We start from the raw sequence: 57671 nt of genomic DNA, 5'->3' as shown, positions 1-57671 counted from the left end.
ACCATTTTCAACTAGCAGTGTAGCTCCACCATAAACCCAACTAATATCATCCCATTGCCCTTGGGTCATATCCTCAGGCTTTTCAAGATATACATTCAATTTATAAGGTTTAGTAATTTTATAATAATCATCATTAATACCAGTCAATCCAAGTGCATCAACTAACCTTTTTATATAATCACCCGCAACTGACAGAACAACTCCTATACTAGGTATAGATACTTCTCCATATCTTACACAAACTATTTTATTATTTATTATAACAATATTTAACCTCTTTTTACCATATAAATAGGAAAAATTTCTATAATCTTCGTTATTCTGGCTAAAATTCTGGTTATCAATATATGGTGTAATTATATTGACATTTCCATTGTCACTATTTACATTATCTCTATCCCATGTAATTTCTTCATTGTTGATTATTATCTTACCACCTTGTAAATTTCTTCTACCGAAAATTACTTGGCCGGACTTGGTACAACCTATAAATGCTTTATTATATAATGGAAAAAATTCTTCTCTGTTAGTATCTTCATTTACATACTTGTATCCAAGGAAAATCTTACCTACATTAATCTTTTCATTTGGAAGTTCTTTTCTTGTAAAATTATAAGCTTCAACAATGTTATCAGTGGCAAAATATAAAAAATTACAACAATATCTTATATCTACTTCTATATCATTCTTAAAATACTCCCTAGGTGAAATCAAACTTTTATTTAATTTTTCTGCTTCTACAGGTTTTAATGAAACGTTATCATCAAATAACAATCCTGTTACAAGTACATTTTTATTGTGTTCATGATTGTAAACATCATCTGTTGTCTTTTCTATACTATCTGCATTATAATAACATGAGATATATTTGCCGTTAAAATGATTATTGATAAATTCATATAAGATTTCTCTTTCTGCAACTTTATAATCTACTTCACTTTGCTGTTTATCTATTAGAAACTCAGGAAAATCATCCCTCTTCATACTTGTTGAATAAAAATTCATATATTTAATGGGCAGCAAGTTATTAATATCCTCACCCCACTTAAATAACTCTCTACATCTATTTATGCCATATTCATTAAGTAAATAATTAAAATGAAATAAGCTCATAGTTATTCTTTCATTACCGGTAAAGTCATAATCACAATCAAACTCTTTTATGACATAACCTATTATATATGGAATATTACTGCTACCGTTTCTATAAATGTTAGTATATCTTGAAACTACTACATTTTGAACAGTAGACAATATAAAGTAATCAAAAGAAACATTTTTCAATGAAAATATATGTTTCTCACCTAGACCTATAACAAGTGTTTTATTGCTGGAGGCTTTACCAAATAATATGGCATCTTCTTTCTCCAGTTTACTGAAATCCATTCCTACAGAAGTATTGTCATATATTTTTATTTGTGTATTCTTTTTAATTGAGTCATTAGATCCTATCATAGATTGATTACCCATAATATGATTATAATCATCAATGGTTGCTTCATCATGAATACTACTTTTTTTAACATAGATAACTATTTTTTTATCTCTAAACTCTAATAACTCATTGTTGACGATTAACTGCAAAAGACTTAATAATTGTCTATTGTTACCTGCTAAAAATATAAGTTCTTCTGCAATAATCATCTTAGTTTTCAACAGTTCCAACTGATTGATTACACTAGTATTGTATCTTATTTTGTTGGGTATACCGCTATAAATTAAATTCATAATGGCATCATCAAAATTCAAATTTACTAATTTATTAGTTGAAATATACTCTTCATTAAGACTATAGCTACCATAAATATCTTTCATATCTTTATCAAATATTTCTTGTCTAATATTATGTATATCACCATATATCTCTTCATCTGTATAATCTTCCAAAAGAGTAAAATCCATAAAATAATCTTTCAGCTTATTATAATAATGTTGGTAACGGTATTCATCCACTTTGTTTTTACTATATGCCATATCCAAAGCATAATCAATTATTACTTCATTACCTTTTGCCTTATCTATTTTGACAGAACCATAATTGTACCTTAAATATTGAAAATAGCCTTTTGTTAATTTCCTCTTATAGGCTCCTGCAACATAATTTTGTTTATAAATCATCATTCTTTTACTCCTCCATCAAGTATACCTGATATTATTTTTCTTTGGAGTAATAGAACAACAATTATCAGTGGAACTGTTATTACAATAGAAGCTGCACACATGGTTCCCCAAGGAACAGTATAATCCGTTTGATAAAGAGTGATTCCTACTGTAACCGTACGTCTAATCTTTAATGGATTCAATACTTGTGCAAACAGATATTGATTCCATGCAGTTATGAATACAAGTATGCTTACAGTAAATAATCCCGGTGCAACAAGAGGCATGATAATTTTATAAAAACATTTAAAAATAGATGCTCCATCAATCATTGCACTTTCTTCTAAAGTATTAGGTACTGATTTAAAAAATGTTGATAAGAACCATACTGCCATTGGCAATTGTGTGGTTGTGATAGCTAATGCCAATCCCCAATATGTGTTAAGCAATCTAAGATTCTTCATCATTTTATATATAGGATTAATAATTGTTATTGGTGGTAGTAAAGTTATGCTCAGCAGCACTAACATGAATACCTTTTTCCCTTTTATATCAGTTCTTGAAACAGCATAGCTTGCTAAGCATCCTATTGACACTGACAGTGCTGTACTTACCAATGAAATAACTGTACTGTTTTTCAAATATAGCAAAAAAGGTTGTCTTTCAAAGACATCTATGTAATTCTGCAATGTCCATTCTGATGGCCAAAATGTGGGAGGAATGCTGAATAGATCTTTCTGATTCTTAAACGAATTTAAAAATTGCCATATAAATGGGAATATGATTCCACCAACAAAAAATATGAAAAATAAGGCAAACAAAACTCCTTTAATATATTTTTTTAGTTTTATTGATTTAGTATTTTTTTTCATCATTACACCTTCTCCATCTTGGTCTTCAACGCATCCATAAACAAAAAGCTTATCAATAGGGAAATTATAAAGGTTACTACGGCTAATGTTGCACCATATCCAAGATTACCAAAATTGAAATAAGTCTTGATTGTATATAGAGATAAACTTTGAGTTCCGTCAGCTGGTCCACCACTTGTTAGTGCCACTACCAAATCATATATACGGAATGTAGCAAGCACTCTAAATAATATAGCTACAACAACAACTGGTTTAATTATTGGCAGTGTAATTCTAAAAAATCTCTGTACCTTGTTAGCTCCATCAAGTGAAGCTGCTTCATATAGACTTTCAGGAACTGTTTGAAGACCTGATAGAATAAGCAGTGACATGTAAGGTGTAGTTTTCCATACATCCGCAATAATAACTGCTATTATGGCTGTATTTTTCTCAATAAGCCAAGGTATATAATCTTGAATAAGATGAAGTTTACTTAGTATAAGATTGATGATTCCATATTGATCACTATACATGAACTGCCACATCAAACCTGAAACTATAGTAGGTATAGCCCAAGGCACTAGTACAGCAGTTCTAATTATACCTTGTCCTGGAATTGCTTTATTCATGATTAAGGCAAAAATCATACCTATCAAAGTTTCCAAGGTTACAGCAATAACTGTAAAAATCAATGTAAATTTCAAACTCTCTATAAAAGTCTTATCACTGAATAATTTGATATAGTTATCAAACCCAACAAACTTCTTGCCCTCTGCTAAAGTCTGAATACGAAGATCATAAAGACTCATGTTAATTGTATTAATAACAGGATATACTATAAAAACCAATACTAATACAATTGAAGGTATTATGAATATATAACCCATTTTAGCCTTCTGTTTTTGCATATTCGGTCACTCCTAATTTTTATTCATTCTAGTAATATTAATATTTCTGTACTTCCATCACATATTGTATGTGTTTATTACAAGTGGGTTTTTTATTTCATAAAGATTAGAACGTCGATAGAAAATATTCTATCCAACGTTCTCTCTAACCTATACTTTCATGTCACTAAATTCTACTCAATTTACTATTGTCCGATAATCTTCTTAATTTCATTATCAGCATCTTTAACTGCATCCTCAGCTGTTTTCTCGCCTACAAAAGCCAATTGTGTCTGTAATTGAAGTACATTGGATATTTCTGAATAATATGGTGATTTTGGTCTTGGATTAGCATTCATGAATACTGGTAACATATTCTCAACAAAAGGCATTTTTTCAAGAATCTCTTTATCCTCATATAATGACTTGATAGATGGTAAATGACTTAGTCCAAGAGCTTCCATTTTCTCAGCTTCTTCACCAGCCATGAATTTAGCAAATTTTATTGCCTCTTCTTGGTTCTTTGAAAATTTTGATACCATGATCTGCCATCCACCAAGAGTAGAATAACTGTTACCATCTTTATCTGCTTTTGGTAATTGTGCTATCCCAACTTTTCCAACTACTTGTGATTTATCTGCATCTTGTGATTTGTTCCATCCACTTGGCCAGTCTCTTAGAAAAATTAATTTTCCAGCAAAAAATGGAGCTCTAGCATCACCGCTACCAAAGTTGATAATTCCTTCTGGAGTGATTTTTGAAGTATTAATCATATCAACCATCATCTTTGTAGCTTTAACAGTTTCAGGGGAATTGTAGATCACTTTTCCGTTTTCGTCGAAAACATCCCCACCATAACTCCAAACATATTCCATTAAATTACATGTCAAACCTTCATATTGTTTCCATGACCCTGCTAAACCTTTCATTTCTGGTTCTTTTTCCATTATATATGTAGCTGTTTCAACTAACTCTTCCCAAGTTTCTGGAACAGGCTTATTATATTTTTCCAATAAGTCTTTTCTGTAATAAAGCATACCTGCATCAATTCTGTAAGGTAGTCCCCATAATTTATCCTTATATATATTTGCATTTATTGCACCAGGTAGATATTTATCTTTTTCATCTTGTGTCAATTCGTCAGTTAAATCTGTTACCCAGCCAGCTGAAGCAAAAATTGGAGGCCATGTCACATCTGCATCAAACATATCCAATGAATCATCTTCTGCCTGTAATGCTGTACTAATCATCTGTAACTTTTTATTAGTATCCGCTGGTAATTCAACAACATTAACCTTGATATTAGGATTTTCTTCGTGAAATCTATTTATAATATTGGTAAGTGTTCCATTTTCATCAACATGAGAATAATAGTTTAAAGTTACCTCTTTTTTTTCATCATTTTTCTCAGCCTTGCATCCTGCTGATATAACAACTAAACACATTATTAAAAGCACACTTATTATTTTTCTTTTCATTTTTAATTTCTCCTTAATATAATTTGTAGTACATCTTCTAGATAAGTCAATCACTTACATGCAGCTATTGTTATACGCACCTCCTGTCTATAATTATACACTAATATGTCACTTTTGCCAACGATGGCAGTTTCATGACAAAAAACAATTTTATTTCTGCCATCGTTGGCATTAGATATAAAATAAAAAAACCTTGCCTTTCTGCCATCATTGGCAGAACTTATTATGGAATAATATTACTCCTTTTTTTTAGTTGTGTCAATACCCTTTTTTTAACTAGCTGTAAATAAAAATATTGCAGAATAAAGATCTAGTTGTACTTTCTTTATTCTGCAATAGGTATGCACTAATTATTTATATTGACTTTCATGTTTTTCAAAAAAGTCTATTCTAGGTTCTAGATATTTAATCTTATGGTTATCATAATCTTCAATAAAGGAATATATGTTATCAAATATATAATCCCAATTCCAGATGTTTTCATTAACATTAAGATATTCCCTTACCATTTTACAACTGTCTGGAGCAATTGGGTGTATCAATGTAATAGCGGTACGCACACCATGAAAAGCTGTTATTAAAACTTTTTCTCTAAGTTCATTATCTTCATCAGCTTCAGCTTTCTTCATATTATTAACCCAGTACTTGTTCATTTTTCTTATATAGCTGTCAAGTACGTAGACAATCCTATGAAAATCATGATTATACATATGTCTTTCATAATTCAGTATTGCCTCTTTAGATTCCTCCAATATTTTTTCATCTACTTCTCCCATAGGGATTTTGGAATCAAAATACTTTTGAGATGTATAGAAACAAGATCTAATAAGTCTATTGAATACATTAGTAAGTAAGTTACCATCTTTTAAAACAGTATCCGGTCCTTGTCTGTCTTCTTCTTTCATAAATACCTGAGGTGTGAAACTTACACTCTTCTTAGCTAAACCAAGGCTTAAGAAATGCATTCTTAATTGCTCTGCCGTATAATAGTCTAATAATTCCTCTGCCATAGGTGGTTTGATATCACTACTACTACTTGCTTTTTTATCCATGAATAACACATGATTATTAGGTATTAGATGAGGTAGATTAATGTTTTCCCAATCTAATGAACTATCTTTATTAATGCCAAGTAATGCTAAGAACATACCCATTTCAGCAATACCGTAAAAATAAATATTATCTTCACCGATGAATTGATATACTTTTGAATCTTTTGATTGCCACCAATCCTTCCAATTCTCTGGATTTTCACCAATTGAATCTAAATAAGTCTTAGTAAAAGAAATTGGTGCCCATAATGATTCTGGCCATACCCAGAATGTCAAATTTTCTAAATCTTCTTTTTCAGGCACTTTAATTCCCCAATCAATATTACCTGATAATCTAAAAGGAACTAATGTTTTTCCAGTTCTGAATCTTATTCCAAGCTTGTCAAATACATCTCTAGCTGTATCTCTATCTTCCAAATTCTCAAATATAAAAGTTATTGAAGGCTTTTTAGGTTCATCAATTATTGTATGCTTAGGTAATTTGTTTTGTATATCAGCTAAATCATCTTCTAGCTGTTTCCTCTTAACATATATAATTGGTGGCTTCAAGAATTCTTCAATAGTATTCAATAGATATTTACGAGAATTAGAATTCTCTTTTAGATTCTTGATTCTGTCTTTCAAGACATCATTATATTCATCTAATTTGAAATACCAGTTAGTCACATCTCTAAGTTCTGGTGTTTTACCTGATAGAATGCTTTTAGGATCTATTAATTCATTAGGCATGTACATATGACCCATTGAACATTCATCTGCATATGCTTTGTCAGAATTACATCCTTCTATAGGGCATTTACCTACTACCTGTCTACCATTCAATAATACTTTATGTTCAGGATCATAGAATTGTGGTGTGGATAACTTGGTTAAATAACCATTTTCGTATAATTTATTAAATATCTCTTCTGAAACTTCTTTGTGGAATTCTCCAGGTTTGTCCAAACCAGAAGCTCCATATAAATTAAGACTCATCTCATACTTTTCTAAAACTTCATTTTGTTTGTTATGATTTTGTCTTACATAATCTTCTATAGTTCCTTCAAATTTATTTTCATCTACAAGTTGTCTATAACTAGCTAATATTGGAGAACCGTAACAATCTGTTCCTGATACAAATATAACATTTTCTTTACCTATTCTATCTCTTAAAAATCTTGCATAAGTATCAGCGTGAACAAATACTCCTCCTACATGTCCAAAATGCAATTCTTTATTACCATAAGGCATTCCTGCTGTAACAACAGCTTTTTTAGGAAATTCTGGTCTTGGTCTTTGTCTTCTATTGTCTTTCATAAGCAAACTCCTTCTAATAATTTTTATTGTATTCATACTTATTATTTAGGATTATTCCAAGTTAATTTCATGGAAAAAAGCTCATAAAAAAACACCTCCTACAAATATTCGTAGGGGCGATTTATTCGCGGTACCACCCTAATTCATTAATATGTCACCATACTAATCTCATCAAGTACTTATTATACTTTAGTTCTGTAACGTGAACAAACGTCATAGCATCACTTATTACTATCCTAACAACTAATAAGATCCGTATGCAGCTCAGAGTCTTGGTTCATTAAATATCCACTATTCCATCTCAGCACAAGGGAACTCTCTGTAAGCTTCTAATTTAATTACTCTTCTCTTCATTGCCTTTATTTTCTAAAAGTATATTAAAAGATAAGAGTTTTGTCAAGGACTATTTTTATTATTATATTTTGGATTCTATTAGAATTAATTTACTCTCATATAAGTAAGAAAAAGTGTTTTGACCAGCAAAACACTTTTCTAATAATTAGCATGACTAATAATTATTTCATTAGATTATATTAATTACCTATTATTTATGTTTTTATAATCTCTAGGTTCCGTAATATTCTTATATGCAGGTCTTATTATCCTGTTAGCTCCATAGAATTCTTCTATTCTATGTGCACACCATCCTCCAATTCTTGCAATAGCAAATATAGGAGTAAATAATTCAGGTGGAATTTGAAGCATATTATAAACAAATCCTGAATAGAAGTCTACATTTGCACATATCTCTTTTGAAGATCCTTTTACTTTCGCAAAAACTTCTGGTGCTAGATTTTCAATAGATTGGTATAGGTTATATTCTTTCATCATATCTTTCTCAACAGCTAATTGATGAGCTTTTTTCTTAAGCATGACAGCTCTTGGGTCGGATAATGTATAGATTGCATGACCCATACCATAGATGAGTCCAGATCCATCGTTTGCTTCTTTTTTTAATATTTTAGTAAGATAATTTTCTATTTCTTTTTTATCTTCCCAGTCTTTTATATGAGCCTTGATATCATCCATCATCTGTCTAACTTTATTGTTAGCACCACCATGTTTAGGTCCTTTTAATGATCCTATTGCAGCTGCTATAGCAGAATAAGTATCTGTACCTGAAGATGAAACTACTCTTGCTGTAAAGGCTGAGTTATTACCACCACCATGCTCAGCGTGTAGTACAAGACATAGATCAAGTAATTCAGCTTCTGATTTGGTAAATTTATTATCTACACGTAACATATGTAAAAAATTTTCTGCGGTACTTAAATTTCTTGTAGTGTTATGAATATAAAGACTATTGTTATCATAATAATGAGATTTTGCTTGGAATGCATAAGCAACAAATATTGGAAATCTAGCTATTAATTCTATACATTGTTTTAACATATTCTCTATACTTGTATCATCTGGATTATCATCATAAGAATAAGTTGCTAAAACACTTCTAGCTAATTTGTTCATAATATTAGGGCTTGGAGCTTTTAATATCATATCTTCAGTAAAACCTTCTGGAATTTCTCTGCTCTCTCCTAATATTTCATTGAACTCCTTAAGTTCACTACTAGTAGGAAGTGAACCAAATAGTAAAAGATAACATACTTCTTCAAACCCGAATCTTTCTTCTGACTGAAATCCATCAACTATATTTTTAACATCAATACCTCTATAAAGCAAATGACCTTCTGTAGGAATTTTTTCACCATCTTCTAATCTATAACCAATTACATCTCCAATTTCTGTTAGACCAGCTAAAACACCTGTTCCATTCTTATTTCTTAAACCTCTTTTTACTCCGAATTTGTCATACAGTTCAAAATCAATTTTGTTATTGTTTTCAGCTAAATTAGCGAACTTCAATATTCTCCTATATATCTCTTTATTACTCAAGCTATCAACTCCTTGTATTATTATAATTCCGTATTTATAAATATTAATAAAGCAAATCAGATTTACAGAAGTAATTGGTTTTTCTTCCAGTAGAAATGACCAAATATATCTTGTTTATTTTAGACTTTTATAGATTGTATACAATCATACAAATTATTATCAGAGCCATCAATCCCCGTAAATTACAACCGCAATAAAATTTATACTTGTATACTATTGTAATATAAAACGATGTACTTTGCAAGCTATAATAATAAAAACGAATGAAATAATTTAAGTAATTTATTAGTCGCAATATTCTGTTATATGTATAAATAGTAATGAGCATATTTATACTTGCCCAATGAATCATTCAAAAATAGCTATTTATACCATATATTTAAGCTATTACTTCCTTTTTAATTTACTTAGTGTTATACTTGTGATTATAATTACTTAGCAAGAATACTTAGAAAGGAATGATTGATATATGGCACTAGATGGAATTGTAATTTCCAATATTGTTTATGAACTTAATCAATTAATAACCGGTGGTAGAATTGATAAGATTTATCAACCTGAAAATGACGAATTAATTATATCAATAAGAAATAATAAAAATTCATATAAATTATTATTATCAGCTTTAGCTAATATGCCACGTATTCACCTGACAGAAGTACCGAAAAAGAATCCATTAAATCCCCCTAATTTTTGTATGTTATTAAGAAAACATATTATTGGTGGTAAGATTCTTAATGTTATTCAACCTAATTTTGAAAGAATAGTAGAAATTCATTTAGAACACCTTAACGAATTAGGTGACCTGTGCATCAAAAAGCTAATTATTGAAATAATGGGTAGGCATAGTAATATAATCTTCTGTGAAGAAAATAATAGAATAGTAGATAGTATAAAACATGTATCCCTTAATGTTAGTTCTGTGAGAGAAGTATTGCCTAATAGAATATATACTTATCCTCCAGCTAAGAATAAAATAAACCCTTTGAATAATATTACTTTGGATGATTTTATTGCTATACTAAATGATAAGAACACTATTATTCACAAAGCACTCTATTTTACTTTTAATGGCATAAGTCCTGTGATTTCAGAGGAAATATGCTACAGGGCTGGAATTAATAGTTCTACACCAACCAGTGAATTGACTGATACTGATTTTACTAATATATATACCAATTTTGAATCATTGATGAAATTAATAGAAGAGGGTGATTATACACCTAATATAATTACTGATGAAGAAGGAACATATAAAGAATTTTCGTCAATTGAGTTAAGTAGTTATGTAGGAGGTTATGAATCTATAAAATATGAGTCAATTTCTCATGTACTGGATAGTTATTATGCCAAAAGTTCTAATACCTCCAGGATAAGCCAAAAATCCAGTGATATTAAGAAAATAATAGCAACAAATCTTGAGAGATGTTATAAAAAATTAGATTTACAGTTAAAACAGATAAAAGATACAGAATCAAGAGATAAATATAAGATTAAAGGAGAATTAATTACAGCTAACATATATGCAATAAAAGAAGGAGATAAAGAGCTAAAAACATTCAATTATTACACTAACGAAGAGACCACTATTAGTCTAAAACCTAATTTGTCACCTTCTGAGAATGCTGCAAAATATTATAATCGATATAATAAGCTTAAAAGAACTTTTCATGCGTTGACTGAACAGATAATAGATACCAAAAGTGAAATTAGCCATCTTGAATCTATACAAAATTCTTTGAATTTTGTTGAGGCAGAAGAAGATCTGCAATTGATACGTACAGAATTAATGGAATACGGTTATCTTAGATTCAGAAAAAACAAGAATAAAAAAGCATTGCAAAAATCCAAGCCTTTCCATTATAAGTCTTCTGATGGTTTTGACATCTATGTTGGTAAAAACAACTTACAAAATGATGAATTGACCATGAAAACCGCCACTGCTAATGATTGGTGGTTTCATACAAAAGAAGTTCCTGGTTCACATGTTATTGTGAAAACCAATGGCAGAGAATTAAGTGATACAGCATATGAAGAAGCAGCTGCCCTAGCCGCTTATTATAGCAAGGCTAATAATTCAACTAAAGTGGCTGTTGATTATACATTGAGAAAGCATATTAAAAAACCAGCTGGCTCAGTACCTGGTTATGTTATTTATCATACTAACTATTCTATGTACGTAAACCCTAGCGATGAAAAAGTTACATTAATATAAAGAAATATAGTTGGTTTTACTTACCTTACTCTTAAGAGTTTCAGGCTTAGAAAACCAACTATATTTTTATTTTAGTTTAACTGATTTTATAGTCTTGGATATATTTCTTCTAGAAATACATCTTTAGTTCTATTGTAAGTATCATTATCTACTTTATTACCGTTGCATCCTATACATATAAACATAGTACTAAGTATTAATAGTAACATAATAAATTTTTTCATCGATATCTACCTCTCTGCAAAAAATTCTAGTTAATTTATTCCATACTATTAACATTATTATATGTATATTAATTATTTTTATTAAGTTTTATAATTATATTCTTATCACTTATCAGCTAATTTTTCAATTTCTGAGATTTTATATATTATGATTTTTGAATTAGTTTTATCGAGTGTTTCATCTTCCCATGTAGCATGTTCAACTTCAAAAGTATCATCCTTCTTATTGATAGATCTATATTCGGATAACTCATCAGGTACTAATAAAGGGGTAACCTCTTTGGTCTCAATGTTATAAATACATATTTCCCCACCTAACCTTACTGTTCCATGTCCAAACCCTCTAATTACCAATAATCTTTTATTGTCTAACCATTCTACATCTTTTGGCGTATTACTACCTTCATCATTTCCTAGCAGCATTGTCTTTTCATGATTTTTCAAGTCATATAAATATAATTCACCTGGATAGTCCGGTTCACCTGTAACAAAGACTATTGCTGATTCATTAGGTGCGATTTTAGGATATGAACAGAGTGTCTTACTTACTTCTATATATTCATTATCCTCTTTTATGTAGATAGTTTTACTTTCACCATATACAAGAGAGATATCTTCATTTATATCAGTCATTTTATACGTATCATCAGGAAGAATTTGTTGTGATTTCTTGTAAACATCTTCTTCAATCTTAATTACTTCTTTTGAACAACCTGTGGTCACAATAAGTGTCATAAGAAATATCGACATCTTAATATATTTCATTCTACATAACTCCTTAATTATTATCTATTTTTTTCCATCCATTCTTTAGCAAAATCTACTGCTTGTTTTTGACTAAACAATCGAGACTCAGCTTGACCTATCTTATGTTTGATGACTTCTTTAATTTCTTCATATTCTGTTCCTATCTTATCAAAATCATCTACATTAAGTTCTATATCTTTATACTCAACCCATTTTCTTTTGCCCTCTAAAAGTATAGGTGCTCCCAGATTTTCTTCTTTTTTCTTACTAATCATATATTCAGCTAGGTGAAAGGAAGTATTATTTTCATAACCTACACCCAATAATAAAACCATTCCATCTAGATCGTATATTTTTTTTAGAGGTGAATTACATCCTAGGCTATAGTCCAATGAGTGATTCCTAGTAATGTCTTCTGCATTCTTTCCCCAAGCAATAAAAGAAACATGTGGGTGATTACTACGTAATACTCCTGGATAAGTCCTAAAAGTTTCTGCTATACGCCCCATTTTATTAGTTGGCGTAATATTTTTGTCAAAAGCAGGCATATTCTCTTTTATTATAGAAATCCAATCTTTTGGTACTGGTGGATTTTCCCAATCTGCTGGATCTGAATAATCAGTAGTATGTGCTGGCATAATAATAGTCCCTTCATCAGTAATAACATCCATTAAAGCTTGAACCACAGCTACTGATCCGCCACTTATCCACCCAATATTACTCATTGAAGAATGTATAATTACACTCATACCTTTATGTAATCCCATTTCTTCAAATTGTTTTCTAAGTGAATGCCTTGTGTTAGGTGTGCTAGTTCCATCTATTATATCTTTTTCAGTAAGTTTTTTATCAATATTTTGTTTATCTTTAATATCTTTGCTTCTTCTAAACTCTTCCATCTCTTTTAAATAATTTTTTTGTGTTTCTGTTTTATTGTAATATTGCATCTCTTGTAGATTAATATTACCTTTATTAGATTTTATGATATTAAATAATTTATCAAAAGTTTGCTTATCAACTATATGTCCCCCTTTACAATTAGTACATATAATCATTCTTTTTACATTAACAGGAATAATAGGTATAAAAAATAATGTAAACCAAGTAGTTACTTTAACCAATTGCCAGTTTGTTACTAATTTACAAATATTACATTTGCTTTTACCAATAATCCCGTATTTCTTAATTGTTTTATATCCCCATCCAAATATTAACATATTTATCACCTTTTATAATTTTTACAAAAATTTAACTGTAAATTTTGGTTTATTTTCAGTAATTATGGATAAAATACCATAACAGGAGGTGCATTTATCATATGGATATTAATTGCACACACGACTGCATTTATCAAAAAGAAGGAAAATGCAATTTATCTGTCTCTGTAACTCTTAACAACATAAGTAATAATAAAAACGTCAATATTGACTGTCCTTATTACATCTCGAAAAAAGAAGATATTAATGAAGAATCTTCTATAAGTACTTAACCTTAAAACATTAGAAAAGGTACTGTTTGTAATTATGAAACAGCACCTTTTAAGTTTTGATTAATTATTTAACTTACCAATTGCCTCTCTTAATAATTCATTAACCATTTTAGGATTAGCTTTCCCCTTAGTGGCTTTCATCATTTGACCAACTAACGCTCCTATTGCAGCTTGTTTTCCACTCAAATAATCATTAACAGCTTTTGGATTAGCCTCTATAACTTCTTTTACTAAGCTTTGTAACTGACTGTCGTCACTAATTTGCTTAAGTCCTTTTGCTTCAACAATTTCACCAGGACGTTTTCCAGTTTCCCAACACTCAGCAAAAACTTTTTTACCTATACTATTACTAATTGTACCATCTTCAATTAGATTAACAAGTTCTGTTAGAACAGCAGGTTCAAAAGGTATTTTTGCCTGTTCCTTTTGTTCTTCATCTAATCTACTATAGATTTCAGTTATAATCCAATTTGCTACTGCTTTTTTATTTTTAACATCTATTACTGCTTTTTCAAAATAATCAGCCATATTTCTGGAAGCAGCAATTAATCTGGCATCGTAGTCTGTTATTTTATATTCCTCTACATACCTTCTAACTCTGCTATCAGGCATTTCAGGTAATGAATTTCTAATTTCTTCGATTCTTTCTTTTGATGTTATTATAGGCATAAGGTCAGGTTCTGGGAAATAACGATAATCATGAGCTTCTTCCTTACTTCTCATAGATACTGTTATACCTTTTGATTCATCCCATCTTCTTGTTTCTTGAATGACTTTATCGCCGCTTTCTATAACTTTTATTTGTCGTTTTGCTTCATACTGAATAGCCTTAACTGCATAATTGAAGGAGTTCATGTTTTTCATTTCAGTACGTGTACCTAATTCGGTATCACCTTTTTTTCTAATAGATAAGTTTATATCACATCTTAGGGAACCTTCATTCATTTTACAATCAGATACATCTGCATATAGAAGGATTGTCCTTAACTTCTCCAAGAAAACTCTAACATCTTCTGAAGACCTGAAATCAGGTTCAGTAACAATTTCAATTAGAGGAACTCCACATCTATTGTAATCAACTATAGAGCCTTCACCGGATTCATGAATCAATTTACCAGCATCTTCTTCTATATGTATCCTATTAATTCGGATTTTCTTCATTTCTCCATTTACTTCTATTTCTATCTCACCTTCATAACATAACGGAAGGTCATATTGTGATACTTGGTAAGCCTTAGGAAGGTCTGGATAAAAATAATTTTTTCTATCTTGTTTACTGAATTCATTAATATTACAATCCATTGCTAATCCTGCTCTTATAGCATACTCAACAACTTTTTCGTTTAGTTTTGGTAATGTACCTGGCATACCTGTACAAATAGGGCAACAATGAGTATTTGGTTCCCCTCCGAATTCTGTTGTACAGCTGCAAAATATTTTTGTTTTCGTTTTTAGCTCAGAATGTACTTCTAATCCAATAACCACTTCGTAATCTGAATAGCTCAATCTCTTCACCTCTGTTTAGAATCTATTATTTATAGCTTATCCTATAATTTAAATCTGCGGTTTTATATTAGGTAAATCTCTATTTTGTTCATAAGCATATGCCATCTGCAATATAGTACTTTCATTAAATGCTTTTGAAATAAATTGTACACCTATTGGCATATTGTTACTATCAAATCCACAATTTATTGATAATGCTGGTACTCCAGCAATATTAATAGGTACTGTACATATATCATTCATATACATTTCTATAGGATTATTTATTTTTTCACCTATTTTAAATGCTGTAGATGGTCCTGTAGGTGTTAATATTATATCGTATTTTTCAAATACCTTATCAAATTCATTTTTAATCAATGTTCTTACTTGTTGAGCTTTTTTATAATAAGCATCATAATACCCTGAACTTAATGCATATGTTCCAAGCATAATTCGCCTTTTAACTTCTTTTCCAAAACCTTCATCTCTAGTCTGCTTGTACAAATCCACTAGATTATCATAGTTCTTAGCTCTATATCCATATTTTACCCCATCATATCTAGCTAAGTTGGAGGATGCTTCAGCTGAAGATATTAAATAGTATGCTGGCAAAGCCAAATCAGTCATGTTCATACTTACTTCTTCAACAATTGCACCTAATTCTTCTAATTTCTTAGCAACTTTAATAACCTTTTCTTTTATTTCAGGTTGGATTCCATCAGAAAAATACTCTTTTGGAAGTGCAACCTTTTTACCTTTTATATCTTTTTTAAGATTTTCTCCAAAATCTTCGTATTTTTTATTATAAGAACTTGAATCTAATTTATCATATCCTGTAATTGCGTTTAGTACAAGAGCCATATCTTCAACATCTTTTGTCAAAGGTCCTATTTGATCAAGTGATGAAGCGAATGCGACTAAACCATAACGTGATACTGTTCCATAAGTAGGTTTCATTCCTACTACTCCACAGTAATGAGCTGGTTGTCTAATGGAACCCCCTGTATCAGAACCTAGAGTAAATACGGCTTCATTAGCTGCAACAGCAGCTGCAGAACCACCTGAACTACCTCCAGGAACCCTAGATAAGTCCCAAGGATTCATAGTCTTATGAAAATATGAATTTTCATTAGATGAACCCATAGCAAATTCGTCCATGTTAAGTTTTCCTAATAATACTGCACCTTCATTATTTAACTTCTCTATAACAGTTGCATTATAAGGAGGTACAAAATCCTCAAGCATCTTAGATGCACAAGTTGTCTTTATACCCTTGGTACACATATTATCTTTAATTCCTATAGGAATTCCTGCCAGTGAACCTAAAGTCTCACCTTTAGCTCTTTTGTCATCAATCTCTTCTGCCTTAGCTAAAGCCTGTGTTGTAGTTAATGTAATATAAGCATTTACACTACTTTCAACTTTATCAATTCTATCTATATAGGATTTAGTGATATCTACACTACTTATTTCCTTTGATTCTAATTTATCTTTAAGTTCATGGGCTGTCATTTTAATTAAATCCATTGTCTTGCCTCCCTGCTATTTGGTTTACTCAACGATTCTTGGAACACTGAAACATCCATTTTCCTTATTTGGTGCATTACTTAATAATTCATCTCTAGAAAAAGAAGGATTAACTGTATCTTCTCTAAATACATTATTAATAGGTATAATATGAGCTGTAGGATTTATATTATCTATATTTATCTCATTAATCCTGTTTGCAAATTCAATAATAACTTCCATATCTGTAGTCATCTGTTCTTTTTCTTCTTCCGTAAGATTTAAACGGGCAAGATTAGCAACATGTTCAACTTGTTCTTTTGTAATCTTCACATTAATTCCTCCCTTTTTGGATTTATCTATATAAGTAAAAATTCTTATAAACCATATGTACAGGTTTGATTAAACCTACATATGGCATACAAGAATTTATAACTATGAATTGTCACAAATTTCTTAAATAACATTCTACCATAAGGCATGCTTTAACACAATACTTTATTACTCTTTGAGTTTTATAATAGAGATTGAAAAGTTTCTTCATCTATAATTGGTACACCCAACTCTTTTGCTTTTTTATTCTTTGAAGATGACGATTCCACGTTATTATTGATTAGATAATCTGTGTTACCAGTTACGCTTCCTGTGACTTTACCACCTAAGCTCTCAATCAATTCTTTTAATTCTTTTCTATTTGCATATATAGTTAAACTTCCAGTAATAACAAAAGTCTTTCCTTCCAAAATGTTATTATTGGTACTTTCTATTTTCTGAATGATAACATAATCAAGCAAGTCATTAATTACTTCCATATTTTTTTCATCACTGAAATACCTGACAAAAGACTTGGCAATAATACTTCCGTACCCTTCAATAAGTGTTAACTCTTCTTCTGATGCTGATAATATTTTATCAAGATCATAATCATAATGTTTACAGATTAATTTTGCATTACTTAATCCTACATTAATTATTCCTAGTGCATAAATGAAATTAGGAAGTAATACCTCTTTACTTTTTTCTATGGATTTGATGAGATTAATATAAGACTTCTCGCCAAATCCTTCCAAAGCTATTATTTCATCTTTATATTTTTCAATCCTGTAGATATCTGCAAAAGTTTTTATAAAACCTTTATCAATGAACTTTTGTATTGTAGATTCAGATAACCCTTCTATATTCATAGCATCTCTACCAACAAAATGTGTAAATGATTTTATTTTCTTGGCTTGACACTCCTCATTTATACAATATAGAACTTTGACATCATTAACTTGTTTTACTTCAACTTCACCACCGCAGACTGGACATTTGCTAGGGATCAAAATTTTTCTTGATATTTGATTATCAGTATTTTCTTTGGATAGATTATTAGCAACTTGAGGTATAATCATATTGGCTTTGTACACTTCAATAGTATCACCTTTAATCAATTCCAGCTGCTCTAATATACTTAGATTATGAAGACTCGCCCTTTTCACAGTGGTTCCCTCAAGTTCTATAGGTTCAAAGACTGCAATAGGATTAATAGCTCCAGTTCTAGAAGCACTCCATTCTATATATAATAGCTTAGTATCTTTTACTTCATCACTCCACTTGAATGCTATTGAATGTCTAGGGAATTTTGCTGTTTGTCCTAAACTCCTAGAATAAGAAATTGAGTCAAAAGTTAGTACCAAACCATCTGAACCAAAATCATTGTGCTGTATTTTATCTTCAAAATTTTTGATTTCATCCTCAATATTATCCTTATATACTATACTGTACTCTACAGTATCAAAACCAAGCGATTGTAACCATTCTAACTGATTGATTTTTGAATCACTAAAATCAACATTATCCGCTTGAACTAAAGTAAAAGCAAAAAAATGCACATTTCTCTTAGCTGTAATTTCATTATTAAGCTGTCTTACAGTACCACTACATAGATTTCTAGGATTCTTATATTTATCTTTATCAACAATACGTTCATTAATGATTTTGAAATCAGAATACTTGATTACTGCTTCTCCTCTAATGATTAATTCATCTTTATATGAAATATTGAGAGGAATGTTTTTAAAAACTTTAGCATTATTAGTAATTACTTCTCCAACCTCTCCATTTCCTCTTGTAACTGCTTTAACCAGCTTACCTTCGTTATATGTCAAGACTATTGTTAAACCATCTAATTTCCATGACAGCATCCCCTTTTTATCGCCTATCCATTCTTTCAATGTTGATATTTCCTTTGTCTTGTCTAGGGATAACATTCTCGTTTTATGCTTTTCTTTTGGCAAGGAGCTTAAAAGAGTATATCCAACCTTATTAGTAGGACTATCACTCATTGTTATTCCTGTCTCTTTTTCTAGTTCAATCAATTCATCATATAGATTGTCATACTCATAATTACTCATGATCTCATTATTCTTTTGATAATATTCTTCGCCTGCTTTATTTAACAGCTGAACCAATTCTTTCATTCTATTTAATTCATTCATAAAATTAATCTCCTTGTTATATTAATTACTTAGCATATTTTAACGATAAACATTATATCATGCAATAATAATATTTTTAAACATTTTCTTGTATTTATATTACCATTATTTTATACAAAAAAATAGTCGTATATTACGACTATGCTTTTAAGGAAATATTATTATTCTTCATCTTATTAATAAATTCAATTTTCTTTTCGGTCATTTCTAAAAATTGATTTTCTGTTATGGTTCCTTTTTTATATAGCACGTCCAAGAAGTCAATAAAATGTTCTGTAAGTTCAACCAAAGTTTTAACTTCGAAGTCATTTACATACATCACGACCACACCCATCCCAATTATTTCTTTCTCTGTACTTATCATTTATATATTATTATATATTAATTATACACAATTATTAGAAAAATATGTCAAGCAATTAACCAAATAGTACTAATTACCTATAAAAATAGAAGGATTTAATCTATATTTTTACATATATAGTAAATTATGTTAGCTAGTTATAACTTTTTAGTAATAATAATTATTGCATAATAGCTTTACCTAGTACTGAATATTTTCTTTTCTTCTCTAGTCAAATAAATATAATCTGCATTATCGGATACATCATTATGTTTCAATGAACGATATAAGATATTATTTATTCTTTGTAGTATAACAGGGTCATTTGTCTCGCTTATTATTTTTGAAGCCTTAATAAATGCCTCTACTGTGTTAATCTTAGCCATTATTAGCCTCCCTTATATTTATAATATCACATGCATTAATAAACTCTAGTAGGAAGAATTGTATGATTTGGTCAATTTTACAATACTTTAAGAAGCATGTGAACTCTTTATATTTGGAATTATTCCTAATCATTATCTCCATTTTAATTATATGCACTTTATTGAATTCTATAACCATAATATCTTCGAAATTACCAGAATTGGCACTAATATTTTCATCACCTTTGGCAAATACTGCTTTATCTCCTGTTACTTTATATATATTATCAGTTTTACTAACATCAGTAGATACTTTGTTATTGAATTCTTTCGTAAAATATTTGATGCAGACATTTACATCTTTATTGGTATCAAATAATACTTTACATGTAATTACAGCTACTGCATATATAAAACCTTGTACAAATTGGTCTTTATTGTTTTTATGATTATAATAATTTTTTATGAACATATTTGTTTTTTCATATAATTCAATAGTATAATTAGCAACATTCTCTACATATTCAGGAAGTCTGTCGATAAAGTATTGTGTTATAGGAATTTGTTTATCTATATTTATATAAATCCCTTGATTAATTTGGTTTCTTATCTTTCTATCTAAAGTACTTAATTCCTGTTTAGCTAATTGAATCTCCGCTTCTTTCTCTAATAGCTCTTTTATCTTAAGCTTATTTCTGCTCTCTATCTCTGATTCCATATCTTTGTACTGTGCTTCTAATATATTGTAGTTGTTCATAAGAATATCGATAGGTTTTACTTTATACTTTCTATCTTCCTGTATATTCAAACAATATATGTATATTCCAAAACACAGTATAAACCCAATAATAAAAAATAATACGAACCAAATGAATACATCTGATTTATTTATAGCAAGTTCATCTGTAAAAACTTCGTATATAGCCAAAAATGCACTTACTATACAACCAATTCCAAAAGATGCAATACTTCTCTTTTTATTACTTATCTGGCAGAAGAGAATCGCTACAAATACACCATAAATCAACCCACATAATACAAAAACCATACAAATTTTCATATACTACCCCTCCCCAATTTAATTATAACATATTATTATAAAATTTTAAATATTAAATTAATTTTTTATTAAGACATTTTTTATAGGCTGATGTCTAATTATTGCACAAAATAGAAAAAGCCCTCATATCTTCAAAAGATATAAAGGCTAATGCTTCTTATTTTATTATTTTTTTAATTTTCGTCAAAATTATGCCATACATTTTGAACGTCATCATCTTCTTCAAGTTGATCTATAAGACCATCCATTTTTTTAATATCATCTTCACTTGTAAGTTTGGTAGTTGTTTGAGGCAGCATTGTGATTTCAGCTGATACTGATTTGATTCCAGCTTCATCAACAGCAGTGTTTACAGCACTAAAATCTTCTGGAGTAGTAATTATTTCATAAAAATCTATTCCTGCAACAAAATCTTCAGCTCCACTGTCAAGAGCAATCATCATAAGTTCATCTTCATCTATATTTTGTGTACGCTCTATAATTATTTGACCTTTCTTGTCAAACATAAATGAAACGCAACCAGTTGTACCTAGATTCCCACTATTTTTAGAAAAAGCATGTCTTATATTAGCAGCTGTTCTATTTTTATTTTCAGTTAAGCAATCTACAATTACAGCTACTCCACTTGGTCCATAACCTTCGTATGTAATATGCTCATAATTAATATTACCAAGTTCACCAGAAGCTTTTTTGATACTTCTTGCAATAGTATCATTAGGCATATTATTGGCTTTTGCTTTTGCAACTACATCTCGAAGCTTAGAATTAAGAGATGGATCAGAACCGCCCTCTTTTACTGCAACTGCAATTTCTCTACCAATTTTAGTAAAAACCTTTCCCTTTTTGGCATCTTGTCTTTCTTTTCTATGTTTTATGTTCGCAAACTTTGAATGTCCTGACATAAAAATATTCACTCCTTAAAATAATATCACAAATATTTTATCACGTTTTCTATTATATTACAAATACAGGTTGACTGTTAAACAAGATTATTTAACCACTTTTTAGAATACATACGTTTCAATGCAAATGTCATCTTAAAAAATTCCTCTGATAATACACATGCATAAACAAATTGAATATCCAATTTCAAAGCCAATCCGCTTATGAAAGCTAACGGTACACCTATTAACCATACGCCACCCATGTCTAAAAGCATAGTAAATCTAGTATCTCCGCCACTTCTTAGAACTCCAACAACCAGTATTAGATTCAAGGATTTAAATGGCACAAATAATCCAAATACAATTAAACATAATCTGGAATTATACCTAACCACATCTGTAAGATCATCAAAAAGACTAACAATAAAACCTGAAGTTCCTATAATAAGCAAACTCATACAAACAGCTGTTATGATAGTTATCTTAATGAACTTTTTACTATAATTAAAAGCTCTTTCTATCTTATTATTACCTATTTCGTTACCTAATATCACAGCACAAGCACTAGACATTCCAAAGAACAAGACCATGAATAGTTGCTCAATAGTTTGATTTAGAGTCATAGTTGCCATGACATCTTCACCCATTCTTCCATACACAAAAGAATAAGTAGCAACTCCAAGAGACCACATGATTTCATTACACATAACTGGTGCAACTGTATATAAATATTTTGAAACAAAACTTTTGCTAATATCAAATAACTCTTTAACCTTACCTGCAATAGGTAATTTCAGTACATAAACACTAGTAATTAATAGCGAACATTCTACAGTCCTTGCAATTAATGTTGCAATAGCTGCACCTTTTACTCCTAGAGGTTCAACTCCTAGATTACCATATATTAATACCCAATTTAAAAATGTATTGATTCCAATACTAATAATAGTAATAATCATAGGAATTTTTACTTGATTCATTCCTCTTAGCACAAATATATATGCAAATGATATAGCTGTAAAACAATAACTGAAACCAATAATCCTTAAGTATTTAACACCTTCAATAATAACTTCTTTCTCTGTAGAAAATATGTGCATAACGAAATTAGGAAAGAATATTGCTGCTATAGAAAATAATACTCCACCTGAAACACTTATTATTAAACATATTCCTAGTATTCTCTTAATGTTCTTAACATCCCTTTTTCCCCAATATTGGGCAGAAAAAATACCAGTACCACTACTGGTTCCAAATAGGAATAGATTTAATAAAAAATATAGCTTGTTGGCTCCGCCAACTGCTGCAACAGCAGTAACTCCTAAAGAACTTATCATAAATACATCAATCATATTGAGTGCCGACGTTATCAAGTTTTGAAAAGCAATAGGAATACCTATTGCAAATAATTTAGTATAAAACTTCTTATCATTTTTTATAATACTGTTAACCATTTCACTAATCACCTCTATAATTATCAATTTAAGATTAATTGCTTAATAAAAACACTAATACCGGAATAGTTATTATTGATAGCATAGTACTTATAAATACACCTTCAGATGCAAGTATATCATTACCATCATATTCCTTACTCAAGATTACAGCATTCGCAGCAACAGGCATTCCTGTAATTATGACCGGTACACCAGTCATAATCTCATTAAAACCTAATTGTCTTACAATAATCAAGATTATAATTGGAAAAACCAATAGTTTAAGGAAACTATAGATATATAGTTTAGTGTTTGAAAATATATTTTTTATCTTAATACCAGCTAATGATGCTCCTATAACAATCATGGATAACGGTGTTGTAAGACTAGAAATCATATCAATAGTTTTTGTCGCAACATAAGGCAAGGTCAATTTAAACGAAAAAATAATCAACCCAATTATTACAGCACATACTCCTGGGTTAAAAATATCCTTTATCTTAAACTTTATATTCTTTTTATTATCCATAGAAATCAAATATATACCCAGAGTATATACAAGTGCGTAAAATGGTAAATTATATATTGCACCATAGAACACAGCTTCTTTACCAAAAATGGATTCAATAACTGGGAATCCCATAAACCCCACATTTGAAAACATAATCATAAATCTATATACACCAATATTATTTTTTTCTATCTTCAACAATTTAGGTATTATAAAAGTCATGATAAACATACATATGTACACCGCAATGGATAAACCAAGCATCTCCAATATCTCTCTATTGCCAAGTTCCGTCTTCATCGTCATGGAATTGATGATAAGACATGGTGCTGTTACCTTAACAACAAGACTAGCAATTTTCTTACTTGCATGTTCATCAATTATATTAATCTTTCTTATAAAAAAACCTAAAAAAAGCACAATAAACAGTACTAATATTTGATTGATAATTGCATTAAAATCCATGATGTGCCCTTTCATCAAATTATATTTGCTATATTCATTACCTATCATTATATACAAATCCTCAAAAAAGGCAAGAGATATTTCCATAGAATTGCAAATAATTAAGACTTCCTTTCGGAAGTCTCTTAACTATGTATCAACGCCAAAACTAACTACTAAAGCTTTATCTACTTTTTCCATCACCTTATCTTCTAAATGACATACTTTTTCTTTCAATCTTTTTTTGTCAATAGTTCTAATTTGTTCTAATAAAACAACTGAGTCTTTTACTAAATCATACTTCTTTGCCTCTATTTCAACATGAGTTGGAAGCTTAGCTTTATTTATTTGCGATGTTATTGCTGAACATATTACTGTTGGACTATATTTATTTCCTATATCATTTTGAACGATAAGTACTGGACGTATACCGCCTTGTTCAGAACCAATTACTGGTCTTAAGTCTGCATAAAATACATCCCCACGTTTTACTACCACATTACTCACTCTCCGCTAAATCTTGCTGAACTTCTTAACCTCACCTTCAAATAAACAACACATCATTATAATAATTTATCTTTATGTGTATTTTTGCAGTTCAGGATACGTTCTTAATATATATTTACAATTATATAGATCGTACTTTATGTAAAAGTTCAACTCCTATTTTCTTATATTACCATTATCACCAATAATTTTATTAATATACATTTAATAAGAAAATTTTAATATTATTTAACGGAATATAATTAAAAGCGAAGTATTTAATCAAAATAATCAATAGAAGACATATATTTATTATTTTTATAATATACTCTTGGTATTCTTTTACCTAACTGACATACAACTTCATAATTTATTGTACCTTTAATCTTAGCGATATCATCCGCAGTAATTTCATTATGCCCCTGCTTACCGATTAAAACCACTTCATCAAAATCTTTCACATCAGGTATATCTGTAATATCGACCATAAATTGATCCATACATATTCTACCCAATATATTGGCAAATTGTCCTCCTATCAATACTCTACCTTTAGAAGATAACAGCCTATCATATCCATCTCCATAGCCAACTGGAATAGTTGCTATTTTTGACTTCCTCTTTGTGATATATGTTCCCCCGTAACCGATAGGAGTACCTTCCTCTACTTCTTTTATATGTATAATATGGCTGATTAGTGATAAAACCGGCTGTAATTTCACATTATCCTTAATTACCTCATCTGATGGATATAATCCATATAATGATATACCAAGTCTCACCAAATCCAAATGTGTACTATCCAAGTCAATTATTCCTGCACTATTTGCTACATGTTTAATGGGTATATAGATACTATTACTCTCTAATTTTCCAATAAACTCATTATAAATCTTTAATTGATTAGTAGTAAAAGTCTTATCTAATTCATCTGCTTTAGATAAATGAGTATAAATACCTTCAATTTCAATATTAGGCAAATTATATATATCTTTGATTATACTAACAGATTCGTCATTAGGTACAAAACCAATTCTACCCATTCCAGTATCCACTTTAATATGTATTTTACCTCTTTTACCAGATTCACAAGCTATATCTGATATATTTTTAGCTGCTATATAATTATATACAGTCTGAATTAAATCGTATTCTACCAGTTTTTCAGCTAAATTAACCGGTGTATATCCTAGAATCAGTATTTGTTTATCAATACCATTTTTTCTTAGGCTAATACCTTCTTCTATAGTCGCAACAGCAAATCTTTCAATTCCACAATTAATTAGTTCTTTTGAGATAGGAATCGCACCATGGCCATAACCATCTGCCTTCACAACAGGCATTAATGTACTGTTTGATGATATTCTATTTTTGAAATTAGTTATATTATGTATTATTGCATCCAAGTCTATACGGGCATATACTCTTTCGTACATTTTCACACTTTCCTCCAAATATTAAACATTCTAGTTTACAGTCTCTATTTTATTGTATTAAAACACTAATATTATACTACTTATTGTAATTTAAAGCCAGTAATGTTGTCCTTAGCTTTATTAATTAAACTTAGATAGTATTATAGACCATAAACTTATAATAGTATACCTTTATTTATTTACAAATAGAATATTCATTTACAGTTTTTAATTATAAAAATATAGTTAGGATAGTATAATTACTTTCCTAACTTATTATAAAACTTATATATTATATTATTATTCATTAAGACTTGATTTAATTACATAAGGTATATTACATATTATATCATTAGCAATAAGCCCATGTTCTCCTTTATCATCTTTAGCCTTATCACCAGCTTTACTATGGATATATACGCCTAATATTGCGGCATCTGAGGCATTTAATCCTTGTCCTAACAATGATACAATAATACCTGTTAAAACGTCTCCAGAACCAGCTGTGGCCATTCCTGAATTACCATATATATTAATATTAACCATTCCATTAGGAGAAGAAATTATTGTTCTAGCACTTTTCAAAACACATGTAATTTTATAGTTCTTACTAAGTTCTACTGCTACTTTTATTGTATTATTTGTAATCTCCCCAATATCATAATCAATAAGCCTTGACATTTCACCTAGATGTGGAGTAATTATTACCTCACATTTTCGATTATTCAATATTTCTTTGTCTTTTGATAAGGCGTTAATTCCATCAGCATCAACAACTATGGTCTTATTAAAATTACTGATTACAATTTCAAGTATCTCTCTTGTAATATTGTCATTCCCAAGTCCTGGTCCTATAGCAATAGTATCAGCCCACCCAAGCATTTCTAATAGTTTTTCTTTGTCTTCATTGGATATATTAATATCAGCCCTGCTATAAGTCTCTACAACTGCTTCTGGCACTTTTGTCGTAACTACACTAGACACAGACTCTTCAATAAATGTCTTGACTAATCCTGCTCCTGTACGATAAGCCGATAAAGAAGTCAAAACGGCTGCTCCTGACATTTTGCTGGTACCTGCAATAACTAAGACTTTTCCATAAGAACCTTTATGAGACATCTTTACTCTATTAGGTATAAAATATCTTGCTAGATTATCATCCATTATTGTGGTGTGAGAATTAATTCTTTCTACAGATATATTAGGTATACCTATATCTGTAACAACTAGATCACCTACATAGTTAGCTCCAGGATATAAAAGCAAGCCCACCTTTGGCAAACAGAATGTAACTGTCTTATCAGCACACACTGAATCCCCTAGAATCTGACCATCATCAGAATTAACTCCAGAAGGTATGTCAATAGCTATTCTATAAGCATTCGCTCTATTTATAATCTTAATAGCTTCTAAGTATTTTCCTGTTATCTCTCTACATAGACCAGTTCCAAAAATAGCATCATAGATGACATCGCAGTCATTAACTATATTTTTGAACTCATCAATCTGTTTATCATCATAGAATTCATGTATATCAATATTTAATTGTCTAGCTATATCATAGTTTATTTTGGCATCACCTTTAATTTTGCTAGAATCCCCTATTATGATTATAGAAACTTTTACATTATTACAGCTAAGTATTCTACCTATTGCAAATCCATCTCCGCCATTATTTCCTATGCCACAGCAAATAACAACATTATTGCTCTCTTTCAGTAACTGTATAGTTTCACTAACTACAGACATTGCTGCATTCTCCATTAAAACAATACCAGGTATACCTATCTCTTCAATAGTATACCTATCAATTTCCTTCATTTCATAACTTTTGACAACCTTCAACCCAAATCTCTCCTTTTAACTAAGTTACTCCCCTAATGCAATAGCTGTTACATTATCCCTTGAATGTGATATTGACACATGTATCGTAGAAATATCAAGTTGTCTCGCTAAATCCTTAGCACCATTATATAAAACTACATAGGGCTTGCCTTTATCATCACGTAAAACCTCAATATCAATAGGAGTAAAATGTACAAATCCTGTCCCAAGGACCTTAGAAACTGCTTCTTTGACAGCAAAATTACCAGCTATTGTTTCACCTCTATAATTTTTAGTTTCAAATAATTTATTTTCGTTGGATGTAAAATATTTTTCCAGGAATCTTTTATTGAGAATCGCCTTTTCTATTCTACTGACTTCAATAATATCATTACCTATTCCTTTTATCATTTACTTCCTCCCAGATATTTTTTATCATATAATTCAATGATTTCATATCCTACTAGATCATGCATATAAGAATACATCTTATCATATTCTTCCTTCGCTTCTGTTTGTCTGACAGCTTTTTCTTTTAATTCTGCCCTAACTTTTTCAATCCATTCATTTAATTCATCTAATTCATTCTTAGTATTAAACATTCGCATATAACAATCTTGCATTGTATATTCTAACAATTCTTTATTAGTCGTTTGAATTTCTCTTGGCATATTCTCCATTCTTGATTCCATCTTATCTATCTTAACTTTTATGTCATTGATATATTTCTTGCTTTTTTCCATTTCGCCTATTGCTTTATCATCTTCATCTTCTATGGCTTCTTTCATATTATCAACTATATCAACCATCATTTTCTTTTTAAGTAAAGTATATTCCTTCAAATCGTTAGTAAGTTGTCCTTGTTCACCAAGGAGTTTATTAAGCTTTTTTTCAAGTTCAACTATTTTTTTTGGTTTTCTATTATTTTTAAATAGTTCATGCCATCTATTGTCCAATGTTAATATATGTACTTTTTTTTCTATATTAATTGGCTTCTCTATCTTTTGCTTTGAAAAAAACATGCTTTCACGTCCTTATTATTTATATATACTTAATTTAAACCTACTTAGTAATATAATAAAAATTTTCTATATTAATTATATCGTAACAAACTCTTATATTCTATAGCACAATATAATTAAAAGGTACCCATATATATGAGTACCTAATACCTCTAAGAATAGTTATTCATTCTTAAAAACATAAATTACAGACGCTTATTTATATTCTCTCTTTGATATTATATGACAGAGTCATAAGACTATCCAACAAATGTACATTTTCAACTATAACATTTTTATTGGATAATTTCAGGTCAATAGGAGCAAAATTCCATATTCCTTTTATACCATAACTAACTAAGTCATTAGCAACTTTTGGTGCTTTTTGCTTAGGTAATGTTAAAATTGCCAAATCAATACTATTTTCTTTTATGAAATTTCCCATTTCATCTAAATCCTTAATCTCAATGCCTCTTACAGTTATACCGATAAGCCTCGGGTTAACATCAAATAATCCTTTAACTTCAAAACCTCTTTTATCAAAATTAGTATAATTAGCAAGTGCTTGACCCAAGTTTCCTGCTCCAACAATAATTGTATTATATTTATTCTCAAGACCAAGTATCTTACCTATAGCGTTATATAAATATTCAACATTATAGCCGTAACCTTGCTGACCAAAACCGCCAAAATTATTTAAATCTTGTCTTATTTGAGAAGCTGTTACACCCATTCTGTTACTCAATTCTTTGGAGGAAATCCTTACAACATCGTTTTCTAATAAGTCTCCTAAGTATCTGTAGTATTTTGGTAATCTTTTAATTACCGCTGTTGATATTTTCTTTTGTATCATATAATCAATCCCCAATCCTTGATACTATTTTGGAACTTTTATACAAATAATTATATATGGTTGTTAAATCTATGTCAAATAATCAAATGCTGATAAACCCTTATTGTTTATGTATTATCATAGTATAAATTATTAACACAAATCCTATATTTAGTAAATATAGTTAAAAACAATCAATTGTTTATTGTATACAATCTATATTTTATAAATTATACCATAAAACTCTGGTATTTTACCAGCTTTTTCTAGAAAATTATACTTATAAAAAATTTTAATATCCTAAATTTCATACATATTTGTATTCCATAAACGCTGTATGTTACTTGCAACATATAAAATGGATATAAAAAATTAATTCTATACCCTTTTTTAATTGTTAAGTTTAATTATATATTTTTTAATATAAATACCTTGATATTACTATTAACTTAATATATTATCTATAAAAATTCTTTTCCTAAATATTTATTAATAGCATCTTTAGTTTTTTTTGTATAGTTTGCATCAGTGTATAATATTCTTTGTATTGTTCTTTGAGATAAATTGGATTCTTTTGCTAGATCCTTGATAGTTATTTTATTCTCAACCATATAATTCCCTAGCTCTTTTCTCTTTATCTCGTCTTTTTTGTATTGTCTATTGTAAAAATAAGTAGTATTGACCTTAGAACTTATTTGTCCTAATTTTCTTTTACGTTGGTAATCAAGACATTTTTCACATTGCTTAACACCTCTAATAAGTGATTCTTGTGATAGAGGTTTACCACACCTTATACATTGTTTTCTCTCCACACGAGCTTTTCTCAATTTTTTCATATAACCTGCATTACGACTCAAGTCATCATCCCCTTTAGAAAAGTTCTTTTATCATATATATGTTGTCCCAAAGAAATTTATTCTTATGTATGAACAAATAGGTTACTTCTCGTTTGGCAAAGAACTATCACAATAGATATTTATATATTTACCAAAAACCTCTAATTTTAAACCCTTAAACTTTTCAAAACCAGTGATTAATGGTATCATAGTATGGTAATTTTAATATTATAGGAGGCAACTATGATTTTATCATGTAAAAATATATGCAAAGCATTTGTAACAAATACAGTACTAGACAATGTAAACTTCTGGCTGGAAAAAGGAGATAAAGCAGCTATAGTAGGTATTAATGGAGCCGGTAAATCAACGCTGTTCAAGATTATTACCAATGAATTAGAAGCAGATTCAGGACAAGTTATAATTAATAGTTTAACAAAACTTGGCTACCTATCACAAAATAGTACTCTATCATCGGAAAAAACTATTTATGATGAAATGCTATTAACATGCAAAGAAATAATCCAAATGGAAAACACCTTAAGAGAATATGAAGTAAAAATGTCTAAGCTAGATAATGATAGTGAAACTCTAGATTCACTTATGAAATCATACTCAAATCTACAGCATACTTTTGAACTTAATAATGGATATAGCTATAAAAGTAATATAAAAGGTGTGTTAAAAGGTCTAGGATTTGGTGAAGAAGATTTTACTGCTAATATATCCACCTTATCAGGAGGACAAAAAACGAGGGTAGCTCTAGCAAAAATACTTCTTGAAAAACCAGATATATTACTATTAGACGAGCCAACTAACCATCTAGATATTAAAGCATGTGAATGGTTGGAAGGTTTCTTATGTAATTATCAAGGTACTGTTATAATTATCTCACATGACCGTTATTTCCTTGATAAAATAGTGAATAAGGTTATAGAAATAGAAAACACTCAATCACATATTTATAACGGTAATTACAGCTTTTATATCAAGCACAAAGCCATCAATCAAGATATTGAAGTCAAACATTATATAGAACAGCAAAAAGAAGTAAAAAGGCAGGAAGAAGTAATTCGTGAACTTAGGTCCCACGGTAGAGATAAACTTATCAAACGAGCTCAAAGTCGTGAAAAACAACTACAAAAAATCAATATGATAGATAAACCTACACTGATTAATGATAAAATGAATCTTAAGCTATCACCAAGGGTCATAAGTGGTAATGATGTACTTACTGCTACAGATGTATCCAAATCCTTTGATAATAAACACCTATTTTCTAATCTTAATTTCCAGATTAAAAGAGGTGAAAAAGTAGCACTCATTGGAGATAACGGAACAGGTAAAACAACATTATTTCGTATAATAAGTAATGGGCTAACTGGAGATACAGGCACTATTTCTCTAGGCGCCAAAGTGAACACTGGTTATTATGACCAAGAACATGTTACCCTAAATGGAGATAATGATTTGATTGAAGAGATATCAGATGCTTATCCTAATATGAATACAGGTCATATACGCAATACATTGGCTGCTTTTTTATTCACTGGTGATGACGTATTCAAAAAGATATCTAGTCTGAGTGGTGGTGAAAAAGGCAGATTGATACTTGCAAAATTAATGTTGTCAAATGCTAATTTCTTGCTGTTGGATGAGCCTACTAATCATCTGGATATCATATCAAAAGAAATTCTTGAATCAGCTATTAAAAATTATACTGGTACTGTTCTATTTATTTCTCATGACCGTTATTTTATAAATAAAATAGCAACTAGGGTATTAGAACTTACTCCTAATAAATTAAACAACTACTTAGGAAACTACAGTTATGTAATAGAAAAAAAACAAGAAGAAGAAAAACAACGGTTGTTGGAGCTAGAAAATAGTATGAACAATAAAAAACAAGAGGATACACCAATTGCTACTTCTAACAAACAAGACTGGCTAAAAAGCAAAGATGAACAAGCGAATAAGCGTAAACTTAATAATCAAATCAAAAAAATAGAAACTGATATTCATGAAATTGAAAATAACATTAAGGCGATTGATGAAAAGTTATGTCTAGAAGAAATATATACTAATGCTGAAAAAGCCGAAAAGCTTCTTAATGAAAAAACTCATTATGAAAATGAATTAGAGAATTTATATGAAAAATGGGAGGAATTACTCGGTTAGAGTAATTCCTCCTTTTATATTATTTTCCTATTATATCCATTAATTTGTGGTCCACAACGTTCTTTAGGGTGTTTTTAACGTGTAGATTAGTTAATTCCTCTACTTTATTTTCATCACCCAATTTTATGGCTTCTACAATCGCTTTATGTTCTTCAACTGATTTTTTAGCTCTTGCCTCAGATGAAATTGAAGCTCTCCTTATTCTTTGAACATAATGGTGGAAATCTGATAAAACATGTTTTAATATTTTACTATGTGAAGCTTGGTATAACACTTCATGAAATTTGGTATCTAATTCATAAAGCTGATCCAAATGTCCTTTTTTATAATGAAATTCAGATAAATAAACAATTTCTTCTAGTAATTCAAGTTGTTCTTCATTTATGTTAGTAGTTGCCCATCTAGCAGATAGTCCTTCTATCAATGACCTTATTTCATATATATCTTGTATATCCTTAGCATCAATTCCAGAAACTACTGCACCTTTGTTTGGTATAATTGTTACAAGACCTTCTAATTCAAGCTGCCTTATCGCTTCTCTTACGGGAGTTCTACTAACTCCTAATTCTCTAGATATCTGTGTTTCTTTTAAAGGTTCACTATTCTTATATCTACCCTTTAATATATCTTCTCGTATTTTGTTAAAAACTCTGCCTCTTAAAGAGTATTTATCAGTTACTTCTTCGTGAAGATTATACTCGCTCACTGGTGTGCCTCCTCTTATTTATAGGATACACTTATTAATATAAAATCTTCCAAATATTAATTGTGCATGCTATATATATTACACTAATTCTCTTTTAAATAATATTACAATATTAACCTTATGTAAAGTATAAATAAAAATTCCTATGCAACATATATATTATACACATAATCTATAATTTTTCAATTGTTTTCATTAAATAATTTGTAAATTCTTCATTTGTCGCTCCAGTATCTCTTCCTGTTATAACATATTTTTTCTCTGTATTACAAATTTCAAGAGCTTTATATAGTTTATCTGCCTTCCTCGTATAACCGATATGATTTAATAACATACCCGCAGCTCTAATAATACTTGAAGGATCAGCATAGATATCTCTACCTTCATCTACCATTCTAGGTGCAGATCCATGAATAGCTTCAAACATAGCATATTTCTTACCGATATTTGAACTTCCAGCTGTACCAACTCCGCCTTGGAATTCAGCTGCTTCATCAGTTAAAATATCTCCATATAGATTAGGAAGAATCATTACTTGGAATTGTGTTCTTCTTTTTTCATCTACTAATTTAGCAGTCATGATATCAATATACCAGTCATCAACTTCGATACCTTCATATTCTTTACCTATTTCTTTACAGATTTCCAAGAACTTACCATCTGTAGTTTTTACAACATTGGCTTTTGTTACTACTGTAACTTTGTTTTTACCATTTTTCTTAGCAAATTCAAACGCTGCTCTTGCAATACGTTCTGCTCCGCCAGTAGTGATAACTTTGAAATCTATAGCAATGTCTTCATCAATATTAATACCCTTGCTACCAAGAACATATGCACCCTCTGTGTTTTCTCTGAAGAAAGTCCAATCGATTCCTTTATCAGGAACTTTAACAGGACGAACATTAGCGAATAGATCAAGTTCTTTTCTCATTGCAACATTAGCACTTTCAATATTTGGCCATTTGTCGCCTTTTCTTGGTGTAGTTGTTGGTCCTTTTAGTATTACATGACATTGTTTTAATTCTTCTAGAACATCATCTGGTATAGCTTTATTAGCTTTTGCTCTATTCTCGATTGTTAATCCATTAATAATCTTAAAAGTAACTTTCTTACTCTTGATTTCATCTGCTAATAAATACTCTAATAATCTATGTGCCTGATCAGTTATAGCTGGACCTATTCCATCTCCTCCAACTACACCAATTACTATAGTATCTAATTCATCATAATTGACAAAATCGCCTTGTTCCTTCATCATTTTGACCCTAGCTTTTTGTTCTTTGATAAGTTCTTCAAATTTATTCATATAATCCATGCCTATTCCATCCCTTTCTTAATAAAATGTCGTTTATTTTATAAAATTGATTTTACCGCCAGCAATAATCATTTTTAATTCTTTATCTGATAGTTCTATATTCATTTCATAATCAAGTTTTTTAGTCTTATTATGAACAATTACTTTTCCTGCCTTTACGCTCTCTATTACATTATCCATTGATAAATCATCATCAAGACTGATAGTATCATAATCTGCCATATTAATAAATGTAAGTGGCAAAATACCTGAATTGATTAGGTTAGCTTTGTGAATTCTTGCAAAACTCTTAGCTAGAACTGCTTTTATACCTAGATACAATGGAACTAGTGCAGCATGTTCTCTACTGGATCCTTGTCCATAGTTGTCTCCACCAATAATCATTCCTCCACCATTAGCTTTTGCTCTCTTAGGAAACTCTTCGTCACATGGTGTCAAACAATAGTTAGCCAAGTGAGGTATATTAGATCTAAATGGCAATAACTTAGCATTAGAAGGCATAATATGGTCTGTTGTTATATTGTCTTCTACAATAATTAAAACTTTTCCTTCAACCTCATCCTTAAGTTCTTCATTAAGTGGGAATGGTTTAATATTTGGTCCTTTTACAACTTCTACTTTACTGCCATCTTCTGCAGGTGGTACTACCATATTGTCATTAATATAGAATTTATCTGGCATAGCAACATTTATATCAGTAGTACAAGTAGTTGGATCTGTCAATTTTCCAGATAATGCACTAACCGCTGCAGCCTCTGGACTAAGTAAATAAGCTCCTGCTGAAACTGTTCCACAACGTCCTTTAAAGTTTCTATTGAAAGTTCTAAGTGTAACTGCGTCTGTTGCTGGAGCCTGACCCATACCTATACAAGGTCCACATCCTGATTCTAATATTCTTGCACCTGCAGCTATCATATCAGCTAATGCACCATTAGCAGCTAACATATTAAGCACTTGTTTTGAACCTGGTGCTATAACTAAGCTCACATCTGGATGAACTGTTTTACCTTTTAATATCTTAGATACTTTCATCATATCAAGATATGAACTGTTGGTACAGCTTCCGATACATACTTGATTTACTTTTAAATCTTTGATATTGGATATTTTTTCTACGTTATCTGGACTATGAGGCATTGCTACTAGAGGTTCAAGTTCATCTAAATTGATATTTATAGTCTCATCATAAGCAGCATCTTCATCAGCTTTTAATTCTTTCCATAGTTCTTCTCTATCTTGAGCCTTTAAGAATGATAGAGTTACATCATCACTCTGGAATACTGATGTTGTAGCCCCAAGTTCCGCACCCATATTAGTTATAGTTGCTCTTTCTGGAACGCTAAGAGTACTAACTCCTTCTCCAGTATATTCGATTACTTTACCAACTCCACCTTTAACAGTCATGACTCTTAATACTTCAAGGATAATATCCTTTGCTGTAACAAATGGTTTAAGCTTTCCTGTTAATTTAACATTAACTACTTTTGGCATTGTAATATAGTATGTTCCGCCTCCCATAGCAACTGCTACATCAAGACCACCTGCACCAATAGCAAGCATACCAATTCCACCACCAGTTGGGGTATGGCTATCTGAACCTAATAAAGTTTCACCTGGCACACCAAATCTTTCTAAATGTACTTGATGACATATACCGTTTCCTGGTCTTGAAAAATATACTCCATGTTTATAAGCTACTGTTTGTATGTACTTATGATCATCAGCATTCTCAAATCCTTGTTGCAACATATTATGATCAATATAAGCAACTGATCTCTTAGTCTTTACTTTATCAATTTCCATTGCTTCAAGTTGCAAATAAGCCATTGTACCTGTAGAATCTTGAGTTAAGGTCTGATCTATTTTAATACCGATTTCACTACCTGGAATCATTTCACCTTCAAGTAAATGATCTTTTATTATCTTTTGTGTTAAATTTAAACCCATTGTAATTCCTCCTTATCTATTTTTTAAGTAGATTAATCTACAAAAGTAAGAATGATCTCTTAAGCAAACTTTTTACTATATATGCAAAAAATTTTATATATATTCAATTATGGTATTATTGTATACGATTGTACTTAGAATGTCAATAGTTTCATAGGCTGTAAGCAACTTCTATTAATACTTTAGTCATAATCATACTTATTGATATATTTTTTTGGTAGATATTTCTAACAAAATAATATATCAATGAATATACTGTTAATTTATTTCATAACTATTGTAATAGATAATAAAAGATTAACTGTTATAGATACTATCATTAGAAAGGAAAATTTATATGATAGAAAGTATTAATACTTACTATTCTTTAAATGATATTCCAAATGAATTCATAAAATCTAATAATAAAAATAAGAATAAAGATGATATAAATGATATATTCTTGCTTTTTTTAGTATTGCTTATTATGGATAATGATAATCCAATGTTTGATAACAACATTTTAACTAATCTAATGGAAATATTTCTAAATTAGTAGCCCTGCAATAAAATGTATACAAACACACATTTAAATACTCCTTCATAAAATATATTATACTTACGACAAACTGAGGAAATTGTAAGAAAAGTTTAATTCTGAAAGGAGGGCTACTATGCAAAATAATAATATGCTTTTAATGTTATTACTTCTATCAATGCTTAATGATGGTGGAAAAGGCTCATACATGGATAATAATATGATGCTTTACATGTTAATGCTTATGCTTATGGGTGGCGGAATGGGTGGTAATTACTAACCCAATTTGTCCTCTTCATAGAAAGAAATCTTGTCCTAAATGAATAAAATTCATTTAGGGCTTTTTTTATAGAAATGCGACATAGTCGCTTTCCTTAAGCCCTATTCCAATAATTTTTTCACATCAATTAGTCCCCATCCCTGATGAGCCTGAGAAAATCCTAGATCTATAGTAGATTCTTTTAGTTTTAGTTTTATATCTTTTCCTGTAAGTTCTGGATGCTTAGACAATAGTAAAGAAATACATCCACTTACCATAGGTGTTGCCATTGAAGTACCACTTTTTTTAGTGTATCCTATATCCTTGGTTGGATAATATTTATCTTTTGGTGAATAAGCCTTATCTGTACTACATGCTATTATATTAGAGCCTGGAGCTACTACATCAGGTTTTTTTATACACTCTTTTGTAGGACCTCTGCCAGAATAGTCGGAGATTAGGTCTTCCATGATTTTTACAGTTTCTGCATCATCTGAAGAACCTACAGTGATTACTTTTCGACTTATTCCAGGTGTAGTAATCGTCGATTCTTCTGGTCCATTATTGCCAGCAGCCGTAACAACAATCAATCCACTGTCCCAAGCAGCATTCACACCTCTTACCAACGCTGATTTTTCTCCTTCTATATCTTTCATGCCTACTGATAAATTGACTATTCTTATATTAAATCTTTTTTTATTATCTAGAATCCACTGGATACCAGCTAACACATCAGATATATTACCAGAACCTTTTTTATTTAATACTTTTACACCAATGATATTGCTGTCTACAGCCACACCCTTATATTTGCCATTACTCTCATAACCATCTCCACAAATGATTCCAGCCACATGTGTTCCATGTCCATTATCATCGTATGGAAATTCTTTTTTTCCTACAAAATCTTTGAACCCCACTATTTTATTCTTTTTTTTAACTAAGTCATTGTGAGGATATACACCAGTATCAACAACTGCTATACCTATACCTTTACCTGATACACCTCTATCATCTGCCCATATGTTATTTATTGTTTGCCTTGCTATATCCATCTGTGCTGTAATTTGTGCATCATTTTCAACTGTTTCAACACCTTGTATTCCATTTAATTCACCTACATACTTCTCAGGTAGCTCTAATACATATGAATCTATCATTGGAAGTTTATATTTTACTGTCCCTAACTTTCTTAATTCATTTTCATTTTTTTCATTTAGACTACAATTAACAATAACTTGAACCTTTTTATCTTGTAAAGTATCATTATCACCTTTTATATCGTTATTATTGGATTTCTTTATTTTAATGTTTTTATCAGCATTATCTTCTTTTCTTTTTAATCCTTGTCTGAATATAAAAGGCAAAAGAAATATTCCTATCTTTTTCATATTATACCTACCTAATTTGGATTAATATATTTTATTCTAAACTGGTTAACTATATGATTTATTTATTAACTTTCCTTAAATCATTCATAGAAAACAAGCCTTTTAACATAAAATATTAAGAAAGTATATATGGAGGCAACTTTATGAGTGATGTAGCTCCTAACGGTTATTTAGGTGGAAGCAACAATAATATGATGTTACTTATGTTATTCCTTATGATGTTTGGCAATAATGGTTGTGGATGTGGCTCTGGCGGTATGGGAGGCCTAGGAGACAATAGTATGTTATTAATAATCCTTATGCTTATGTTATGCAACGATGGCGGATTATAGTACTTATCAGCAAAAGAGAACAAGATAAAGAAACAAGTGGTATGAGTTACTCTCTTACCACTTGTTTTTTTATCTGGAAATATTATTTACTTAGCATATACAAAAATAAAGCGACAACACTACTTTTATTATCTTTTGCTGTACTCCTGGATTTTATTGTAGGCTTGCAATCTTTATCTATCTCATATACTGTATTATCTTCAAAAATCAGATCCCCTTGTTGATCTAATATTTTTTTTTTCTTATTTTCTGGTATAATATCTTCTTTATATTTTTGACTATTACTTATAAAATTGTTTAATAACATTCTTAGAGCATCAATATCATTAAATACCGTCGATAATCTATCTATGTTTTCAATTGCTTTATCATCCATGAATGGTTTTATGGCTTCAAGCAATTGTAAGCTGTTTTTATTATTTTCCTTAGATTTTTCTTTGCATTCATTTATTGTAAGAGAAAGGTTATTGACTAATTGCTCTCTAGTGATTTCTTTTATCGCTTGTTTTATGCTATTAATATAATCTGCTATATAGGTTTGATTGTAAATACTTATTGAATTATTATTCTCATAATTATCCATTTAACTAAAGTTCTCCTATACTTCCTTAATTTAATATATGTAATATCATATTTATTGGTAACATATTATATATAAGTTAATCTATATAAGTCTAATTAAATAATTGCTATATACTAGTTTTTAAAAACATTAATTTAAAGTTATTGTAAATTAATAACTATTACTCACATACAATATTATAGATAATAGATTTAGGAGGCAAAGAGATTTGGATTCCAACACAGAGATTGATACTATTGTAAATAGTAATGAGATGAATGTTGTGAAAGCTGCCATACCCTACATGAGCTTAGAAAATCAAAGAAATTTGGCAGTACTTATTAAATTCATAGAATTATTAAAAACTGTAAAATTATATAATAACCCTGCAATCAATGAAATTCAAGAATTGAATAGGCCAAATATAACCAAAAGAGATATGCTATATGCTCTACGTTCAAGGTGCTCAGATAAAAACAAGCAAATTATAGACATTATGTTGAATATCAAAAACATACAATCAATGATTACTACTATGAACAATAAACCCTCCCAACAACCTGAAATTAATAATTTTGACAATGTTAATGACAAAGTTCCTAATGAAAATCTTAATCAAGAGGAATTAATAAAAAAATTAAAGCAATTAATGCAGGAATAGGTCAATATACATAAGTTAATTAACATATTATCTTTTAATATATTATAAATAATTCTATTGATAGAAAGGGTGTATTATATGAGCGATAGTTCTCACATCTTAAATGACGAAGCTTTCAAAGATATTAGTCCACAAAAACTAAAAATAATGGTTGACATGCTTAATGATATGACTGGAAAACCTATGGAACAAAAGGTTAGGGTCTTATTTAGTTATGGTGTAAAAATGAAACAAAAAGGTTTACAATTTACAAAACAAGAATCCTCTCTGATTATTGACTCCATGAAAAGTAATTTATCTCCTACTGATAGAAATAAACTTGATATGGTCGTAACAATGATGGAAATGATGTAAAAATAACAATAAATCCATATATCCTTCCATAATTAATGGTTAAATAGGATATATGGATTTTATATTATTTCACTACTATATTAATAATCTTTTTAGGTACATAGATTTCTTTAATGATATTTTTACCATCAAGCTTGCTTTCTATAGCATTTCTAGCTTTTTCAAGTACACTGTCTTTTGCTTCATCAACATTAATAGTAATTGTAGCTCTTACCTTTCCATTAACTTGGACTGGCATTTCAACTTGATCGTCTTTCATTTTGTCTTCATCGTATGCTGGCCAACCTTTAGTGAATACACTTTCCTCATGTCCAAGCATTTGCCACAATTCTTCTGATATATGAGGTACAAAAGGAGCAAGTAAGATTATTAGATTTTCTAATGTTTCTTTATCTACTCCACCATCTTTTTTAGATATACTAACTAATTTATTAGTATATTCCATAAAAGCACTAACTACAGTATTAAGGTGGAAACTATCAAGACGATTAGTTACTTCATAAATTAATTGATTTCTAACTTTTTCTAACTCACTAGTAACTTTTACATCCCTATACTTGTTTTCATTAACCAAGTTCCATACTTTGTTAATATAACGATAAACTCCATCAATTCCTCTATCATCCCACTCTGAATCAAGTTCTGGTGGTCCAACAAATAATTCATATAATCTTAATGAGTCACAACCATATTTCTCTACTAGATCATCAGGTGAAACTACATTACCTTTAGATTTACTCATCTTGGCACCATTTTTACATATCATACCTTGATTGAAAAGACGCTTGAATGGTTCTTCAAAATCAACTACACCTATATCATATAAGAATTTAGTATAGAATCTTGCATATAACAAGTGAAGTACCGCATGCTCTATTCCACCAACATACATATCCACTGGTAACCACTCTTTTGCTTTTTCTTTAGAAACTAATTCATTATCGTTATTAACATCAATGTATCTTAAGAAATACCATGATGAACCTGCCCATTGTGGCATTGTATTAGTTTCTCTCTTAGCTTTTTTGCCACATACTGGACAAGTAGTATTAACCCATTCATCTATGGCAGCAAGTGGTGATTCTCCGGTTCCTGTTGGTTCATATGATTCAACATTAGGAAGTGTAACTGGTAATTGATCCTCTGGAACTGGAACAGCTCCACATTTTTCACAATGTACAATCGGAATTGGTTCTCCCCAATATCTTTGTCTTGAGAATACCCAGTCTCTTAATTTATAATTAACTGTTTTCTTACCTATTTCATGTTCTTCTAGATAATTAGCGATAGCTTCTTTTGACTGGGATGATTTCATTCCGTTGAACACATCAGAATTAATCATTTCACCTTCGCCAGTATAAGCTTCTTGTAAATCTTCTATTTCTTTTCCATCTTCTGCAATAACTTGAATAATAGGTAAATCAAATTTCTTAGCAAAAGCAAAGTCTCTATCATCATGTGCAGGAACACACATTATAGCTCCTGTACCATAATCAGCTAATACATAATCTGAAATCCAAATAGGAGTCTTGGCACCATTTAATGGATTTACTGCATAACTTCCAGTGAACACACCAGTTTTTTCTTTATCCTGCAGTCTATCTACTGATGATTTCATAGAAGTATTGAATACATATTTTTCTACTTCTTCTTTTTGTTCCTCAGTAGCTAATTTACTAACCATTTCATGTTCAGGAGCAAGAACCATAAATGTAGAACCATATAATGTATCAGGTCTAGTAGTAAATACTTTGATTCTTTCATCTATACCATTAACTTTAAAATCAATTTCTGCTCCATAGGATTTACCAATCCAATCACTTTGCATTTTGATAACTTTAGCAGGCCAGTCAAGTTTTTGCAAGTCATCAAGTAATCTTTCAGCGTATGCAGTGATCTTAAGCATCCATTGACGTAGATTTTTCTTAGTAACTTCAGCGCCACATCTTTCACAAGTACCGTTTACTACTTCTTCATTGGCAAGTCCTGTTTTACAGTCTGGGCACCAGTTTATTGGCATTTGCTTTTCATAAGCTAAACCTTCTTTGAACATTTTTACAAATATCCATTGAGTCCATTTATAATATTTTGGATCTGTTGTATTAACTTCTTTTGTCCAATCATAGATTGCACTGATTTCTTTTAATTGTCTCTTGAAATTCTCTACATTAGTAGCTGTAGCCTTTGATGGATGGATTCCCATCTTTATAGCATAGTTTTCAGCTGGAAGTCCGAATGCATCCCAACCCATTGGATGAAGCACATAATAATTTTGAAGTACTTTGTATCTACTCCAAACATCACTAAGCACATAACCTCTCCAGTGTCCTACATGTAATCCACTACCTGATGGATATGGGAACATGTCTAGACAATAATATTTTTCTTTGCCTTCTTCATCTTTATTAATTGGATTATCTTTCCAGATATTACGCCATTTTGTTTCTATTTGTTTATGATTATAAACAGCGCTCATTTCTTTTTCCTCCTTTATTACCTCTCATAACAAGAATACCTCATTTTTAGATTAAAAAATCTCTATGCAATTTATGCATAGAGACGATATATTCTCGCGGTACCACTCTACTTTATCTCATAAGTATTAACATTCTTATGAGATACCCTTTTCTTTGTAACGATAAGTAACCGTCCTACCTTACTTATTTTCAGATAGGATACTCCAAGGCGAGTTCAATATATATCGATACTGTTTTACACCATCCAACAGCTCTCTACAATCAATAAAATATCTACTAATCCTCTTCATTGTATATTATAATTATATAATTAATCGTATCATAACATATTGAATGGTGAAAATCAAGACATAATATATAAAGAAAATCAATTTTACCATAAGTCATTTATTACAATATCATTCTTAATTATCTATATTGAATATTCCCTTCCAAACTGGGCAAATATCATTTTTCAATATTTATTTGTCCTCTGCCCTCGTTTCTTTCGTATCCTAGACCTTCATATAATTTTAGAGCATTATAATTTTCCACATCAGTTGCTATAAAACTCCTTACAGCACCATTCTCTATACCCCATTTAATACAATAATTCAACAGTGATTTACCTACACCTTGATGTTGATACTTAGGTTCTACCGCCAATAATCTAATCCATATTACAGTTCCTTTTTCACTATCAAATCCATACAGATTCACTAATGCAACCCCAATGATTTCATTATCTTTTTCTGCAACAAATATTTTGGAGTTTTCTGATTGGTACCACTCTTTTATTATTTCTTCATCTTCTCCATAAAAACCTCTAGATAATCCTTTGCATGATTTAGTGAGCAAACTAGCTTTTTGTGTTTCAGATTCTTCTAATTCTCTTATCTTTACACTATTGCTACTATTACATATGTACTTAGTTAAATCCTTATACCAAAGATCAATAAATTCACTTTCTATATTAAATCCTATTGTATTCATCTCATCTACAAAATCTTCTGGTATAAACTCCACATATATTTTATTTTCTTTCATTTCAGTTATGAGATTGTTAAGTTCCTCAATAAAATTCTCCTTAGAATTACATGCCCAGTACAATTGTATTTTATCTATTAAAACTTTATATGCTATTAAACATTCATTATTTTCTTTATATATTAATGAATTCTCCAAATCTTCTTCATCAACATATTCAAAGCAATTGTATTTGTATGTTTTTCCCTTATTGATTAATAATTTCATGTTTTATTTCTCCTTACTAAAAGTGTTAATTATACTAATCCATCAACTTATTATTGTTTTGCTCACTTTTATACCTTCTATTTTTCACAATCAAATAAATACCGATTGCTAATTTAAACACTGGTCCAAATATTTGAAAGAACCTTATCAATCTAATATTAAAAGTGTATCCTTGAAAATTACCAGAAAAATAATATGGTATTTGAGTCAAGAAAGATGGTAATGTTTTTATTACAATTATAATTCCTAAAACTAATAATACAATACTCAATAACTCCCTATACTCTACATTGATATTTAAACTGTCATTACTATCGTTTCCTATAATAGCTGAAACAATCTTGTCTGTATAAATCCATAACAAAACAGCTATCCCTAAAATTACAATGAAATTAATTATAAAATATAATGAACTGTTTACTCCTAAAGTCTGCAAAGCACTATTAGTTCCTTTTATCCCAGGTACACATAAGATAATAATTTCCTTAAATAAAATAATAGCCTTAATAAAATAATATAATGATAGAACCCTAATTAATAATTTACCTAATTTCCTCATTTGTTGATACTCCCTTCACTTATTAATATTACTATAAAATAACATTCTGGTTTCTTATAACTATTATATCTAATAAATCATCAATATCAAATATCATAATTAATATAAAACCATAATATTTGCTTCTATTTTATTATTAAACCTGTTCAATTATATCTATTTTAAGCTTTTTGATTATTCAAAATATCAATTAACGTAGTATTTACCACTTTTACTAATCACTATTTTATTCTTTTTATTTTGTTTAATAACATCTATTTCTCCTTTATCTAACAATTCATTAATGCTTATGCATTCTTGCTCACTACGTACTCGTTTTTGATTGAATTCTTTGACAATATTTCTACAGCCCCCAAACCATACTCTAGGATTTAAATAGGATTTTATTTCAGCCAATAAATCTTCTTTTCTATAATCAAATTCGTTTAACAGTACATTACCTATGTATTCTCTTATATATCCATTCTTGCTATCCATCAATGTCATTCTTTTACTACCATCTTTATGAAAACTAAATATTATTCTACCTATTTTTTCACTATATACGCAATCTTTATAATCTATATCTCCTAAAGTATAGTTTTCTTCATCAATTGGTGTTAAAGATTCAAAAGAAACTAATAGATCATTTTTCTGCATGCATTTATTCCTATGCATTGAATACACAGAAATACTTGCTATAATGATTAATACAGCTATTAATAACCCTTTAATTATTCTTCTTAGTATAACGTTTTTATTCATTATTCTCACTCCATATTAATATTGATTATTGATTTCCATAGGGACTTACTAGCTTTTCTTTGTTTCTTTCTCCTGTAATACTAAGTATGAGTTTATCCATCTCTTCCCCATTAATTAATATTTCTCCATCAGTATTATCTAAATGCAAATTATAATTCGGTTCATTATACCAATAATAACCATCAATAACATGATTATTATAATATATTTTCAACTCGTATTCAGCAGGTAACCTATCTTGGCAAATATTTTTATTAATACTTCCCGCCCTTATCAAATCAAGTATTTTTCTAATAGTTTTTTTATCATCCACTATTATTTCTTCTTTTTTAGTATATTGTTTATTCTCAAAATCTGACCAAACAGATATAATTCCAATCTTTTTAACATTTTTATTATCTATTATTTTATTTCCAATTATAACTAATATAATAAAAATCATACTAAGAAATATTATAATTTTAACTATCTTTTTCATAATTCACCTTACCATTTCCGATTATATAATTTTACTTTCAATACACTATCTTAATTAGTTTGTACTTCTATTTAAAATTAGTTGCTATATATATTAACTCCTTAGCTTCCATAATGTACTTTCCTACATCTTCTGGTCTATGAGCATCTGAAGCAGTAACTATCTTCACATTATTATCAAGTAAAATTTGCAACAAATCAGTATTCAGCCCTAACTCTTTATGTCCATAATTAATATATAGTCCATTACTAAACTCTGCTTTCATTTCACTCTCTTTTAGTGCTGTTGCTAATGATTCATAGATATTAGTGAAATCTGAAGATGGATAATGTCCAAAACATTTGATGGAATCAGGATGTGCTAGAATATCAAATATATTAGATTGTACTAATTGTATTATTAACTCATAATATCTCTTATAGACCTTATCTATATCACGTTCATTCCAACTATCTTTTGTTTTACGGTGGTCAAACCCCCAGCCATCTATCCAATGAATTGAACCTGTTAAAAAATCCCAATCAAAATTAGAAACACATCTTTTTATTTCGTCTTCTTTATTAGGAAAATAGCATATTTCTAGTCCAAAATTAATTTCTATTGGAAATTTATATCTTCTCATTTCATTAATAAAATCTTTATAATCAGATAATCTTAATTCTGACTTTCTAGACAACCATTCTCGTTGATATTCACCACAATCTTTATTGTTTAATATAGAATCGTAAATTTTTACAAAATCACTAAAACGATGCGAGTGTTCTAGCAGATATAATCTATCAATATTTCGCTTTAAAGCATATGATACAAATTTCATAATCCATTCTTTTGTATAAGGTCCACGTTCTATATGTACATGTGCATCTATCATATAAATCCCCCTCTATTATTATGTGTTCTTCTCATTACATAGTTTATGTATGTTTTATATTACTAATTATCGACATATTGCATTTGACAATTAACCTATTATTATATATTTAATAATGCTATTTTCATTTAGCTCTTCTGTATCTATTAAAAATTCCAAGTGTACATCTCCTGTATCAAAAGTATATTTTGAATACCAATAACCATCTGCATCTTTTGAATACTTATACTCCGATTCATAAAATTTTATTACTTTCATGGCATTATCTCCAACCTTATATCCATCTTTTAATGTAAACTTAGGTGAATCTGTTCTTAATCGCCATATATGATTCGTGTTTCCAACAAAAGCATCCAAAGATTCTTCAAAAGGTCTGTCCATAGGTTCAACTCCTGATACTTCTTTACTATCGGGGAACTGATATATTCTCCCATTTTCATAAATAAGATAATAATCCCTGTCTAACAAACCGATTAAAGTTTCTATTCGTTGACCAATCTTGAATCCACCTAGAGTTTCAGTTTCTGAAATATCAGTATTAGTAGAATCATCATCTTTCTCTATAGCTACAAGATCATCACCATTTGCATATCCACTTATTCCATTATTATCAATTACAAGACACCAATTTTCATCTTCACAGCTAACTTCATTGATTACTTCTACAATATCAGGTTTATAACTATTAAAAACATAGGATGCAAGTGAACTAGGGTATGTTCTTAATGGTTCTTCACCAATATATTTTTTTATTCCACTTGCTACAGGATATTTTTTACCCATATACCTTTCAACGAATTGACTAGATATATTCTCTTCCATAAGTTTATTATACTTATTTTTAATCTTTAGATATTCATCATTAAGTTTATTGTATTCTAATTGCAGCTGTTCCAATTTTTCATCTTTTTTAGTAATAACTTTAGTTTTATGTATAACTTCAACTTTAGCACTCTGTTCATTTTTACTAATCTTAATTAATGAAACTATTAAAAATACTATTACTACAAATAAAATTATAGTTCCTCCTATTAAATACTTCTTCATAAGTTAATCTCCCCTCAAGCGTTCTTTTTATAAGTTACTTCTAATATTTTATTGATATTTTCTTCAATATTATTTTTAAAAGTATCAAGTACTATATCCCCTTCTACCTCTTTCCATTCTAGTGACTTCCTCTCTATCATACTTATGATAGGTTTTGGCAAATTACCTTTCATCCTCTTTGAAAATCTAGTCTTAATTATATCAATGTCTGCTATAAATTTGACTTTAACACAATTAAGATTATCAAGTTTTGCTATCATATCCTTTTCAGTTATAACATATATGATGTTGTTATCACAATTATATACATCAACACTTGCATCAACCAATTTATTATAAAAAATCTTCCAAGCATCATATTCATTTTTAGCTAATTTCATATACTCTTTTCCACTATATACTTCTGCATTAATTTTATGACTAATTATATCAGCAATAGTAGACTTACCTGTACAACTTTCTCCCATAAAAACAAATAACATAATTCTCCACCTCAACATACAATTCTATTTTTATATTAACATACCAACTTAAAAAAGGCCATCCATATAATGGACAGCCATTTTTCCTTTTATTCCTCGTTTTTCTTAGCTTCAATTACTTTCTCTTGAACATCCATAGGAGCTTCATCATAACGCTCGAATTTCTGAGTAAATAATCCTCTACTCTGTGTCATAGAACGAAGGTCTGTTGAATATCCATACATCTCTGATTGTGGAACCTCTGCAATAATTTCTTGCTTACCTTTTGCAGGGTTCATACCTAACACACGACCTCTTCTTTTATTAAGGTCTCCAATAATATCTCCCATATAAGCATCTGGCACTATTACTTTAACACTTACAATTGGCTCTAATAAAACTGGTGTAGCTTCTACCATTCCTTTTTTGAATGCCTGTGTTGTAGCAATTTTGAATGCCATTTCTGATGAATCTACTGGATGATAAGAACCATCTACCAATGTAGCTTTTACTCCTACAACTGGATAGCCAGCAATCACACCATGATGGACTGATTCTTGTAATCCTTTTTCAACTGCTGGGAAATAATTTTTTGGAACTGAGCCTCCAAATATTTTTTCTTCAAATATATAAGGTGTTTCCCTATCACCTGAAGGTTCAAATTCAATATGAACATCACCATATTGTCCATGACCACCAGATTGTTTCTTATGTTTACCTTGAACTTTAACCTTTTTCTTAATTGTTTCTCTATAAGGTACTTTAGGTTTTTTTAGATCCACACCTACTTTAAACTTAGCCTCTAATTTGCTAGTTATAACATCCAAATGTTGACCACCAATACCATATAATAATTCTTGATGGTTTTCAGAATCCAAAACAACTTTAATTGTTGGGTCTTCTTCCATTAACTTATGAAGACCTGATGAGATTTTTTCTTCATCACCTTTTGTTTTTGGAAATACAGCTCTACATGCAAGAGATTCAGGGAAATCTATACCGTTTAATTTAACAGGTCTTTTCTTATCACATAATGTATCCCCTGTACTAGTATTTGATAACTTGGCAACAGCCCCGATATCACCTGCTCTAATCTCTTTAACTTCAATCTGCTCTTTACCTCTTAAAACATAAATATGTGAAATTCTTTCGCTATCCTCTTTGTTAACATTCAAATAACTGGAATCAGCTTTTAAAATTCCAGAGTATACTCTAAATAATGATAATCTTCCAATATATGGGTCTACAATTGTCTTAAATATCAAGGCACTCATTGATTCATCTTTGTCACATGTAACTTCAATTTCTTCTCCTGTATTAGGATCTAGTCCCTTAACTACTGTATTCTCTTCTTTTGGAGCTGGCATATATTTAACTATGGAATTAAGCAATACTTGTACGCCTGTATTTAAAATACCTGAACCACATAGTACAGGAACAATAGTTCCTTCAATAACTCCGTTATGAAGTGCTGTTTGAATCTCTTCAAGTGTAAATTGCTCACCCTCAAAGTATTTCTCCATCAACTCTTCATCACTCTCTGCAACTGCTTCTAGAATCATTTCTCTTACTGGTTCTAATTCGCTAGCCATTCCTTCTGGTATATCACATTGTTCTACATGGTCTTTAATAAATTTTCTTCCTTGCATCTTAACTACATTGACAAAACCAACAAAGTGTTCTCCTTCTTTGATAGGAACTTGGAAAGGAGCAATACTCTTTCCAAAAATATCTCTTAATTGGTCTAGAACATTTTTAAGACTTGCTTGATCGTCATCCATATCAGTAACAAATACCATTTTAGGTATTTCCATCTCTTCTGCATATTCCCAAGCTTTTTCAGTTCCTACTTCAACACCAGATTTTCCAGATACAATAATAATTGCACTATCAGCAACTCTTGTCGCTTCTTTTGCTTCTCCCATAAAATCAAAATATCCTGGTGTATCTAGTAAGTTAATCTTGCAATCTTGCCATTCAATAGGAATACAGGACGTGTTAATTGAAAAACCTCTTTTAATTTCTTCTTTGTCGAAATCACTTATTGTATTCCCTTCTTCAATTTTTCCTTGTCTCTTAGTTATTCCTGCAACGTTTGCCATAGCTTCTGATAAAGTTGTCTTACCACTTCCACCATGACCTAAGAGTGCAACGTTACGAATTTGTTCAGATGAGTAGATTTTCATGGATTTTCCCCCAATCATTGGAATATTTTTTACAAAATTAGTAAATACAACGTAATATTTTTTCAATCTTTTATCAAAAAAATAAAGTTGTTATTAAATTATTGAACTTACAACACTAAATATGTGATATATTTAATATTCTACTATAATCATTGAATTCCTTCAATAATTTCAAAAAACATTTATTTATTTTATTAATTTTGCACAACATTTTTGACAGTTCACCTCATAAATGCTTATGTGCATATTTCATCAATCCCCAACTTAATTAAATTAACTATTAAGTATATTAAGCTTAATATATAAATATAGTTTTATAATAAAATAATTTTTAATTAATTGCATCAAGAACTATATATAATATCTTTAAAAACTTATCTAAATCCCGAATTTTTAAAATAAATTCATTTCACTTTGCGGCTTTAAAGTGTTGACATAAAAAGCTATTAAGCGTAAAATATATAAAACTATATTATTACTAAAACCTGTCCTGTATATTATATGTAAATATGTTAATAAAATACATTTACTATTTTCTATATTTATAAATGATTTCCCTTTCTCGCAGGTTAATCTTATTAATATGTTAAGGAATTAACTTTAATAATTAAGTTTATTTAATGGTATAATCAAAAAAATATATAGTTTATCAACAAAAATATAATATATATGATAGAATGTATGTATCTAATTAGTAACGTAGTATTATAGGCTACATATATTAATTGAAAATATAATTGTGAAGGAGAATATTAAAATGGTTAGTTGTAGAAAAGAAGTTGAATCTCTAAGAGCTTACGTACCAGGCAAGCCAATAGACGATGTGAAAAAAGAATTTAATCTTGACAAAGTTACTAAACTTGCTTCTAATGAAAATCCATATGGTTGTTCTGAAAAAGCGAAAGAAGCAATCATTGAGACTTTAAAAACACCATCACTCTATCCTGATGGCAACTGCACAAAATTAAGAAATGCTATAGCAGAAAAAATGAATGTAGAAACTAATCAACTTGTTTTTGGTGCTGGATCAGATGAACTTTTATCTATAATAGGTCGTACTTTTATTGGTCCATCAGATGAAGCTATAACATGTACACCTAGTTTTGCTCAATATAGTGCATCAGTTAAAACTATGGGAGGTAAAATAATACAAGTACCTTTAATCAATCATACTTATGATTTAAATGGAATCGTTGATAAAGTGACAGATCGTACTAAGGTTATTTTCATAGCTAACCCTAATAACCCTACAGGTACAATTATCACTGAAAAAGAACAATTAGAATTCATTAAAAAAATACCAAGTAATATTCTAATAGTACTTGATGAAGCATATTATGAATATGTCTACGATGATAATTACCCAGAGTCAGTACCACTATTAAAAGAATACGATAACTTAATCATACTAAGAACATTCTCTAAAATGTATGGTTTAGCATCTTTACGTGTTGGTTATGGAATAGCTCATCCAGAAATTATAGATTATATTAATAGAGTACGTGGACCATTCAATGTAACTACTGGTGCTCAAGAAGGTGCTTTAGCTGCTCTTTCTGATGAAGAATTTGTCAAGAATACTTTTGAAGCTAATAAGGCTGTTAAAGAATATACTTATAGAAGACTTGATGAATTAGGAATGGATTATATTGAAGGTCATGGTAACTTCCTAATGATTGATTTCAAAAAACCAAGTATGGATTTATTTGTAGAGCTACAGAAAAAAGGCGTTATTGTAAGACCTGGTTTCTACTTTGGAATGGATACATATCAACGTGTAACACTAGGTACAAAAGAAGAAATGGATACATTCTTTGAAGCAGTAGAACAATTGATTTAACCCTAATATTTATTTTAGTTTATAGCTGATTATGGTATACTATAAATATTAAAGGGCTGACTTATAGTATATTATTGATTAGCTTTCAACTATCATTATAGACTCTGTTTAGCTATGCAGACCCTTAAATATTGTAAAAGGGTCTATACTATGCCTTCTTGGCTTACTGCTAAACAGAGTCTGTTTTATTTAATACTATATCATATACATATTAAAGGAGGTATAACAATGATTATTGTAATGAAACCAAATGTTAACGAACAAGATATAAAAAACGTCATAAACTTAGTTGAAGACCATGGACTTAAAACACATCTATCAACAGGAGATCAAATAACCATAATAGGTGTTGTTGGTGATAAATCCAAATTATCCAAATGTAATATTGAATTAATGGGCGGCGTTGAAAAGATTGTCCCTGTTACTGAATCATATAAACTGGCAAATAAAAAATTCAACATGAACTCCTCTATTATTAAGGTAAGAGATGTTGAAATAGGCGGTAACAAATTTGTAATTATGGCTGGACCTTGTGCTATAGAAAATGAAAAGCAAATCATCGAAACTGCTCATGCGATTAAAAAATCTGGTGCATCAATTCTTAGAGGAGGTGCTTACAAACCTCGTACATCCCCTTACTCATTCCAAGGATTAGAAGAAGAAGGACTAAAATATATGGCAAAAGCTCGTGAAGAAACAGGGCTGCCAATTGTATGTGAGGTCACCAGTCTAAAATCTGTTGAAACTGCTTATAAATATGTTGATATGTTCCAAATCGGTGCAAGGAATATGCAGAATTTCTACTTACTAAAAGAAATCGGAAAAACCAATACCCCTGTTCTTTTGAAAAGAGGTTTATCTGCAACTATAGATGAATGGTTAAATGCTGCTGAATATATAATGAGTGAAGGAAATAAAAATGTCGTTTTATGTGAAAGAGGTATTAGAACATTTGAAACAGCTACAAGAAATACACTAGACATTAGCGCTATACCTATTATAAAACATAAAAGCCACTTACCAATAATAGTAGACCCTTGTCATGCTACTGGTAAAAGAGCCTATGTTAATCCTCTATCCAAAGCCTCAGTTGCTGTAGGTGCAGATGGTATTATGGTTGAAGTGCACCCTAACCCTGCTGTGGCTTTATCGGACGGTCCTCAATCATTGCCACCTGATGAATTTGAATTATTATGCAATGAGTTAAGACCTTTCTCTAATCTTGTTGGGAAGACTTTGTAATGAATCTAGATAAGATTGGCTTTATCGGACTTGGATTAATAGGCGGTTCCTTAGCTAAAGCTATCAAAGTTCAATATAAAACATGTAAAATAATTGCTTATGACATTGATACTACTTCACTTGAAACAGCTTTGAATGAAAAAATTATTGACGATTATACTACTGTTATTGATAATAATTTTGAGGATTGCCAAATTATTTTTTTATGTGCACCTGTAGAAAATAATATAGAAGCTTTAAACCAATTACTACCAATAATAAATAAAGATTGTATTATAACAGATGTTGGAAGTACAAAAGAGATAATAATTGATGCTGCAATAGGCATGAACTGTGATAATAATTTTATTGGTGGTCATCCAATGGCTGGATCTGAAAAAAGCGGGATAACCGCTGCTGATAGCCATCTTTTTGAAAATGCCTATTATATATTGACTCCTCTACCTGTTACATCAGAGGACAAAATAGCCATGTTACAGACAATTATTACGGAAATTGGTGCATTACCTATCGTAATAGAACCTTCAAAACATGATTTTATTACAGCTACAATCAGCCATGTACCCCATGTTATTGCTTCTACACTTGTTAATCTGGTATCTGAACTAGATACACCTGATAAACATATGCATACACTTGCTGCAGGAGGATTCAAAGATATAACTAGAATAGCATCTTCCTCTCCAGATATGTGGCAGCAAATATGTTCAACTAATAATAAGCAAATAACCAAAGTTATAGATAGATTTCAGCAAGAACTTTCACTAATAAAAGAAAGTATAGCTAAGTGCAACAACGAAAATATATACTCGTTTTTCTCTTCATCCAGAGATTATAGAAATACATTTTCAGATAAGAATACGGGTTTTATCATGAAATCATATAAAATTACAGTGGATGTAATAGACAAACCTGGTATTATAGCAGAAATAGCAACTTTATTAAGTAATAACGAAATAAATATAAAGAATATAGGAATTAATAATAATAGAGAACACCAAGAAGGTGTATTGGAAATAGTTTTTTATGACTTGGACAGTCAAAACAAAAGTATAGAAATACTGGTTGGCATGAATTATAGAGTTTATGTCTAAAATACAATAACTACTGGAGGCAAATATGATAATACATCCTGTGAAAAGTATACAAGGTGAAATTAATGTACCTGGGGATAAATCCATTTCCCATAGAGCAATAATGCTAGGTGCTCTATCAAAAGGTATTACAAATATAAAAGGATTTTTAATGGGTGAAGATTGCTTAAGTACTATTCGTTGCTTTAGGGATATGGGGATTGATATTGAAGTTAATGATTCCCTAGTCACTGTTAATGGTCAAGGATTACATGGTCTTAAAAAGCCTAAAAACGAATTATATGTAGGTAACAGTGGTACTACACTTAGGTTAATGTCTGGAATCCTTGCTCCACAAGATTTTGATTGTATCATAACTGGAGATGATTCTATCAAAAGTAGACCTATGAAAAGGATCATAGATCCATTAACCAAGATGGGAGCTAACATTGTATCTATTGAAAGTAATAATAAAGCGCCATTAAAAATCATTGGTAGTAAACTGCATAATATAACCCACAATTCCTTGGTTGCTAGTGCACAAGTAAAATCATGTATAATTCTAGCAAGTTTATATACAGAAAATGATACTAAAATAATAGAACCTGTTCTTTCTAGAAATCATACTGAAATAATGCTTAATTATTTTGGAGGCAATATAACAACTGAGGGTTCTACAATAATAAGTACACCTGTAAATGAACTATATGCAAAAGATATAAATATACCTGGAGATATTTCTTCAGCTGCATTTTTCATAGTAGCTTGTTTGATTACTAAAAATTCTAGGCTAGTGATTAAAAATGTTGGGATTAATCCTACAAGAGATGGGATTATCAAAGTACTGAAAGCAATGAATGGTGATATCTCTTTACTTAATAAAAGAGAAATTAACGGTGAGTTAGTTGCTGATATCATGGTAAAATCTAGTAAACTGACAGGAACAATAATTGATAAAGATATCATCCCTACCCTAATTGATGAAATTCCAATAATTGCTGTAGCTGCTTGTTTTGCTGAGGGTAAAACAATCATAAAAGATGCTGAAGAATTAAAAGTAAAAGAATCTAATCGTATAGAGACCATGGTAAGTGAATTAAGTAAAATGGGTGCTGATATCAGAGGGACTAATGATGGTATGATAATATCTTATTCTCCTAATCTTAGAGGTGCAACACTTAAAAGCTACAATGACCACCGTATAGCTATGTCTTTAGCTATAGCTGGTCTTGTTGCAGAAGGAAAAACAAACATACCCCAAAGTGAATGTATTGATATATCTTTTCCTGGATTTTACAATTCATTACACAATACAAGTGTTTTATAAGTTTTTTTAAAAAAACTATTGGAATTACTCTTAATTTGTATTATTATATAATGTAAAGCTAATATGTTAATTTAAACTGGAGGTAATCTTATGATTAAGACAACAATTGTTGGATTTGGTGATAGTATTTCAAATGGTTATGGTGTCAATAAAGCCCATAGTTTTATTAATAGGCTTGAAAAGTATATACCCAGCTATTATCCTTCAATATATTGGAATATTGTTAATTCTAGTAAGAATGGTGTTACCACTAGAGAAGCATTACAATCTATCGAAACTTCTGTATTGGTTCATCAACCAAATATGGTTTTCGTACAATTCGGCACTAATGATTGTGCTAATAACAATAAATATAGACCACTAGAAGAATTTGAAAATAATTTAACTAATATAATTAATAGAATCATTGAACATAACAATAGGACAGGTTTAAATAATTGTATGCCCATTCCTATTATGATTACTCCACCTCCAGTTAATGAAGAAATTGCAAAACCATTACGTAATAATTCACGTTTGAATCAATACGTACATATAATTAAAACTTTATCCAAAGATTATAATTGTCCACTAATTGATTTTTACAATAAAGTACTTAGTCAAGATAATTATGAGAGATTAATTTCAGATGATGGAGTACATTTAAATGAAACTGGATATGATTTATTATTTGATACAGTTTTTGCAGAATTTACTAAATATATCAATTTTCAAGGAGTTTTAAAAGAAAGAACAATAGGTAAAATAGATAAATAAAAAAGTTACTAT

Annotated in this window: 53 protein-coding genes and 2 other annotated features (1 of these 55 running past the window's edge); of the genes, 13 read left to right on the top strand and 40 right to left on the bottom strand. The window is 29.8% G+C overall.

All coding sequences use genetic code 11. The annotated features are described in order from the left end of the window. The 6 genes from AACQ14_RS02775 to AACQ14_RS02750 form a co-directional block, all read right to left on the bottom strand. Nucleotides 1–2121, bottom strand: partial view of a phosphodiester glycosidase family protein gene (locus AACQ14_RS02775; RefSeq protein WP_339362036.1) — the 5' portion only. It extends 396 nt beyond the left edge of the window; the window shows 2121 of its 2517 coding nt (coding positions 1–2121); the start codon lies at nt 2119–2121; its stop codon lies off the left edge, out of view. Next, nucleotides 2118–2972, bottom strand: coding sequence for a carbohydrate ABC transporter permease (locus tag AACQ14_RS02770; protein ID WP_113675666.1), 855 nt, complete (start codon nt 2970–2972; stop codon nt 2118–2120). Before AACQ14_RS02770 ends, AACQ14_RS02775 begins: the two co-directional genes overlap by 4 nt. A 2-nt stretch (nt 2973–2974) precedes the next feature. Next, nucleotides 2975–3859 (bottom strand): carbohydrate ABC transporter permease, encoded by an 885-nt coding sequence (locus AACQ14_RS02765; protein ID WP_339362034.1) that lies wholly within the window; start codon nt 3857–3859, stop codon nt 2975–2977. Between the two features lie 185 nt (nt 3860–4044). After that, nucleotides 4045–5316 (bottom strand): ABC transporter substrate-binding protein, encoded by a 1272-nt coding sequence (locus AACQ14_RS02760; protein WP_339362033.1) that lies wholly within the window; start codon nt 5314–5316, stop codon nt 4045–4047. A gap of 350 nt (nt 5317–5666) precedes the next feature. Continuing rightward, nucleotides 5667–7664, bottom strand: a complete 1998-nt coding sequence (locus AACQ14_RS02755) for a methionine--tRNA ligase (protein WP_339362032.1) — start codon at nt 7662–7664, stop codon at nt 5667–5669. A 109-nt stretch (nt 7665–7773) separates the two neighbouring features. Further along, nucleotides 7774–8027 (bottom strand) — a binding site (T-box leader). 174 nt (nt 8028–8201) lie between these two features. Continuing rightward, complete coding sequence (locus AACQ14_RS02750) at nt 8202–9557, bottom strand: citrate/2-methylcitrate synthase (RefSeq protein WP_339362031.1); 1356 nt, start codon at nt 9555–9557, stop codon at nt 8202–8204. A gap of 469 nt (nt 9558–10026) precedes the next feature. Between AACQ14_RS02750 and AACQ14_RS02745 the strand changes: the two genes are divergently transcribed. Beyond that, nucleotides 10027–11772 carry an Rqc2 family fibronectin-binding protein gene (locus AACQ14_RS02745; RefSeq protein ID WP_339362030.1) on the top strand — a complete coding sequence of 582 codons (1746 nt, stop codon included), beginning with the start codon at nt 10027–10029 and terminating at the stop codon, nt 11770–11772. 86 nt (nt 11773–11858) lie between these two features. On the opposite strand, the gene AACQ14_RS02740 is transcribed toward AACQ14_RS02745, so the two are convergent. From AACQ14_RS02740 to AACQ14_RS02730, 3 genes are all read right to left on the bottom strand, one after another. Next, complete coding sequence (locus AACQ14_RS02740; RefSeq protein WP_339362029.1) at nt 11859–11996, bottom strand: hypothetical protein; 138 nt, start codon at nt 11994–11996, stop codon at nt 11859–11861. 105 nt (nt 11997–12101) lie between these two features. Beyond that, nucleotides 12102–12761 (bottom strand): DUF4652 domain-containing protein, encoded by a 660-nt coding sequence (locus tag AACQ14_RS02735; protein ID WP_339362028.1) that lies wholly within the window; start codon nt 12759–12761, stop codon nt 12102–12104. Between the two features lie 20 nt (nt 12762–12781). Next, nucleotides 12782–13960, bottom strand: coding sequence for an AAC(3) family N-acetyltransferase (locus tag AACQ14_RS02730; protein ID WP_339362027.1), 1179 nt, complete (start codon nt 13958–13960; stop codon nt 12782–12784). A 101-nt stretch (nt 13961–14061) separates the two neighbouring features. Between AACQ14_RS02730 and AACQ14_RS02725 the strand changes: the two genes are divergently transcribed. Continuing rightward, complete coding sequence (locus AACQ14_RS02725; protein WP_339362026.1) at nt 14062–14232, top strand: hypothetical protein; 171 nt, start codon at nt 14062–14064, stop codon at nt 14230–14232. Nucleotides 14233–14292: 60 nt separating this feature from the next. On the opposite strand, the gene gatB is transcribed toward AACQ14_RS02725, so the two are convergent. From gatB to AACQ14_RS02640, 17 genes are all read right to left on the bottom strand, one after another. Next, nucleotides 14293–15738: an Asp-tRNA(Asn)/Glu-tRNA(Gln) amidotransferase subunit GatB gene (gene gatB / locus AACQ14_RS02720; RefSeq protein ID WP_339362025.1), complete on the bottom strand. Its 1446-nt coding sequence runs from the start codon at nt 15736–15738 to the stop codon at nt 14293–14295. A gap of 48 nt (nt 15739–15786) precedes the next feature. Then, nucleotides 15787–17247, bottom strand: a complete 1461-nt coding sequence (gene gatA / locus AACQ14_RS02715; RefSeq protein WP_339362024.1) for an Asp-tRNA(Asn)/Glu-tRNA(Gln) amidotransferase subunit GatA — start codon at nt 17245–17247, stop codon at nt 15787–15789. A 24-nt stretch (nt 17248–17271) separates the two neighbouring features. Then, nucleotides 17272–17559: an Asp-tRNA(Asn)/Glu-tRNA(Gln) amidotransferase subunit GatC gene (gatC, locus tag AACQ14_RS02710; protein ID WP_113674723.1), complete on the bottom strand. Its 288-nt coding sequence runs from the start codon at nt 17557–17559 to the stop codon at nt 17272–17274. Nucleotides 17560–17741: 182 nt separating this feature from the next. Further along, complete coding sequence (gene ligA, locus AACQ14_RS02705) at nt 17742–19706, bottom strand: NAD-dependent DNA ligase LigA (protein ID WP_339362023.1); 1965 nt, start codon at nt 19704–19706, stop codon at nt 17742–17744. A gap of 139 nt (nt 19707–19845) precedes the next feature. Then, a complete protein-coding gene (locus tag AACQ14_RS02700; RefSeq protein WP_153064124.1) occupies nt 19846–20070 on the bottom strand; it encodes a hypothetical protein in 225 nt (74 codons plus the stop codon). 176 nt (nt 20071–20246) lie between these two features. Then, entirely contained in the window at nt 20247–20435 is a 189-nt protein-coding gene (locus tag AACQ14_RS02695; protein ID WP_113674720.1) for a hypothetical protein, read from the bottom strand. Continuing rightward, nucleotides 20428–21474: a hypothetical protein gene (locus tag AACQ14_RS02690; protein WP_339362021.1), complete on the bottom strand. Its 1047-nt coding sequence runs from the start codon at nt 21472–21474 to the stop codon at nt 20428–20430. Before AACQ14_RS02690 ends, AACQ14_RS02695 begins: the two co-directional genes overlap by 8 nt. 173 nt (nt 21475–21647) lie before the next feature. Next, nucleotides 21648–22376: a YebC/PmpR family DNA-binding transcriptional regulator gene (locus tag AACQ14_RS02685; RefSeq protein WP_339362020.1), complete on the bottom strand. Its 729-nt coding sequence runs from the start codon at nt 22374–22376 to the stop codon at nt 21648–21650. A 77-nt stretch (nt 22377–22453) separates the two neighbouring features. Then, nucleotides 22454–23812 (bottom strand): MATE family efflux transporter, encoded by a 1359-nt coding sequence (locus tag AACQ14_RS02680; RefSeq protein WP_339362019.1) that lies wholly within the window; start codon nt 23810–23812, stop codon nt 22454–22456. Nucleotides 23813–23846: 34 nt separating this feature from the next. Next, nucleotides 23847–24818 carry an AEC family transporter gene (locus AACQ14_RS02675; protein ID WP_339362018.1) on the bottom strand — a complete coding sequence of 324 codons (972 nt, stop codon included), beginning with the start codon at nt 24816–24818 and terminating at the stop codon, nt 23847–23849. An 81-nt stretch (nt 24819–24899) separates the two neighbouring features. After that, a complete protein-coding gene (locus AACQ14_RS02670; RefSeq protein WP_339362017.1) occupies nt 24900–25247 on the bottom strand; it encodes a type II toxin-antitoxin system PemK/MazF family toxin in 348 nt (115 codons plus the stop codon). A 266-nt stretch (nt 25248–25513) separates the two neighbouring features. Next, nucleotides 25514–26677 carry an alanine racemase gene (gene alr, locus AACQ14_RS02665; RefSeq protein WP_339362016.1) on the bottom strand — a complete coding sequence of 388 codons (1164 nt, stop codon included), beginning with the start codon at nt 26675–26677 and terminating at the stop codon, nt 25514–25516. A gap of 273 nt (nt 26678–26950) precedes the next feature. Continuing rightward, nucleotides 26951–28495, bottom strand: coding sequence for an NAD(P)H-hydrate dehydratase (locus AACQ14_RS02660; RefSeq protein ID WP_339362015.1), 1545 nt, complete (start codon nt 28493–28495; stop codon nt 26951–26953). 24 nt (nt 28496–28519) lie between these two features. Beyond that, nucleotides 28520–28885, bottom strand: coding sequence for a holo-ACP synthase (gene acpS / locus AACQ14_RS02655; protein ID WP_339362014.1), 366 nt, complete (start codon nt 28883–28885; stop codon nt 28520–28522). Further along, nucleotides 28882–29496, bottom strand: coding sequence for a coiled-coil domain-containing protein (locus AACQ14_RS02650; protein ID WP_339362013.1), 615 nt, complete (start codon nt 29494–29496; stop codon nt 28882–28884). Before AACQ14_RS02650 ends, acpS begins: the two co-directional genes overlap by 4 nt. 199 nt (nt 29497–29695) lie before the next feature. Next, a complete protein-coding gene (locus tag AACQ14_RS02645; protein ID WP_339362012.1) occupies nt 29696–30328 on the bottom strand; it encodes a redox-sensing transcriptional repressor Rex in 633 nt (210 codons plus the stop codon). Between the two features lie 440 nt (nt 30329–30768). Beyond that, nucleotides 30769–31164, bottom strand: coding sequence for a helix-turn-helix domain-containing protein (locus AACQ14_RS02640; protein ID WP_339362010.1), 396 nt, complete (start codon nt 31162–31164; stop codon nt 30769–30771). 222 nt (nt 31165–31386) lie between these two features. Here AACQ14_RS02640 and abc-f point away from each other — a divergent pair, with 222 nt between their 5' ends. Continuing rightward, nucleotides 31387–33321 (top strand): ribosomal protection-like ABC-F family protein, encoded by a 1935-nt coding sequence (abc-f, locus tag AACQ14_RS02635; protein ID WP_339362009.1) that lies wholly within the window; start codon nt 31387–31389, stop codon nt 33319–33321. A gap of 19 nt (nt 33322–33340) precedes the next feature. Here the strand turns inward: abc-f and AACQ14_RS02630 are convergent, their stop codons facing one another. From AACQ14_RS02630 to AACQ14_RS02620, 3 genes are all read right to left on the bottom strand, one after another. Beyond that, complete coding sequence (locus tag AACQ14_RS02630; protein ID WP_339362007.1) at nt 33341–34027, bottom strand: GntR family transcriptional regulator; 687 nt, start codon at nt 34025–34027, stop codon at nt 33341–33343. A 172-nt stretch (nt 34028–34199) separates the two neighbouring features. Beyond that, a complete protein-coding gene (locus AACQ14_RS02625; protein ID WP_339362006.1) occupies nt 34200–35342 on the bottom strand; it encodes an isocitrate/isopropylmalate family dehydrogenase in 1143 nt (380 codons plus the stop codon). Between the two features lie 33 nt (nt 35343–35375). Beyond that, nucleotides 35376–37289, bottom strand: coding sequence for an aconitate hydratase (locus tag AACQ14_RS02620; RefSeq protein ID WP_339362005.1), 1914 nt, complete (start codon nt 37287–37289; stop codon nt 35376–35378). Nucleotides 37290–37626: 337 nt separating this feature from the next. Here AACQ14_RS02620 and AACQ14_RS02615 point away from each other — a divergent pair, with 337 nt between their 5' ends. Both AACQ14_RS02615 and AACQ14_RS02610 read left to right on the top strand, forming a co-directional pair. Beyond that, nucleotides 37627–37824 (top strand): hypothetical protein, encoded by a 198-nt coding sequence (locus tag AACQ14_RS02615; RefSeq protein ID WP_339362004.1) that lies wholly within the window; start codon nt 37627–37629, stop codon nt 37822–37824. Between the two features lie 118 nt (nt 37825–37942). After that, nucleotides 37943–38086, top strand: coding sequence for a hypothetical protein (locus tag AACQ14_RS02610; RefSeq protein ID WP_339362003.1), 144 nt, complete (start codon nt 37943–37945; stop codon nt 38084–38086). A gap of 101 nt (nt 38087–38187) precedes the next feature. Here AACQ14_RS02610 and AACQ14_RS02605 read toward each other — a convergent pair whose 3' ends face one another. Beyond that, entirely contained in the window at nt 38188–39120 is a 933-nt protein-coding gene (locus AACQ14_RS02605; RefSeq protein WP_339362048.1) for a S8 family peptidase, read from the bottom strand. 479 nt (nt 39121–39599) lie between these two features. Here AACQ14_RS02605 and AACQ14_RS02600 point away from each other — a divergent pair, with 479 nt between their 5' ends. Next, entirely contained in the window at nt 39600–39788 is a 189-nt protein-coding gene (locus tag AACQ14_RS02600; protein WP_339362002.1) for a hypothetical protein, read from the top strand. Nucleotides 39789–39870: 82 nt separating this feature from the next. On the opposite strand, the gene AACQ14_RS02595 is transcribed toward AACQ14_RS02600, so the two are convergent. Next, nucleotides 39871–40371 (bottom strand): ATP-binding protein, encoded by a 501-nt coding sequence (locus AACQ14_RS02595; protein WP_339362001.1) that lies wholly within the window; start codon nt 40369–40371, stop codon nt 39871–39873. A gap of 208 nt (nt 40372–40579) precedes the next feature. Here AACQ14_RS02595 and AACQ14_RS02590 point away from each other — a divergent pair, with 208 nt between their 5' ends. Both AACQ14_RS02590 and AACQ14_RS02585 read left to right on the top strand, forming a co-directional pair. Further along, complete coding sequence (locus tag AACQ14_RS02590) at nt 40580–41011, top strand: hypothetical protein (protein WP_339362000.1); 432 nt, start codon at nt 40580–40582, stop codon at nt 41009–41011. A 78-nt stretch (nt 41012–41089) separates the two neighbouring features. Then, complete coding sequence (locus tag AACQ14_RS02585) at nt 41090–41365, top strand: hypothetical protein (RefSeq protein WP_113674700.1); 276 nt, start codon at nt 41090–41092, stop codon at nt 41363–41365. Between the two features lie 64 nt (nt 41366–41429). Here AACQ14_RS02585 and leuS read toward each other — a convergent pair whose 3' ends face one another. From leuS to fusA, 9 genes are all read right to left on the bottom strand, one after another. Continuing rightward, complete coding sequence (gene leuS / locus AACQ14_RS02580; RefSeq protein WP_339361999.1) at nt 41430–43841, bottom strand: leucine--tRNA ligase; 2412 nt, start codon at nt 43839–43841, stop codon at nt 41430–41432. Nucleotides 43842–43917: 76 nt separating this feature from the next. Further along, nucleotides 43918–44141: a binding site (T-box leader), on the bottom strand. A gap of 148 nt (nt 44142–44289) precedes the next feature. Continuing rightward, the gene (locus AACQ14_RS02575) at nt 44290–45075 is read right to left on the bottom strand and encodes a GNAT family N-acetyltransferase (RefSeq protein WP_339361998.1); all 786 of its coding nucleotides are present in this window, start codon (nt 45073–45075) and stop codon (nt 44290–44292) included. A gap of 34 nt (nt 45076–45109) precedes the next feature. Continuing rightward, nucleotides 45110–45634: a hypothetical protein gene (locus tag AACQ14_RS02570; RefSeq protein ID WP_339361997.1), complete on the bottom strand. Its 525-nt coding sequence runs from the start codon at nt 45632–45634 to the stop codon at nt 45110–45112. A gap of 186 nt (nt 45635–45820) precedes the next feature. Next, complete coding sequence (locus tag AACQ14_RS02565; RefSeq protein ID WP_339361996.1) at nt 45821–46378, bottom strand: hypothetical protein; 558 nt, start codon at nt 46376–46378, stop codon at nt 45821–45823. 25 nt (nt 46379–46403) lie between these two features. Next, entirely contained in the window at nt 46404–46856 is a 453-nt protein-coding gene (locus AACQ14_RS02560; RefSeq protein ID WP_339361995.1) for a hypothetical protein, read from the bottom strand. Nucleotides 46857–46923: 67 nt separating this feature from the next. Beyond that, the gene (locus tag AACQ14_RS02555; RefSeq protein WP_339361994.1) at nt 46924–47727 is read right to left on the bottom strand and encodes a histidinol-phosphatase; all 804 of its coding nucleotides are present in this window, start codon (nt 47725–47727) and stop codon (nt 46924–46926) included. Nucleotides 47728–47817: 90 nt separating this feature from the next. Next, nucleotides 47818–48774, bottom strand: a complete 957-nt coding sequence (locus tag AACQ14_RS02550; protein WP_339361993.1) for a hypothetical protein — start codon at nt 48772–48774, stop codon at nt 47818–47820. 14 nt (nt 48775–48788) lie between these two features. Beyond that, entirely contained in the window at nt 48789–49256 is a 468-nt protein-coding gene (locus tag AACQ14_RS02545) for a hypothetical protein (RefSeq protein ID WP_339361992.1), read from the bottom strand. Nucleotides 49257–49345: 89 nt separating this feature from the next. After that, nucleotides 49346–51421 carry an elongation factor G gene (fusA, locus tag AACQ14_RS02540; protein WP_339361991.1) on the bottom strand — a complete coding sequence of 692 codons (2076 nt, stop codon included), beginning with the start codon at nt 51419–51421 and terminating at the stop codon, nt 49346–49348. Between the two features lie 757 nt (nt 51422–52178). Between fusA and hisC the strand changes: the two genes are divergently transcribed. From hisC to AACQ14_RS02515, 5 genes are all read left to right on the top strand, one after another. Continuing rightward, entirely contained in the window at nt 52179–53261 is a 1083-nt protein-coding gene (gene hisC / locus AACQ14_RS02535; RefSeq protein ID WP_339361990.1) for a histidinol-phosphate transaminase, read from the top strand. A gap of 228 nt (nt 53262–53489) precedes the next feature. Beyond that, complete coding sequence (gene aroF / locus AACQ14_RS02530; protein WP_339361989.1) at nt 53490–54503, top strand: 3-deoxy-7-phosphoheptulonate synthase; 1014 nt, start codon at nt 53490–53492, stop codon at nt 54501–54503. Then, nucleotides 54503–55597 carry a prephenate dehydrogenase gene (locus tag AACQ14_RS02525; protein WP_339361988.1) on the top strand — a complete coding sequence of 365 codons (1095 nt, stop codon included), beginning with the start codon at nt 54503–54505 and terminating at the stop codon, nt 55595–55597. The genes aroF and AACQ14_RS02525 overlap by 1 nt, the downstream gene beginning before the upstream one ends. 25 nt (nt 55598–55622) lie before the next feature. Further along, a complete protein-coding gene (gene aroA / locus AACQ14_RS02520; RefSeq protein ID WP_339361987.1) occupies nt 55623–56903 on the top strand; it encodes a 3-phosphoshikimate 1-carboxyvinyltransferase in 1281 nt (426 codons plus the stop codon). A 90-nt stretch (nt 56904–56993) separates the two neighbouring features. Continuing rightward, nucleotides 56994–57659: an SGNH/GDSL hydrolase family protein gene (locus AACQ14_RS02515; RefSeq protein WP_339361986.1), complete on the top strand. Its 666-nt coding sequence runs from the start codon at nt 56994–56996 to the stop codon at nt 57657–57659. The last annotated feature ends 12 nt before the right edge of the window (nt 57660–57671 follow it).

This window comes from Vallitalea maricola, assembly GCF_036985595.1.
GTDB classification, from domain to species: Bacteria; Bacillota; Clostridia; order Lachnospirales; family Vallitaleaceae; genus Vallitalea; species Vallitalea maricola.
The sequence above is the reverse complement of the archived record's forward strand: the minus strand, read 5'-3'. Positions and strand labels throughout refer to the sequence as shown.

Coding starts and splice junctions, on each gene's coding strand:
- AACQ14_RS02770 (WP_113675666.1), bottom strand. CDS start 2,972: ATGAAAAAAAATACTAAATCAATAAAACTAAAAAAATATATTAAAGGA.
- AACQ14_RS02765 (WP_339362034.1), bottom strand. CDS start 3,859: ATGCAAAAACAGAAGGCTAAAATGGGTTATATATTCATAATACCTTCA.
- AACQ14_RS02760 (WP_339362033.1), bottom strand. CDS start 5,316: ATGAAAAGAAAAATAATAAGTGTGCTTTTAATAATGTGTTTAGTTGTT.
- AACQ14_RS02755 (WP_339362032.1), bottom strand. CDS start 7,664: ATGAAAGACAATAGAAGACAAAGACCAAGACCAGAATTTCCTAAAAAA.
- AACQ14_RS02745 (WP_339362030.1), top strand. CDS start 10,027: ATGGCACTAGATGGAATTGTAATTTCCAATATTGTTTATGAACTTAAT.
- AACQ14_RS02740 (WP_339362029.1), bottom strand. CDS start 11,996: ATGAAAAAATTTATTATGTTACTATTAATACTTAGTACTATGTTTATA.
- AACQ14_RS02735 (WP_339362028.1), bottom strand. CDS start 12,761: ATGAAATATATTAAGATGTCGATATTTCTTATGACACTTATTGTGACC.
- AACQ14_RS02730 (WP_339362027.1), bottom strand. CDS start 13,960: ATGTTAATATTTGGATGGGGATATAAAACAATTAAGAAATACGGGATT.
- AACQ14_RS02725 (WP_339362026.1), top strand. CDS start 14,062: ATGGATATTAATTGCACACACGACTGCATTTATCAAAAAGAAGGAAAA.
- gatA (WP_339362024.1), bottom strand. CDS start 17,247: ATGGATTTAATTAAAATGACAGCCCATGAACTTAAAGATAAATTAGAA.
- ligA (WP_339362023.1), bottom strand. CDS start 19,706: ATGAATGAATTAAATAGAATGAAAGAATTGGTTCAGCTGTTAAATAAA.
- AACQ14_RS02700 (WP_153064124.1), bottom strand. CDS start 20,070: ATGATAAGTACAGAGAAAGAAATAATTGGGATGGGTGTGGTCGTGATG.
- AACQ14_RS02695 (WP_113674720.1), bottom strand. CDS start 20,435: ATGGCTAAGATTAACACAGTAGAGGCATTTATTAAGGCTTCAAAAATA.
- AACQ14_RS02690 (WP_339362021.1), bottom strand. CDS start 21,474: ATGAAAATTTGTATGGTTTTTGTATTATGTGGGTTGATTTATGGTGTA.
- AACQ14_RS02685 (WP_339362020.1), bottom strand. CDS start 22,376: ATGTCAGGACATTCAAAGTTTGCGAACATAAAACATAGAAAAGAAAGA.
- AACQ14_RS02680 (WP_339362019.1), bottom strand. CDS start 23,812: ATGGTTAACAGTATTATAAAAAATGATAAGAAGTTTTATACTAAATTA.
- AACQ14_RS02675 (WP_339362018.1), bottom strand. CDS start 24,818: ATGATAGGTAATGAATATAGCAAATATAATTTGATGAAAGGGCACATC.
- acpS (WP_339362014.1), bottom strand. CDS start 28,885: ATGATAAAAGGAATAGGTAATGATATTATTGAAGTCAGTAGAATAGAA.
- AACQ14_RS02650 (WP_339362013.1), bottom strand. CDS start 29,496: ATGTTTTTTTCAAAGCAAAAGATAGAGAAGCCAATTAATATAGAAAAA.
- AACQ14_RS02645 (WP_339362012.1), bottom strand. CDS start 30,328: ATGATACAAAAGAAAATATCAACAGCGGTAATTAAAAGATTACCAAAA.
- abc-f (WP_339362009.1), top strand. CDS start 31,387: ATGATTTTATCATGTAAAAATATATGCAAAGCATTTGTAACAAATACA.
- AACQ14_RS02625 (WP_339362006.1), bottom strand. CDS start 35,342: ATGGATTATATGAATAAATTTGAAGAACTTATCAAAGAACAAAAAGCT.
- AACQ14_RS02620 (WP_339362005.1), bottom strand. CDS start 37,289: ATGGGTTTAAATTTAACACAAAAGATAATAAAAGATCATTTACTTGAA.
- AACQ14_RS02615 (WP_339362004.1), top strand. CDS start 37,627: ATGATAGAAAGTATTAATACTTACTATTCTTTAAATGATATTCCAAAT.
- AACQ14_RS02610 (WP_339362003.1), top strand. CDS start 37,943: ATGCAAAATAATAATATGCTTTTAATGTTATTACTTCTATCAATGCTT.
- AACQ14_RS02605 (WP_339362048.1), bottom strand. CDS start 39,120: ATGGATATAGCAAGGCAAACAATAAATAACATATGGGCAGATGATAGA.
- AACQ14_RS02600 (WP_339362002.1), top strand. CDS start 39,600: ATGAGTGATGTAGCTCCTAACGGTTATTTAGGTGGAAGCAACAATAAT.
- AACQ14_RS02595 (WP_339362001.1), bottom strand. CDS start 40,371: ATGGATAATTATGAGAATAATAATTCAATAAGTATTTACAATCAAACC.
- AACQ14_RS02585 (WP_113674700.1), top strand. CDS start 41,090: ATGAGCGATAGTTCTCACATCTTAAATGACGAAGCTTTCAAAGATATT.
- leuS (WP_339361999.1), bottom strand. CDS start 43,841: ATGAGCGCTGTTTATAATCATAAACAAATAGAAACAAAATGGCGTAAT.
- AACQ14_RS02575 (WP_339361998.1), bottom strand. CDS start 45,075: ATGAAATTATTAATCAATAAGGGAAAAACATACAAATACAATTGCTTT.
- AACQ14_RS02570 (WP_339361997.1), bottom strand. CDS start 45,634: ATGAGGAAATTAGGTAAATTATTAATTAGGGTTCTATCATTATATTAT.
- AACQ14_RS02565 (WP_339361996.1), bottom strand. CDS start 46,378: ATGAATAAAAACGTTATACTAAGAAGAATAATTAAAGGGTTATTAATA.
- AACQ14_RS02560 (WP_339361995.1), bottom strand. CDS start 46,856: ATGAAAAAGATAGTTAAAATTATAATATTTCTTAGTATGATTTTTATT.
- AACQ14_RS02555 (WP_339361994.1), bottom strand. CDS start 47,727: ATGATAGATGCACATGTACATATAGAACGTGGACCTTATACAAAAGAA.
- AACQ14_RS02550 (WP_339361993.1), bottom strand. CDS start 48,774: ATGAAGAAGTATTTAATAGGAGGAACTATAATTTTATTTGTAGTAATA.
- AACQ14_RS02545 (WP_339361992.1), bottom strand. CDS start 49,256: ATGTTATTTGTTTTTATGGGAGAAAGTTGTACAGGTAAGTCTACTATT.
- fusA (WP_339361991.1), bottom strand. CDS start 51,421: ATGAAAATCTACTCATCTGAACAAATTCGTAACGTTGCACTCTTAGGT.
- hisC (WP_339361990.1), top strand. CDS start 52,179: ATGGTTAGTTGTAGAAAAGAAGTTGAATCTCTAAGAGCTTACGTACCA.
- aroF (WP_339361989.1), top strand. CDS start 53,490: ATGATTATTGTAATGAAACCAAATGTTAACGAACAAGATATAAAAAAC.
- AACQ14_RS02525 (WP_339361988.1), top strand. CDS start 54,503: ATGAATCTAGATAAGATTGGCTTTATCGGACTTGGATTAATAGGCGGT.
- aroA (WP_339361987.1), top strand. CDS start 55,623: ATGATAATACATCCTGTGAAAAGTATACAAGGTGAAATTAATGTACCT.
- AACQ14_RS02515 (WP_339361986.1), top strand. CDS start 56,994: ATGATTAAGACAACAATTGTTGGATTTGGTGATAGTATTTCAAATGGT.